The following is a 54,736-nucleotide window of genomic DNA, read 5'->3' as shown; positions in this document are numbered from 1 at the left end:
TGCGCGCTGGAAGCGCGTTTCTCAGGATTTTCCAACCGAACTGGCCCATGAGCCGGAAAACATATAACCAGAGGAAAAGTATGGCAATCACCTTATCACGCGGACGTTCCTTTGCCGTCGCGCTGGCTCTGCTGGCAGTCGGCGGTCTGGCACAGGCGGCCGACTCGGTGCGCGTCGGCTCCAAGATCGATACCGAAGGTTCGCTGCTCGGCAACATCATCGTGCAGGTGCTGGAAGCCAACGGCATCAAAACCACCAACAAGCTGCAGCTCGGCACCACCAAGGTGCTGCGCGGCGCCATCACTTCCGGCGAGATCGACATCTACCCGGAATACACCGGCAACGGCGCGTTTTTCTTCTCCGATGAGAAAGATCCGGCGTGGAAGAACGCCCAGGCCGGCTTCGAGAAGGTGAAGCAGCTCGACTACGACAAAAACAAAATCGTCTGGCTCGATGCGGCGCCGGCCAACAACACCTGGACCATCGCCATTCGTCAGGACGTGGCGGACGCCAACCATCTCAAAACGTTGGCGGATCTCGGCAAGTGGATCAACGGCGGCGGCAAGTTCAAGCTGGCGGCCTCGGCGGAATTTATCGAGCGGCCGGATGCGCTGCCGGCGTTCCAGAATGCCTACGGCTTCAAACTGAATCAGGATCAGCTGCTGTCCCTGGCCGGCGGCGATACGGCGGTGACCATCAAGGCGGCGGCGGAGCAGACCTCCGGCGTCAACGCGGCGATGGCCTACGGCACCGATGGCCCGGTGGCGGCGCTGGGGCTGCAGACGCTGGCGGATCCGAAAGGCGTACAGCCGATCTACGCGCCGGCGCCGATCGTGCGTGAAGCGGCGCTGAAGGCGCACGCCAATCTGCCTGAGCTGCTGAAGCCGGTGTTCGCCTCGCTGGACGGGCCGACGCTGCAAAAACTCAACGCGCAGATCGCTGTGGAAGGCCAGGACGCCAAACAGGTGGCGGCCGCTTACCTGAAAGAGAAAGGGTTTGTTAAGGGATAATGCCGAGGTGCCCCCTTTGCCGTCGGGAGAGGGGGTAAACCGAGGGAGCCGGAGCGTTTCTTTGACTATCGCCGTAAAACATCGCGTCTTGTTGACGCTGTTCATGCTGTTGCTGCTGGCCGCGTTCGGCTTGCCGTTCCTCAGTTATGCCCCCAATCGCCTGTTGTCGGGCAAAAGCCTCTCCTTGTTCTCCCTGCTGCACGGCCCGGCGCTGTGGCTGCTGTTGCCGCTGGCGGCATTGGCGATCCTCAGCCTGTTGCCGCCGACGCGGGGGCGGGCGCTGCTGGCGGCGCTGGCCGCCTGCGGGGTGCTGACGCTGGCGTTCTGGATCAGCGGGCAGGCCGCCGGGCGTCTGGCGCAGGAGGGATCGCGCCTAGCGCGCACCTCCTGGGGCAGCGGCTGCTGGTTGACCATGGCGCTGAGCCTGCTGATCGCCGCCGACGCCATGGCGCGTCTCACCGCGTCGCACCTGCGGCGGATGCTCGGCAACGCGCTGGTGCTGGTGCCGCCGGCGCTGCTGCTGTTCGGCCATCAGCTCGATCAGCTGTCGCTGCTGAAGGAGTACCATAATCGGCAGGAGGTGTTTGACGCCGCGTTGCTGCAGCACCTGACCATTCTGCTGGCGACGATGGCGCCGGCGCTGGCGATCGGTGTGCCGCTCGGGGTGCTGTGTTTTCGTTCCGAGCGCTGGCAGCGGCCGATCTTCTCCGTGTTGAACATTATCCAGACCGTGCCGTCGATCGCGCTGTTCGGCCTGCTGATCGCGCCGCTGGCGGGGTTGGCGGTGGCGGTGCCCTGGCTGGCGGAACACGGCGTCAGCGGTATCGGCATGGCGCCGGCGATCGTGGCGCTGGTGCTGTACGCGCTGTTGCCGCTGGTGCGCAGCGTGGTGGCGGGGCTGCAAAGCGTGCCGGCCGGCGTGATTGAGTCCGCCACCGGCATGGGGTTGACGCGCGGGCAGATCTTCCTGCGCGTGCAGCTGCCGTTGGCGCTGCCGCTGTTCCTGACCGGCGTGCGCATTCTGGCGGTGCAGACCGTCGGCATGGCGGTGGTGGCGGCGCTGATCGGCGCCGGCGGTTTTGGCGCCATCGTATTTCAGGGGCTGCTCAGCAGCGCGCTGGATCTGGTTTTGCTGGGGGTGATCCCGGTGGTCATGATGGCGGTCATCGTCGATTCGCTGTTTAAATTTTGGGTTTCAATCCTGGACGTATCGCGCCGATGATTCACTTTGAGCAAGTCAGCAAAATTTTTCAGGGCAAGCCGGCGGTCGACGATCTCACGCTGCACATCGCCGAGGGCGAATTCACCGTGTTGATCGGCACCTCGGGTTCCGGTAAGTCCACGACGTTAAAAATGATCAATCGCCTGATCGAACACGATCGGGGCAAGATTCTCTTTGCCGGCGAAGAGATCCAGTCGTTCAAACCGCAGGATCTGCGGCGGCGCATGGGCTATGCGATCCAATCGATCGGCCTGTTTCCGCACTGGACGGTTGAAGAGAACATCGCCACCGTGCCGCAGCTGCTGAAATGGCCGCGCGCGCGCATTCGCGATCGGGTGACCGAACTGTTGGAGCTGCTGCATTTGGAGCCGGATCTGTTTCGCCGCCGCTATCCGCACCAGCTGTCCGGCGGGCAGCAGCAGCGGGTGGGGGTGGCGCGCGCATTGGCTGCCGATCCCGAGGTGTTGCTGATGGACGAACCGTTCGGCGCGCTGGATCCGGTCACCCGTGCGGCGCTGCAGGCGGAGATCGCGCGCATCCATCAGCTCTCCGGCCGCACTATCGTGCTGGTGACGCACGACATCGACGAAGCGCTGGGCCTGGCGGATCGTCTGGTGCTGCTCGATCAGGGGCGGGTGGTGCAACAGGGCACGCCGCTGACGCTGTTGACCGCCCCGGCCAACGATTTCGTGCGTGATTTCTTCGGGCGCAGCGATCGCGGCATCAAGCTGCTGTCGCTGGGGACGGTGGCGGAGCGGGTGCGACCCGGTGTCGCCGGGGGCGAGCCGATCGCCGCCGCCATGAGCCTGCGCGAGGCGCTGTCGGTGTTTGTGGCGCGCGGCAGCGACTGTCTGCCGGTGGTGGATGAACGGGGCGAAGCGTTGGGGGTGTTGCACTTCAACGATCTGATCGCCGGGCAGGCGCTGTCATGAGCGGGCGCATCGGGCGCCTGCTGCGCGATCCTTTGCCCTGGACGCTGGCGCTGCTGTTGGCGCTGGTGTTCGGCATGGATCATCTGCGCGGCCTGTTCGCCGCCTGGTTCCCCGATCTGGAGCGGCCCATTTACCAGCAGGACAGCTTTATCGCGCTGGTGGGGGCGCACCTGTCGCTGGTGGCGATCTCCAGCCTGATCGCGGTGGCTCTCGGCGTGGCGGCAGGCGTGGCCGTGACCCGACGCAGCGGCCGGGAGTTTCGTTCGCTGGTGGAAACGGTGGTGGCGGTGGGGCAGACCTTCCCGCCGGTGGCGGTGCTGGCGGTAGCGGTGCCGGTGATGGGCTTCAGCGAACAGCCGGCGATCATTGCGCTGGTATTGTACGGCCTGCTGCCGATCCTGCAGGGCACGCTGGCGGGCATTGAATCGGTGCCGCCCGCCACGCGCGAGATCGCCCGCGGCGTGGGGATGAGCGCCTGGCAAATTCTGTGGCGGGTTGAACTGCCGCTGGCGGCGCCGGTGATCGTCGCCGGGATCCGCACCTCGGTGATCATCAACATCGGCACGGCGGCCATCGCTTCCACCGTCGGCACCAAGACGCTCGGCTCGCCGATCATTATCGGCCTGAGCGGGTTTAACACCGCCTATGTGATCCAGGGCGCGGCGGTTGTGGCGTTGTTGGCTATTATCACCGATATGCTGTTCGAACGTTGGGTGCGTTATCTCACCGCCTGGCGTCAGCAGACGCTGGCGCCCACTTCGGCGGGGTAAGGGGGAAATGATGCAGGTGTCTCTACCGATGTACGGCGTTGGCCGGGAGCAGGCCGAATCCTTCTGGCAGGTATTGCGCGACAAGCTGCTGCGGCTGGGGTTGCCGGCGGTGCCGGAACGGCTTAGCTGGCCGGACGATCTGGCGCAGCACTGGCGACGCGAGGATCTCTTGCTCAGCCAAACCTGCGGTTATCCGTTGGTCAGCAGCCTGCCGCAGGTACAGTTGATCGGCACCTATCATTATCGGGTGGAAGGGTGCGACGGGCCGAATTACCGCAGCTGGCTGGTGGTGCGCGCGGACGACCCTGGCGAGCGGCTGGCGGATTTTCGCGGCCGAACGGCGGCGTATAACAGCACCGATTCCCAGTCCGGCTACAACGGCCTGCGCGCGCTGATCGCGCCGCTGGCGCAGGACGGGAAATTCTTCGGTGCGGCTATCGCCTCCGGCGCGCATTATCAGTCGTTGCAGCTGATCCGCAGCGGGCAGGCGGATATCGCCGCCATCGATTCGATCAGCATGGAACTGCTGCGCCGCGCGCAACCGCAGGCACTGGAGGGGCTGAAAATCATCGGCCGCACGGCGGCGGTGCCGGGTTTGCCGCTGATCACCGCCGCGGGCACGCCGCCGGAGCAGCTGGAAATTCTGCGCGCCGGCGCCCGAGCGATGCTGGATGAGGCGGTCAGCGACCGCCTGCTGATCGGCGATTTCAGCCTGGTGCCGCGTTCGGCCTACCAGATTATCACCGTGCTGGAACAGCAGGCTGCCGCGCAGGGCGTGACGGCGCTCTAGCCGCCGTTACAGCAGGCCGCCGCCGTCGATGTCGATCACGCTGCCGGTGACGAAGCCATTCTCCATCGCCAGCAGATAACCCGCCGCGACGTCGGCCGCCTGCCCGACCCTGCCGACCGGCAGGCTGACGCCAACCCGTTCGAACAGCGCCTGACGCTGTGCGGCGCTCATGCCGTCGTAGGCTTCGGTGGCGGTGATGCCGGGGCTGACCACGTTTACCCGCCGCGGCGCCAGTTCCTTCGCCAGCTGTTTGCCGACCGCTTCCAGCGCGGCGTTGATGCCGGTTTTGATCAACTGACCGCCGAGGTATTTGCGCGACAGCTGGCCGGAGGTCAGGGTGATCGAGCCCTGCGGCGCCAGCGTCGGCAGCGCCGCCTGCACCGCGCGCAAACTTCCCCAGAATTTGACGTTGAAGTCGGCCTGCGCCTGTTCAAGGGCGGTCTCCGCCAGCGGCTTCGCCTGCACCAACGGCCCGGCGGTGATAACCAAATGGTCGAAAGCGCCGACGGCGGCGAACAGCGCGCGTAGCGACGCGTCATCGGTCAGATCGGCCTGCATCAGGCGCAGCGCGTCGTTCTTCTCCCCGGCGTGAGGGAGACGACGCGAAGCCAGCACCACTTCAGCGCCACGCGCCGCCGCCGCGTAGGCCACCGCGGCGCCAATGCCGCTGGTGCCGCCCAGGATCACCAGCTTTTGTCGTTTCAGGGGGGAGTCGGGAATCGTCATGTTAAGGCCTCTTTTTAGGTAAGTTTCAACGGGATCTATCTTTCCTGATTGAAAATGAGGAAAAAAGCCCGCCTAATAGCAAACACTTGTAAATTAATATTAATAATTGATTGGGCTAAAAAGAGAGGGAGCAGATGACCTCATTTGTCGATCTCGAGGTGTTTGTCCGCACGGTGGACGGCGGCAGTTTTTCCGCCGCGGCGCGCGCGCTGGATATCACTCCGGCGGCGGCCAGCATTGCGGTGAAAAGGCTGGAGCAGCAGTTGGGCGCGCGGCTGCTGGTGCGCTCCACCCGCAGCCTGAGGTTAACGGAGGAGGGGGCGCGCTATCTCGACAGCGCGCGCCTGGCGCTGGGGGCGTTGGCCGAAGGAGAGCAGGCGATCCGCGAGAAGCATCAGGGGCTGTCCGGAGTGCTGCAGATTTCCGCGCCGTCGGATTTTGGCCGCAATCTGCTGCTCGGCTGGCTGGACGAGTTTCGGCAACAGCATCCCCACATTCAGCTGCAGCTTCTGATCAACGATCGGCAGGCGGATCTGTTCCGCGAACCGGTGGATGTGGCGTTGCGTTTCGGGCCGCTGGCCGACTCTTCGCTGGTGGCGCTGCCGATCCTGCCGCAGCATCGGCGGCTGATCTGCGCCAGCCCGGATTATCTGCGGCGGCATGGCGCGCCGCAAACGCCGGCCGATCTGGTTCGGCACAGCATTCTGGTGTATCAGCCCAGCGGCAAACGGCAGGTGGAATGGCGGCTGTGGCGCGGTGAGGAGCTGGTCGAGCTGCCGCTGAACGGCAGCTATTTTACCGATGACGGTGAGGTGGCGCGGCGCTGGGCGCTGGCCGGGCACGGCGTGGTGCGCAAGTCGGCGATCGACGTGGCGGCGGATATTCGCGCCGGGCGGTTGGTGCAGCTGTTGCCGGAATGGCGCAGCGACGCGGTGCCGATCAATCTGGTCTGCCCGCATCGTTCGCAGGTGTCGGAGCGCGTCAGGCAACTGCAGCGCTTTTTACAGCAGCGCTGCCAGCGCTGGATGGACGATCACTTGGCCTGAAGGGTTTCGGTTTGCGCCGGCGTAGCGGCGGTATCCCCGGCAGGCGCGCTTTCTTCGTGCGGGGTGGTGGAACGGGTGTAGATGTTCAGCCCGGCGAGGAATACGCCGCCCAGAGAACCGAAGGCGCACAGGGCGATGACGATGACGAACGCTTTTTTCAGCATAGGAATAATTTCGCAGGTTGCTTGGAACAGCGGGAATTATAGCCCCTTCGCCGGGTGAAACAAGAATCGTTTTTAACGGCGGCCCGCAGACCGCCCTTTGTGATCACCGCCGTTCGCAGTCGATGGCCTGCACGTTGGCCGGGCGGGCGAACAGGTATTTTCCCAGCGTCACCAGCACCACCGCCGCCACGATGATCACCAGCGCCAGCCACTCGCGCGGCGCCAGCGATTCGCCGGCAAAACCGATGCCGAGCAGCACCGCCACCACCGGATTGACGTAGGCGTAACTGGTGGCGACCGCCGGGCGCACGTTCTTCAACAAGAACATATAGGCGCTGATCGCCAGCATCGAACCGAAGACGATCAGATAGCCCAGCGCCAGAAAGCCGCCGGTGCTCGGCATCTGAGTGAGGCGCTCGCCGCTCAGCTGGCTGGCTGCCAATAACACCACGCCGGCGACCAGCATCTCCGCCGCGCCGGCCATCGGCCCGGCCGGCAGCGAGATGCGCGATCCCAACACCGATCCGAAGGCCCAGCTGGCCGAAGCCAGCAAAATCAGCAGCGCGCCGGTCGGGTTGCCCACCAGGTTGTTGCCGGTGTTGAGCAGCACGATGCCCACCAACCCGAGCGCGATGCCGGCCCATTCCAGTTTGGTGTTGCGCATGCCCCACAGCAGGCTGAAGCAGAGGGTGAACAGCGGCACCGTCGCCACCATCACCGCGGCAATGCCGGAGGGCACATGTTGGTGTTCCGCCACCGTCACCAGGCCGTTGCCCACCGCCAGCAGCAGAATGCCGATGGCGCCGGCGGCCAGCCACTGCTTCAGCGTCGGCAGGGCGTGGCCGCGCCAGGCCAGGAAACTGAACAGCACGATACCGGCTGTCAGAAAGCGAATGCCGGCCATCATTAGCGGCGGCCACTGCGCGACGCCGAGGCGAATGACGAAATAGGTGGAACCCCAAACGATATATAACGTGAACAACGCCCCGATCAACGGCAGGACGCTACGGCTTTGTTGGCTAAGCATAGGATTGTATTTTGCGGGAATGATTATTATTAGAACGCTCAGTAAACCCGATCGGGCAACCGATAAGCAATGGCCTTCGGCATTATTTTTCCGGCGGCTGAAAGCCGTTCAATGGCCTTGCTGTTTCCACTGCAGCCAGCTGACGGCCGGCAGGTAAATCGACCAGCCGACGGCCAGCAGCAGCAGCATGAACTCGGGCGGCACGCCGGGCAACAAGGCGTCCAGCTTCCAGGACACGGCGTAGGCGAAGGGGCCGACGGCGGCGCCCAACACCGCCAGCGGCCAGGGGGCCGCTCTGACCACGTCCAGCAACCAATACCACCAGCAGCCGAAGCCGATCCACAGCGCGATGGTCCAGAGCGGCAGGCCGTGTTGCCCGCTGTAGTGCAGCACGCCGCTGTAGCTCCACAGCCCATCCATGCCGATACCGCCCAGGGCGGCCAGGGCCGCGCCTTTGCGGCGGGCGGCAGGGGTAAAGATCAGCGCCAGCGCCGCGCCGGCCAGCAGTATGCCGTTGAGCCGATCGCGAGTCAGCAGCGCCAGCAGCCAGCAAACGCCCAGTCCCAGCGTCGCCAGCCAGAATCCGGCATGCGGCTTCTTCATCGTTCAACTCCCGTGGGGTTACTCTGCCGCTGCGCTAAGCGCCGACGGATTTGCCAGAGCGGGCGCGAGGCCCGCTGTTTGCCTGAATGTTCGTTAGTTCAACCTTAGAAGGGAAGGTGCGGGGTGCACAAGCAGAATAATCTGTACCGGTTGAAAACGTGGGCAAAAACCGGTGTTACAGGCGGGAAATCCGGTAGGCGCAGCGGCGCGAGCCGGCCAGAATGTGTTCGGCGCGCTCCACCTGCGCCTGCAGCACTTCGGTGAAGATGCTTAATTCCGCCCGGCAGAAGCCCTGGCAGACGGTGGCGGCGGCGCAGATCGGGCAGTGGTTTTCCACCAGCAGATAGGAACCGTCCTCCTCCTGGCGCCATTCGGCCATATACCCTTCGCGGCAGCGGATCTCGGTCAGGCGCGCCACGCGTTCGCGCAGCTCGGTGGCGCCGATCATCGCCTGCTTGTAGTTGATGCGGTTTTCCTGCTCGCGGGTCTCGATCAGCACGTCGATCGCCTGTTCGCCCAACTTGTCGCGCACGGTGCGCAGCAGCTGCACCGTCAGATCCGCATGGGTATCGGGAAAGCGCGCGTTCCCGGCAGAGGTCAAATGCCACAGCTGCACCGGGCGGCCCACGCCGCGCGTTTCCGCCACCGCTTCGACCAACCCCTCTTTCGCCAGCTTGACGAACTGCTGGCGTGCCGCCTCACCGGTGGTGCCGAGCACTTTTCCTGCGTCAGAAGCTAGCTGCGGGCCGCGGGTTTTCAATAACGTCAGCAAGCGGTCACTGACCGATTGTGCGGTGCTGCCGCTATTTTCCAAGTTTATTCTTGACATATTTCTCCGCCTCGCCCTAACTTATTCCAAGATAACTCTTGTTAAATTTAACGCAATCTTATGACCAACTCAATGCCATTCCTCTGAAAACAGGACGACAACCGTGATAACCCATGACGACAGCCGCTGGAGCGACCTTTTCTCCGGCAAAAATGCGGCCAGTGCGATCGCGCTTTCGCTCGGCGTGGCGCTGCATGCCATCAATATTCTGGTCGCCACCACCATTCTGCCCTCGGTGGTGCAGGATATCGGCGGGCTGGATCTCTATGCCTGGAACACTACGCTGTTCGTGGTGGCGTCGATCCTCGGCTCCGCGCTGTCGGCCCGCTTGCTCAGCGGTTACGGCGCGCGTAGCGCCTATCTGGTGGCTTCGCTGTTCTTTATCGTCGGGGCGGCGCTGTGCGCGCTGGCGCCGAGCATGCCGGTGATGTTGATCGGCCGCACGGTGCAGGGCTTCGGCGGCGGGCTGATCTTTGCGCTCTCCTACGCGATGATCAACCTGGTGTTCGAGCAGCGATTGTGGCCGCGCGCCATGGCGCTTATCTCGGCGATGTGGGGCATCGCCACCCTGGTGGGGCCGGCAGTGGGCGGCATTTTTGCCGAGCTGCACGCCTGGCGTTGGGCCTTCGGCATTCTGCTGCCGATCATGGCGCTGTACGCTGCGTTTACCTTCCTGATCCTGCCCAAAGGCAAGGCGCAGCAGGCGGCCGCGCCGTTGCCGACTGCGCAACTGCTGTTGCTGACCGTGGCGGTGCTGGTGGTGTCCGCCGGCAGCCTGGCGCACAGCGTCTGGATCAATCTGGCGGGCATCGCGCTTTCGCTGGTGCTGATGGCCTGGCTGATGAAGCGCGAGGCGCACGCACGCGCGCGCCTGTTGCCGCATGGCTCGCTGCGGCGCGGCTCATCGCTGGCGGCGCTCTATATTACGGTCTCGTTGCTGGTGATCGGCATGACCAGCGAAATCTTCGTGCCCTATTTCCTGCAGCTGTTGCACGGCCAGTCGCCACTGATCTCCGGCTATATCGCCGCCACCATGGCCGCCGGTTGGACGTTGTCCGAAATCCTCAGCTCCGGCTGGCGCGGGGCGGGCATTCGCCGGGCGATCGTCAGCGGGCCGCTGTTCGTGCTGGTGGGCCTGCTGGCGCTGGCGATCCTGATGCCGACGCCCTCCGGCGGTGACTGGCAGGCGCTGACGCCGATCGTTATCGCATTGTCGCTGGTAGGGTTCGGCATCGGCTTCGGTTGGCCGCATCTGCTGACGCGCATTTTGCAGGTGGCGCCTGAAGCGGACAAAGATATCGCCGGCGCTTCAATTACCACGGTGCAGCTGTTCGCCACCGCATTCGGCGCGGCGCTGGCCGGGATGATCGCCAATCTGGCGGGGCTGAACGATCCGGGCGGCGCGGCGGGCGCGGCATCGGCGGCGCGTTGGCTGTTCCTGGCGTTCGCGCTGGCGCCGCTGCTGGCGGTATTCAGCGCCTGGCGCTGCGCGGTGATCGCGCCGCCGGGCGCCGAGACGGGCAATTTTGTACAAACTCCGCCCTCGCGCGAGTGCTAGAACGCTTCTCCTCATTCGGCGATGTTTGCGGTGATCCTGGCGTTCTTCCTGCGCGATATTTTTTAAAATCCGCTTGCTATATCTCTAATTTGAGATTATTTCTCTTATATGGGATTTTCAAGCGGAGTGTGAGCGGTGGATAACGGTTTGGAGACTGCCGACCTGAGGTTGGCGCAGCGGCTGGCGGATTTGCGCCAGCAGCGGGCGTGGTCGCTGGAGGAATTGGCGCAGCGCACCGGTCTTAGCCGGGCGACGCTCTCGCGGGTGGAGCGTGCCGAGACCAGCCCGACGGCGTCGTTGCTGAACCGGCTGTGCGCCGCCTACGGGTTGACCATGTCGCGCCTGTTGAGCGAAATCGAAGACGAGCCGCCGGAGCTGCTGCGGCCGCAGCAGCAACCGGTTTGGGTCGATCGCGCCAGCGGTTTTCACCGTCGCTCCGTTTCCCCACCCGCCGCGCTGTATAAGGCCGAGTTTATCGAAGCCCGGCTTGATGCCGGCGCGCAGATCGATTACGACCTGCCGTCGATTCCGGCGCTGGAACATCACCTCTGGTTGCTGTCCGGGCAGTTGGAATTGACCCTGGAAGGGCGCGTTTTCCGGCTGTCGGCCGGCGACTGCCTGCGCTACCGCCTGTTCGGCGCCTCCCGTTTCCATGTCCCCGGCGATGAGCCGGCTCATTACACGCTCGTTATCTGTAGGCCATAGCCATGATTGAATTGCAACAGTGGGATGCCGCTGCGGCGCAAAGCGCCATTGCCGACTTGGCCGAGATGCTGCACGCCAGCGTGGCGCACGGCGCCAGCATCGGTTTTGTCATGCCCTTTACGCAGGAACAGGCGCAGGCATTTTGGCAGGGGGTGCTGCCGGCTCTGGCGCGGGGAGAGCGTGCGATGCTGGTGGCGCTCGCGAACGGCCGACCGGTCGGCACCGTGCAACTGCTGCTGGCGATGCCGGACAACGGCCGCCACCGCGCGGAAGTGGTCAAGCTGATGGTGCACCCGCAGGCGCGGCGGCAGGGCGTTGCCCGGCTGTTGATGCAGGAAGTGCAGGCGCTGGCGGCGCGTCATCGCCGCAGCCTGTTGGTGCTGGACACCCTGAGCGGCAGCGCGGCGCAGGGGCTGTACCGCCAATTGGGGTTCGAGGCGGCGGGCGACATCCCGCAATACGCCCGCGCCAGCGACGGCGGGGCGTTGGAGGCCACCTGCTATATGTACAAACTGCTGTGAGGCTTAGCGCCCGCGCCAGGCCTTGAGCGCCTGTTGGCGCACCTGCAGCTTCTGTTGCGGCGTCAGCTTGTTGTAGTCGCGAGCCAGGCCGCTCTCCCAATCGCCGTACAGCGGGTTGGGCAGCACGATGAATTCGGTGCCGAATTTGTTCTGGTTCTCGCTGACAAACGCTCGGCGCTGCGCATTATCCTGGTGGTAGGTCGCGGCGCCGAAGTCGTTCAGGTTGTCGCCCGCGTACACCACGATGTCATAGCCGGCTTGTTTGATGGCGTCGAAGCGCGCCTGCTTATTGGACGTGTCGGTACTGAGCAAGACGGTTTTTTCCGACATGCCGGTGAAACCGAGCTTCTGCATGTTGGCCACCGTGGCGGCATATTCGCTCTGTTTGCGGTTCGAGACGTAGAACATCGTCCCCTGGTGGGCGTTAACGTAACGGGCGAACGACACTGCCCCCGGCACCGCGCCGGCCTGTTCGGCCTGCGTCCATTGGGCCCAGGTGGCGCCGTCATACGGCTGGCCCTGCTGCGCCTGCCAGGCGGAGTAGGGGCTGTTGTCCAGCATGGTTTCATCCAGATCGACCACCACCGCCTTTTTGCGGCCCGGCGCGGCCCTGGCCCGATCGAAGGCGCGTTGCGCGCTGTTGAACGCTTGGTGGGCCAGCGCCTGGTATTCACCGGACTGTTGGAACCAGTTCACCGCCAGCACCGACTGATCCGCCAGCCGCTGCTGGGCCTGGGCGTCGGTGTGCGGCGGCTGCGCGCAACCGGCCAACGCCAGCAGCGCGACGCCAACCGCCGCGCCGAGGGTGAGTTTCCTTGCCTGTTTTCCTGCCATCGTTATCTCTCCCGGTTTTATTTTTGTGGGCTGTCCAGCAGCATATCCATCTCGAACTGGCGCAGAGGATCCTGCCGCCAGCCAAGATGCGTAAAGAAGGGGGCGGCCACCTCGGGCACAAAAACGTTGGCGGTCAGCGGCAAAGGGGCGAACTGCGCTTGCAGGGCGGCCAGCAAGGCGCGGGCATGCCCCTGGCCGCGGTGCTGCGGCGGCACGTAGATCAGGCGCAGCCAGCAGTGCTCGGCGCCGGGCATCACCACGGCGTAGGCCTGACGATTGAGCGTATAGGCTTGCGGTGTGCCTGGCAGCTTGAACAGCGATTCGGGAGCGATCAACCAGGGCAGATCGGTGGCGCCTTCCGCCGTCAGGCGATGGCTGACGGTCAGCGGATCGACCGCCTGCAGCGCCGCCGTGCCTGGCGGCACTTCCGCCGGCGCCTGATGGCCGGTCAGGGTGCGCACGATGCGCAGCCCGGCGCGGTGGTACAGCGCCAGCGCGGCGTCGTTGCCTTCGATCACCTCCAACGACAGCCGCCGATCGCCGCGCTGGCGGGCATCCGCCACCAGCCGCTGCATCAGCGCCTTGCCCAGCCCCTGGCCGCGCATCTCCGGGCGCACGGAAAAGGCCGCCACCCGGCTTTGACGCCCGCGGCGGGCGATCAGCGCCACCGCCACCGGTTCATGGCGGTGAGTGACGATCAGGCTGTCGTTCAGGCTGAGGTCTTCGGCGCTGAAGCGGGCGGCGAAGGTCGGCCCGTCGAGCACGAAACGCACGATGTAGTTTTCAAAACAGTGGTTGAGGATGTTGGCCAGTTCGTCGCTACTGTAGCGCAAGGCGTTGTGGTAGTCGAAGCGTCCGTCGTTATGCATGGCTGATTCCGCTCGGGGGAAAGCTATACATGTAGACCCGTTTGTTTTGCAAGGCAAGCGGAGGGATTCGCCGGCGGGGAAAATAAAAACAAAAAAGCCGGACGCAGCCGCCCGGCGAAATAAAACTCTGGGTATCAAGTGACGCTAAAGTTTGCAGTGGTGGTTATTCATTCATCACATCAGAACTGGTAGGTCAGGGCGACAACAACGACGTCGTCGTTTTTCAGACCCAGCTTGTTGTCGTCATCAAGCTGGTTGATTTTATATTCGACATAAGTGGACATGTTTTTGTTGAAGTAATAGGTCGCCGCCACGTCGAAATATTTCACCAGATCGACGTCGCCGATGCCTTCAATATCTTTGCCTTTCTGCTGAACGTAACCCAGCGATGGGCGCAGGCCGAAGTCGAATTGATATTGCGCGACCAATTCAATCCCTTCCGCTTTATTGGCGAAGCCGCTAACGGAGGTCGAGTTATTATTGATGGTAGCGGTGCCGGAAATAGGCGCGATATTGCGGCTCTGCGAATAAGTCGCGGCCAGGTAGACATTGTTGTTGTCGTATTTCAGACCGCCAGTCCAGATATCGGCCTTGTCGCCTTTACCGAAGGTGCCCGCCTTTTGCGTGGCGGTGCGGTTGGAAGAGGCATAGGCGGCGCCCACGCTCAGGCCGTCGATGATTTCATAGCTGGAGGAGAGACCCCAGCCGTCGCCGTTTGCCTTGCTGGCGGAGCGGCCGTCGTTTTCGTTCTTGCCCTGGTACTGCACGGCAAATTTCAGGCCGTCAACCAGACCGAAGAAGTTGTTATTACGGTAGGTGGCGACGCCATTGGTACGGCCGTTCATAAAGTTGTCGGTCTTGATATAAGCATCGTCGCCGAATTCAGGGATCATATCCGTCCAGGCGCCTACGTCGTAAATGATACCGTAGTTGCGACCGTAGTCGAAGGAGCCGAGGTCCTTATATTTCAGACCGGCGAAGCCCAGACGCGTTTTGGTGTCTTTGGTGCCGTCGGATTCAGAATGGTTGGCGGCGATCTGATATTCCCACTGGCCATAGCCGGTCAGCATATCGTTAATCTGAGTCGCGCCTTTAAAGCCGATACGGACGTAAGTTTTATCACCATCATTGCCTGCATCATCAGAGAAATAATGCAGGGCTTTCACACGGCCGTAAAAATCGAGTTTGTTGCCGTCTTTATTGTAGATTTCTGCTGCCTGTGCCGCTTGCGCAAGTAAAAGTGCCGGAATAATAACGGCCAGAAGATTACGTTTCATGGGTTACCCTGCTTTATTCGATTGAAAGACGCTTATCATCAGTTGCATTGCTGTTTTACTGTGCCGCCTGATTGTTGGCGGCGGAGAATTTTTACCGTAGTAATGTGATCTATTTATGACAAAAAATTCATTTTCATGTCGAACGATAAAAAAAGTCGCGCAAAGGGTGAATTTTTTCTTCAGCCGATGGTCTGCGGCTGGTCTACAGTTACCGATACCTTGTTCCGCTGCGGGAGGAATCATGCACGATACTTATACTTTGTTCGGTACGCAGGGCTGCGGTTCGACCATCGTGGCCGCCGCGTTGGCGTTGACTGCTTTCCCCTGGGGCTATGAGGAGGTGGATTACACGCAGGACGGCCCGGAACGCGATCGCCTGTTGGCGCTGAACCCGCTGGGTCAGGTGCCCACCTTAGTGCTGCCCAATGACGAAGTGATGACGGAGAGTGCGGCGATTATCCTGCTGCTGCACGATCGCGCGCCGCATGCCGAGCTGGCGCCGCCCGGCGGTTCGCCGCTGTTGCCGCGTTTTCTGCGCTGGCTGCTGTTCATCAACGCGGAGATTTACCCCACCTTCACCTATGCCGACCATCCGCAGCGCTGGCAGCCGCAGGCGGCAGGGGCGGAACAGCTGAAAAACGCGGTAATGGATTATCGTGAGCGTTTATTGCGGCAGTTGAACGCCGCCGCAGGGGCGTCTGGCCCGTGGTTTCTCGGCAAGAGCTTCAGCGCGTTGGATCTGTACGTGGCGGTAATGTGCAACTGGCGGCCGGGCCGCGCGTGGTTCCGGCAACACTGCCCGCGGCTTTACGCCATTGCCGAACGGGTGGAGCGGCGGCCGGAGCTGAATGCGCTGCTGAGCGCCCATTTCGACGGCGTTGCCTCGCTGGAACCGTGAAATCGCCCCGCCGCCCGGCGGGGAACCATCCCGTTTTTCTGAACTGAGAGTGCCGAAAATCCCGATTTTCACTCGCCTCGGCGGCGGGTAGCGTAAGGCTATCCGCAACTGACAGGAGAGTGTGATGCCATCAAAATTCCAGGCCGGGCAACAGGCGTTCGGCGATATCGCCCCCAAGCTGGCGCAGCTCAGCGACAGCGTCTTGTTTGACGATGTTTGGCAGCGGCCAGAGCTGAGCCCGCGCGAGCGCAGCCTGATCACCGTCGCCGCGCTGGTGGCGCTCAACCGCGTGGAACAGCTGCCGTTTCACCTGCAGCTGGCGCAGCGCAACGGCGTCGATCGCCCGCAATTGGCGGAGCTCATCACCCACCTGGCGTTTTACGCCGGCTGGCCCGCGGCGGCGTCGGCCGTGGCGCGCCTGCGCGAGCTGGAACCGGAGGCGCCCCATGCCGTTTAGCCGCATCGCCCTGCATCAGGGCAAGTCCGCCGACTATCTGCAAACCTTGTCCGACAGCCTGCATCAGGCGCTGGTGGAGGCCTTCGAGGTGCCGCCGGCGGACAGGTTTCAGGCGATCGATCAATACCGCCCCGGTGAGCTTATCTACGATCGCGACTATCTCGGCGGGCCGCGCAGCGCGGATTTCGTGCTGTTTTACATCACCGCCGGGCGGCCGCGCGACAGCGACACCAAGCGGCGCTTCTACGGGCGGCTGGCGGCGCTGCTGGCGGAAAACCTGCGGCTGAACCCCGAGGATGTGATGGTGGTGATCGCCACCACCCAGCGGGACGAGTGGTCATTCGGCGGCGGGCGCGCCTCAATGATCGATCCGCAGACGTAACTCGGGCTGACGTCGCCGGCGGTCTGTGGGACAATAGCGCCATCATTTCGTTTAGATAAGAGTTGAATGGCGCTCTCCTCCGCAGTTAAAGATCAGATTGGCCAGTGGTACAAAGCCCTGCAGCAGCAAATACCGGATTTTATTTCCCGCGCGCCCCAGCGCCAGATGATCGCCGAGGTGGCCAAGACGCTGGCCGGCGACTACCCGCGCCATCTGGCGATCGAGGCGCCGACCGGCGTCGGCAAAACGCTGTCTTACCTGATCCCGGGCATCGCCGTCGGGCGGGCGGAGAGCAAGCCGCTGGTGGTGAGCACCGCCAACGTGGCGCTGCAGGATCAGATTTACAGCAAGGATTTGCCGCTGCTGAAGAAGATTATCCCCGATCTGAAATTTACCGGCGCCTTTGGCCGCGGGCGTTACGTCTGCCCGCGCAACCTGGCGGCGATGAGCACCGACGTCAGTCAACAGGGCGATCTGACGCTGTTCCTCGACGACGAGCTGGCGCCGTCCAGCGGCGAAGAGCAGGCGCTGTGCCAGAAACTGACCAAGGCGCTGGCCCGCTTTGAGTGGGATGGGCTGCGCGATCACTATCAGCAGAGCATCGACGATCCGCTGTGGGCCAAGCTGAGCACCGACAAGGCCAACTGCCTGGGGCGCAACTGTCACTACATTCGCGAATGCCCGTTCTATATCGCCCGCAAAGAGATCGAGAGCGCCGACGTGGTGGTGGCCAACCACGCGCTGGTGATGGCGGCGCTGGAGACGGAATCGGTGCTGCCGAACCCGAAAGAGTTGCTGCTGGTGCTGGACGAAGGCCACCATTTGCCGGAGGTGGCGCGCGACGCGCTGGAGATCGACGGCGAAATCACTGCGCTGTCGACCAACCTGCAGCTGGACATGATCGTGCGCCAGGTCGAACAGTGCATGACGCAGTACCGGCCGAAGAATCCGCCGGGGCTGGCCAACAGCGAACGGCTGAAAAACCATTGCGAGGAGCTGCGCGAACTGGTGCAGATCTTCGAGCATCAGGTCAGCGCCTACCTGCCCGGCGACAGCGTGGCCGCCGAGCACCGTTTTGAAATGGGAGAGCTGCCGGCGGAGATGGTGGAGAGCTGCGCGCGGCTGTTTAAACTGACCGATGCATTGCGCGGGCTGGCGGAGTTCGTGCTTAACGATCTTACTGAGCAGACCGGCAAGCACGACATCATGCGCCTGCACCGCGCCATCCTGCAGATGAGCCGCACGCTGGGCTATCTGGAAGCGATGAGCAAGCTGTGGCGGCTGGCGGCGCTCGACAAGTCGTCCAACGCGCCGATCTCCAAATGGGTCACGCGCGAACTGCGCGATAACGTCACCCATCTGTATTTGCACTGCGTCGGCATCCGCGTCAGCGATCAGCTGGAGAAGCTGCTGTGGCGCAAGGTGCCGCACGTGGTGGTCACCTCGGCCACGCTGCGTTCACTGAACAGCTTCGCGCGTTTGCAGGAGATGAGCGGGCTGAGCGAGAAGGCCGGCGATCGCTTCGAAACGCTCTCTTCGCCGTTCAATCACGTCGAACAGGGCAAGATTGTTATTCCGCAGATGCGCTATGAACCGGCGCTCGCCAATGAGGCGGAGCACCTCGAGGAGATGGCGCGGTTTTTCCGCGCCGAGCAGGCGAGCGGCAAGCACAAAGGCATGCTGATCCTGTTCAGCAGCCATCGGGCGATGCAGACTTTCCTCAGCTACGTGACCGATCTGCGGCTGATGCTGCTGGTGCAGGGTGACCAGCCGCGCTACCGGCTGGTGGAAGAGCACCGCAAGCGGGTGGAGAAGGGCGTCGCCAGCGTGCTGGTGGGGCTGCAATCGTTCGCCGAAGGGCTGGATTTGAAAGGCGAACTGTTGACCCAGGTGCATATTCACAAAATCGCGTTCCCGCCGATCGACAGCCCGGTGATCATCACCGAAGGCGAGTGGCTGAAATCGCTGAAGCGCTATCCGTTCGAAGTGCAGAGCCTGCCGAGCGCCTCGTTCAATCTGATCCAGCAGGTCGGCCGTCTGATCCGCAGCAACCAATGCTACGGCGAGATCGTGATCTACGATCGCCGGTTGCTGACCAAAAATTACGGTTCGCGGCTGTTGGCGTCGCTGCCGGTGTTCCCGATCGAGCAGCGCGCGGTGCCGGAGGCCGACAAGGCGCATCTGGCGGCGCTGAAATCCGCCGCCGACGCGGCCAAAAAAGAGAAGAAGCGCGGCAACCCGTTCGCCCGCAAGCGGCGGCGTTAATCAGAGCAGCGGCGGCAGGCGGCGCTTGACCGGCGTGGTTTTCACGATCGAGGTGTTGCTCTGCGCATGCTCGGCCAGCCGATCGAGGGTGTGGTCGAGCTGTTCCATCGAGTGCGCCACCAGCCGCACGATAAAGCAGTCTTCGCCGGTCACCTTATCGCATTCGACCACTTCCGGGATCGCCTGAATCAGCTGCTCGACCTTCTTCAGCATGCCCGGCAGCGGCTTGATGCGCACCAGCGACTCGAAGGCGTAGCCCACCGCCTGCAGATTGACGTTCAGGGTATAGCCCTGGATCACGCCGCTTTCCTCCAGCCGCCGCAGTCTTTCCGACGTGCTCGGCGACGACAGGCCCACCTGCGCGCTCAGCGTCTTCAACGATGCGCGCGCATCGTCCGCCAGAATGGTCAGGATTTGGCGATCGATATCATCCATAACGCCTCCGTTAGGTATTTTATTTATTATAGCTGCGAGAAAAAGGCAGTTAAGCATATCTGCCTTTTTTATGCTATGGAAAGCCGCCCAGCGAAGCCGCAAGCTATGTCTCTGGGCAAGCTTCGAGGAACGCAGAATGAATGCAGAGATAAAACGCGGATCGCTGGAGATGGCGGCGGCGATGTTGATTTCCGGCTCCATCGGCTGGTTTGTGTTGATGTCCGGCCAGCCGGTTATCAACGTGGTGTTTTGGCGCTGCGCGGTAGGCGCGCTGGTGCTGCTGGCGGTGTGCGGCGTATTGGGGCAGCTGCGGCGCGATGCGCTGACGCGCGCCACGCTGCTGCTGGCGATCGCCGGCGGCGTCGCGCTGGTGATCAACTGGCTGCTGCTGTTCGCCGCCTATTCCTATGCGTCTATCTCCATCGCCACCGCGGTGTACAACACCCAGCCGTTTATGCTGGTGGGACTGGGGGCGCTGTTTCTGGGGGAACGGCTGACCGCTCGCAAGCTGCTGTGGCTGGGGCTGGCGTTCGGCGGCATGATGCTGGTGGTGCTGGCGCAGCCGCGGCAGGCGGGGGAGCAGAGTCATTATCTGGCGGGCATCGCGCTGGCACTCGGCGCGGCGTTTTTCTACGCCCTGATGGCGCTGGCGGCCAAGCGGCTGAAGGGCACGCCGCCGCATCTTATTGCGCTGATCCAGGTGACGGTGGGGGCGGTGATGCTGTTGCCGCTGGTGGATTTCCACGTTTCGGCCAGCGTGGGGCAGTGGGGGATGCTGGCGACGCTCGGCGTGCTGCACACCGGCCTGATGTACGTGTTGATGTACGGCGCCCTGCAGAAGCTGCCCACCAATCTGATCGGCTCGCTGTCGTTCATCTACCCGATCGCCGCTATGCTGGTGGATCGCCTGGCGTTTGGCCACCGGCTGTCTGTGTGGCAGCTGCTGGGCGCGGCGATCATCCTGCTGGCGGCGGCGGGCATGAACCTGCTGGGCGAGCGGCGAGCGCGGCTGCTGCCGGCCTCGGACGGCCGGCGCGCCGGCTGATGCTCAGCGCGGTTTTTTCAGCCGGCGCCATAAAGTGGTGCGGCTGATCCCGAGCAACCGGGCGGCAGCGGCGTGGTCGCCTCCACACCGCGCCAGGGCTTCGTGGGCGGAGACGGGCGCCGCCTGCGTCTCGGGCGGCGAGACCGTCGCCAGCTCCGGCAGCAGCCACTGCAGGGTCTCGCCGCTCGGCGCAGCGCCGGTGCTCAGCATCAGCGCCACCCGCTCCATCATGTTGCGCAGCTCGCGCAGGTTGCCGGGCCAGGCGTAATGACTCAGCGCGGCGTAGCAGCCGGCCAGGGTGGCGCGCAGCGGCTCCGTCAGCGGCACGTCGAGCGCCGCCAGCGACTGTTTCAGAAAGTGTTCCGCCAGCATCGCAATATCGTCGCCGCGCGCCCGCAATGGCGGCAGCTGCAGCCGCAGGGCGCTCAGGCGGTAAAACAGATCGGCGCGAAAATCGCCCTGTTGAATCGCCTGCTCCAGGCGATTGTGGGTGGCGCTGATAACGCGAAAATCGACCTTTACCGGCTGTTGCCCGCCGACTCGGGTGATGGTTTTCTCTTCCAGCGCCCGCAGCAGCCGGGTTTGCAGGTGCAGCGGCATTTCGCCGATCTCATCCAGAAACAGGGTGCCGCCGTTGGCGGTTTCCAGCAGCCCGCGTCGGCCGCCGCGCCGTGAGCCGGTGAAGGCGCCTTCCTCATAGCCGAACAGTTCCGCCTCCAGCAGCGATTCGGCGATGGCGCCGCAGTTGATGGCGACGAACGGCGGCGTCGCGCCGCGCCGGGAAAAGTATTCGCGGTGGATCGCCTGCGCCGCCAGCTCTTTGCCGGTGCCGGTTTCGCCTTCGATCAACACCGCCGCCGGCGATCGGGCGTACAGCATGATGGTGCGCCGCGTCTGCTCCATCTGCGGGGAATCGCCCTGTAAATCGCTCAGTCCATAGCGCGGCTGCAGGGTATTGCGCGCGGCGTAGTCGCCGCCGCGTTTGGCGCCGCCCAGCATCAGGCGCGTCACGTCCAGCGCGTCGCTGAAGGCGGCGCGCAGGGTGGCGGCGGAATAGAGAAAAATGGCGGTGAGCCCGGCCTCTTCCGCCAGATCGCTGATGAGGCCGGCGCCGACCACGGCCTGAATGCCGGCGGCTTTCAGCTCGGCGATCTGGCCGCGCGCGTCCTCTTCGGTGACGTAGCTGCGCTGCTCCAGCGGCAGATCGAAGGTTTGCTGGAACTCCAGCAGCGCGGGCAGGGGCGTTTTGTAGGTGATGACGCCGATTCGATCGGCGGTTCTGCGCGCCTTGCTTAGCGCCTGCAGCAGGTCGAAGCCGCCGGGCTTGACCAAAATGACCGGCACCGACAGGCGGCTTTTCAGGTAGGCGCCGTTGGAGCCGGCGGCGATGATGGCGTCGCAAGGCTCGGTCGCCAGGCGATCGCGAATATGCTGCACCGCCTCCTCGAAGCCGAGACGGATCGGGGTGATGGTCGCCAGATGGTCGAACTCGAGACTGATATCCCGGAACAGATCGAACAGGCGGGTGATGGAGACGGTCCAGATCACCGGTTTGTCAGGCGTGCGGGACGGCGTGATGTGATCGCTCATGGTAGGTTACCGAATGAAAGTGGCTGCAGTAGGTGTAGTCTTGTTTCAGTCATGTTTCAAACATGCCGCGTGAAACAGCGATTGAAACGTTAACTGAAACGTTTTTTATCGCTTGGTCTGCCCAATGGCGACGCGAATTTTATAACTCACTTATTTTTATCGCTTTTAATTTTTTCCCCGCCAAAGTGCAACCTGGCCCGCCCCTTGCTCTGTCTGTTCCATCTAGCTAATCGGAGAGAACGTCATGACGCTGCGCTCACCCGGGCTCGCCTTTCGTCAGGCCCTGAGTAAAGAGAAACCCCTGCAAATCGCCGGCGCGATCAACGCCAACCATGCCCTGCTGGCCCAGCGGGCGGGGTTCCAGGCCATCTATCTTTCCGGCGGCGGCGTGGCGGCCGGTTCGCTGGGGCTGCCGGATCTGGGCATTTCGACGCTGGACGATGTGTTGACCGATATTCGCCGCATCACCGACGTCTGCCCGCTGCCGCTGCTGGTGGATGTCGACAGCGGTTTCGGCGCATCGGCGTTCAACGTCGCCCGTACGGTGCGCGCGGTGAGCAAGGCCGGGGCGGCGGCGCTGCATATCGAAGATCAGGTTGGCGCCAAGCGCTGCGGCCATCGGCCCAATAAGGCCATCGTCTCCACCGAAGAGATGGTGGATCGCATCAAGGCGGCGGTGGATGCGCGCAGCGATCCGGACTTCGTGATCATGGCGCGCACCGATGCGCTGGCGGTGGAGGGGCTGGAGGCGGCCATCGAGCGCGCTCAGGCTTACGTGGCGGCCGGGGCCGACATGCTGTTTCCGGAGGCGATCACCGAGCTGGGCATGTACCGCCGCTTCGCCGAAGCGACGCAGGTGCCGATCCTCGCCAACATCACCGAATTCGGCGCGACGCCGCTGTTCACCACCGACGAGCTGCGCAGCGCCCGGGTGGATATGGCGCTGTATCCGCTGTCGGCCTTTCGGGCGATGAACCGGGCGGCGGAGCGGGTGTACCGCGCCCTGCGCGAGGAGGGCACGCAGAAAAGCGTCATCGACACCATGCAGACCCGCAACGAGCTGTACGAAAGCATCAACTACTATTTGTTCGAAGAGAAACTCGACGCTCTGTTCGCTCGCCAGCGCGACGAATAAGCGCCATTCACGCAGAAGCCAAATGAGGACAGTATGAGCCAAGCGATCCCCCCGCAAAGCCCGACTGGCGTTAAGCCGAAAAAATCCGTGGCGTTATCCGGCGTGCCCGCCGGGAATACCGCGCTGTGTTCCGTAGGACGCAGCGGCAACGATCTGCACTATCGCGGTTACGACATTCTCGATCTCGCGCGCCACTGCGAGTTTGAAGAGGTCGCCCATCTGCTGATCCACGGCAAGTTGCCCAACCGCGACGAACTTCATGCCTACAAGCAGCGGCTCAAAGCGCTGCGCGGCCTGCCCGCCAGCGTGCGCACGGTGCTGGAGGCGCTGCCGGCGGCGTCTCACCCGATGGACGTGATGCGCACCGGCGTTTCGGCCCTCGGCTGCACCCTGCCGGAAAAAGAACAGCACGGCGCAGCCGGCGCGCGCGACATCGCCGATCGGCTGCTGGCGTCGTTGGGATCGATGTTGCTCTATTGGTATCACTACAGCCACAACGGCGAGCGCATTCAGCCGGAGACCGACGACGATTCCATCGGCGGCCACTTCCTGCATCTGCTGCACGGCGCAGCGCCTTCCGCCAGCTGGGAGCAGGCCATGCATGCGTCACTGATCCTGTACGCCGAGCATGAGTTCAACGCCTCGACCTTCGCCGGCCGGGTGATCGCCGGCACCGGATCCGACGTCTATTCGGCGATCGTCGGCGCCATTGGCGCGCTGCGCGGGCCGAAGCACGGCGGCGCCAACGAGGTGTCGCTGGAGATCCAGCAACGCTATGAAACGCCGGACGAAGCGGAAGCCGACATTCGCCGCCGCATCGACAACAAAGAGGTGGTGATCGGCTTCGGGCACCCGGTGTACACCGTCTCCGATCCGCGCCATCAGGTGATCAAAGAGATCGCGCTGCGCCTGTCGCAGGAAGCGGGCGCGATGAAGCTGTATGACATCGCCGACCGGCTGGAAAGCGTGATGCGCGACACCAAAAACATGTTCCCCAACCTCGACTGGTTCTCGGCGGTGTCTTACCACCAGCTGGGGGTGCCTACCGAAATGTTCACGCCGCTGTTTGTCATGGCGCGGGTGAGCGGCTGGTCGGCGCACATCATCGAGCAACGGCAGGACAACAAAATCATTCGCCCGTCCGCCAACTATACCGGGCCGGAAGCGCGGGCGTTCGTACCGCTGGATCAGCGCTGAGCGCCGATCGTTATCGTGTCGTTTTCACTATGGAGCCTTTGGGGATCATGATGCTTGAGTCTGCCAACACCGGCCGTCCGCCGTTCGATCGCGAGATGGTCGATATCGTCGATTATGTGATGAAAGAGGCCGTCGATACCCCGGCGGCGTACCGCACCGCCCACTATTGCCTGCTCGATACCCTCGGCTGCGGGCTGGAGGCGCTGAGCTACCCGGCCTGCAAGAAACTGATGGGGCCGGTGGTGCCGGGCGCCGAGGTGCTGAACGGCAGTCGGGTGCCGGGCACCCGTTTCCAGCTGGATCCGGTTCAGGCGGCGTTCAATATCGGCGCCATGATCCGCTGGCTCGATTTCAACGACACCTGGCTGGCGGCGGAGTGGGGCCACCCGTCGGACAACCTGGGCGGGATCCTGGCGGTGGCCGACTGGCTCTCGCGTCAGGCGGTGGCGGCGGGCAAAGCGCCGCTGACCATGCGGCAGGTGCTGATCGCCATGATTAAGGCGCACGAGATCCAGGGCTGCCTGGCGCTGGAAAACGCCTTCAACCGGGTGGGGTTGGATCACGTGCTGCTGGTTAAGGTGGCGTCCACCGCGGTGGTGGCGCAGCTGCTCGGCCTGAGCCGCGAGGCGATCCTGAACGCGGTGTCGCTGGCGTGGGTGGACGGGCAGTCGCTGCGCACTTATCGCCATGCGCCGAACGCCGGCACCCGCAAATCCTGGGCGGCGGGGGATGCGACCGCGCGCGCAGTGCGGCTGGCGCTGATGGCCGCCACCGGCGAGATGGGCTATCCCTCGGCGCTCACGGCGCCGACCTGGGGGTTCTACGACGTCTCGTTCAACGGCGAACCTTTCCGCTTCCAGCGGCCGTACGGCGCGTATGTGATGGAGAATGTGCTGTTTAAAATTTCGTTCCCGGCGGAGTTCCATGCCCAGACCGCCGTGGAGGCGGCCATGACGCTGCACCGCCAGATGCAGGCCGCCGGCAAAACCGCCGCCGATATCGCCAGGGTGAGCATCCGCACCCACGAGGCCTGCCTGCGCATTATCGACAAGCAAGGGCCGCTGGATAACCCGGCGGATCGCGATCACTGCATTCAGTATATGGTGGCGATCCCGCTGCTGTTCGGCCGGCTGACGGCGGCCGATTACGAGGATCGGGTGGCCGAGGATCCGCGCATCGACGCATTGCGCGGCAAGATCCACTGCCATGAAGATCCCGCCTTCACGCGCGATTATCACGATCCGGAAAAACGCTCGATCGCCAATGCGCTGACGGTGGAGTTCACCGACGGCAGCCGCCTGGATGAGGTGGCGGTGGAGTACCCTATCGGCCATGCGCGGCGGCGCGAAGCGGGCATCCCGCTGCTGATCGAGAAGTTCAAAACCAATCTGGCGCGCCAGTTCCCGGCCCTGCAGCAGCAGCGCATTCTCGAGGTGTCGCTGGATCGGCAGCGGCTGGCGCAGATGCCGGTCAACGAGTACCTCGATTTGTGGGTGATCTGACGCGAGCGGCGCTGACAAGCCACGTCGGCGTCGCTATGATGGAGGCTCCATCCCCGTCCGTCTTCTTATCAGGTGATTCATGATTGATGCCGCAACGCTGTTGTTGTTTTCCGGCGCCTGCGTGGCGCTGGCGCTGACCCCCGGCCCGGATATGCTGCTGATCGCTTCGCGCAGCGTCAGCCAGGGGCGGCGCGCCGGTTTCGCTTCGCTGGCGGGCATTCAGCTCGGCACTTACTGCCACGCGCTGGCGGCGGCGCTGGGGTTGTCGCAACTGTTCGTCGCGGTGCCGCTGGCTTACGATGCGGTGAGAATGTTGGGCGCGGCCTATCTGCTCTATCTGGCGTGGAAAACGCTGCGATCCGGCAGCAGTCTGCAGGCTTCCGCCGGGTTGCAGGCGGTGCCGACCGCGCGCATTTTCCGTCAGGGATTGTTCACCAACATCCTCAACCCGAAGATGGCGCTGTTCGTGCTGGCGCTGTTTCCGCAGTTTATCGATCCGCGCGCCGGCTCGGTGGTAGTGCAGATGCTGGCGCTGGCGACGGTGCTGAATCTGGTCGGCTTGCTGATTAACGGCGGGGTGATCCTGGCGGTCAGCGGCATGAAAAGCCGTTTCGCCGGCCGTCGCTTCAGCGCCCGCTGGCCGAACTACCTGCTGAGCGGCGTGTTCGCCGGGCTGGCCTGTAAACTCATTTTCGACAGCCGTCGTTAATCCTCGCGCAGCAGCGCTTCAAACGCCGCGCTGGCCGGTTCGTCCGGCAGCGCGCTGTACATCACCAGCCGCAGATGGTTCTCTTCGTCGACGATGAAAGAGGCGTGGTCAAAGGTGACCGGGCCGATCTCCGGGAGGGTGAAGCTGCGCCGCCCCTGGCAACGTCCGTGAATATCATGCTGCCGCCAGAGCTGGCGGAACTGCGGCGATACCTGCTCCAGCGCCTGTACCCGTTGGCGCATCACCTCATCCTCCGGCGCACGGGCGTAGTCGCGGCGGAAGCTGGCCAGGATTTGCGGCGCCTGCGCCCGCCACTCCAGCAGGCGCGCATTGAGCTGCGGATCGGCAAACAGCATCCACAACATGTTGCGCTCTTGCGCCGGGCGCTCGCCGATGGCGAACAGACGCTGCGCCGCCGGATTCCAGGCGATGATGTCCCAACTGAGGTTCATGACGTAGGCCGGCCGCAGCGTCAGGTCGTCCAGCAGGCGCCGCACCAACGGCGAAACCTGGCACCACTGATGGCCGACCGGCACCGGCGGGCGCTGATGCGCCAATAAAAACAGGTGGTAGCGGCCGGCGGCATCGAGCTGCAGCACCCGCGCCAGATTTTCCAAAAACGTCACCGACGCATTGATTTCCCTGCCTTGCTCCAGCCAGGTGTACCAGGTGAGGCCGACGCCGGCCAGCGCCGCCACCTCCTCGCGCCGCAAGCCCGGCGTGCGGCGGCGGCTGCCGCTGCCGCTCGGCAAGCCGACTGCCTCCGGCGACAGTTGTTCTCGCTTTTGCCGCAGAAAATCCCCCAGTTCGTGGCGGGTGCGTTCGAGGGTGCGTGGGGGCATGTCGGCCGTCCTGTTGCTGTCAGTAATAGTATAAATGGCTATATAGTAACAGTTTAAACGCTATTCCATACTGCGACCATCATAATCTCTGGAGGTGGTATGGAACATTCATTATCTGTTGAACGGCGGGGATTGCCCGGCCTGCCGGTGCTGCTGTTGGGCGGCTTCGTCACGGTGTTCGATCTGTTTGTGGTCAACGTGGCGGCGCCGGTGATCCAGCAACAGTTCGCCGCCGATTTCGCCGGTATCGGTTTGATCGTCGCCGGTTATGAACTGGCGTTTGGGGTGCTGTTGATCGCCGGTGGGCGTCTGGGCGATCGCTTCGGGCGTCGGCGTCTGTTCAGCCTCGGCATGCTGGGATTCACGCTGAGTTCCCTGTTGTGCGGACTGGCGGGATCGCTCAGCCTGCTGATCGCCGCGCGTATCCTGCAGGGGGCGGCGGCGGCGCTGTTGTTCCCGCAAATTTACGCCTTGATGCGGGTGCTGTACGCGCCGCAACAGCGGCGGCGTGCTTTCGCCTGGCTGGGCATGACACTGGGGTTGGCGGCAATCTTCGGCCAGATCCTCGGCGGATTTATCATCGAGGCCAACCTGTTCGGCAGCGGCTGGCGCATGATCTTTTTGATCAATTTGCCTATCGGCGCGCTGGCGCTGTGGGCGGCGCGGCGCATTCCCGAATCGCGAGTGGCGCAGGCGCAGCGGCTGGACGGCGTCGGCCTGTGGCTGGCGGCGGCCGGCCTGTCGCTGTTGCTGCTGCCGTTGCTGGAAGGCCCGGCGCGCGGTTGGCCGTGGTGGATCGCGCCGATGTTGGCATTGGCGTTGCTGACGCTGTGGGGCTTCCTGCGTTGGGAGCGCCGCCTGGCGCAGCGCGGTGATGATGCGGTGCTCGATCCGGCGCTGTTCCGCCAGGCGGGCTTCGCGCCGGGCATGGCGGTGGTGCTGGCGATTTATGCCACCGCCTCCTCGTTTTTCTTGTGCTTCGCGCTGCTGCTGCAGGCGGGGGCGGGGCTGACGCCTTTTCAGGCGGGCAGCCTGTTCGCCCCGGCCAGCGCGGCCTTTATGCTGGCCTCGATGCTGGCGCCCCGGCTGACGTTGCGTTGGGGCAACGGCGTGCTGAGCGCGGGCGTGGCGATTTACGCCGCCGGGTTGGCGCTATTGATGGCGCAGGCGCTGTGGGGCGGGGCGCTGGCGCATCCGCTGCGGCTGCTGCCGGGGTTGGTGGTGTTGGGATTCGGCCAGGCGTTGAGCATGACGCCGCTGCTGAATCTGGTGCTCGGTTTGGCGCCGGAGCGGCAGGCGGGCATGGCGGCGGGTCTGGTGGCCACCGTGCAGCAGGTGGGGGGCGCGCTGGGTATCGTGGTCAGCGGCGTCGGTTTTGTGCCGCTGTTGGCGAGCGGCGGCGCGGCGGAACGCTATGCCCAGGCCTTTGCCGGCGCGATGCTCTGTAATTTGGTGGCGATGGGCGTCGCCCTGATCTTGTTAAACCGGATCACTCGAAATACTCAGAAAGCGGATCTTAAGTAGGCCGCCGGCGGGTGCTTTACTGTCGACATCATGAGAGAGCGATAAGGAGCCACACTGATGTTTCAACCCGCCGCATTTCGCGAAGACGATCTGGATGCCCAACTGGCGTTGGTGCGCGCCCACCCGCTGGGGCTGTTGGTCAGCCACGGCGAGCAGGGATTGACGGCCGATCCGCTGCCGTTTCTGGCCGATGTCGAACAGGGGCAGATCCGGCTGCGGGCGCACCTGTCGCGCGCCAACGAGCACTGGCGACGGTTGCAACAGGCGGCGGAATGTCTGGTGATTTTTCAGGGCCAGGGGGGCTATGTGTCGCCCGGCTGGTACCCGAGCAAGCGCCAGACCGGCAAGGTGGTGCCGACCTGGAATTACAGCGTGGTGCAACTGCATGGCGTGCCGACGGTGACGGATGACCCGGCCTGGCTGCGCCGCCAACTGATCGATCTCACTGCGCAGCAGGAAGGGCGGCGTCCTGAACCCTGGCGGATCGAGGATGCGCCGGCCAACTACATCGCCGCACAGCTTAAAGGCATCGTCGGTATCGAGATCGCCGTCACCCGGCGCGAAGGCAAATGGAAGATGAGCCAAAACCGCAGCGCCGAGGATGCCGATGGGGTGATCGCCGGGCTGCGCGAGGGCGATGAAGCGCAGCAGCGACTGGCGGCGGAGGTTGAGCGGCGGCGCGGATAGGGTATGCTAACCGAAGAGTGGGCTGAGGGAACCTTCGGATGGATTACACCAAAATTATCAAAGAAATAGGCCGCGGCAAAAACCATGCGCGCGATCTGGATCGACAGACCGCCTTTGAGCTGTATCAGGCGATGCTGGCCGGGGAGGTCCCCGAGCTGGAGTTGGGCGGCATTCTGATCGCGCTGCGTATCAAGGGCGAAGCCGAAGAAGAGATGCTGGGTTTTTACCAGGCGATGCAACAGCAGGTCTTGCCGTTGCAGGCGCCGCAGGGGAGGCCATTACCGGTGGTGCTGCCGAGCTACAACGGCGCGCGCAAGCAGGCCAACCTGACGCCGCTGCTGGCGCTGCTGCTGGCGAAAGTGGGCCTGCCGGTGGTGGTGCACGGCGTGCTGGACGACAGCACCCGCGTGACCAGCGCCGAGATTTTCCGCGCGCTTGGGCTGCCGTGGTCGGAACAGGCCGCTCACGCCCAACAGCGTCTCGATAACGGCGAGGCGGTATTCATGCCGGTTTCCACGCTGTCGGCGCCGCTGGCGCGGCAGCTCGGGTTGCGTTGGCGCATGGGAGTGCGCAACAGCGCCCATACGCTGGCCAAGCTGGCGACGCCGTTTGGCGAACAGGATGCGCTGCGCCTCGCCAGCGTCTCACATCCGGAGTATGTTGGCCGAGTGGCGTCGTTTTTCCGCCAGATCGGTGCCCGCGGGCTGTTGATGCACGGCACCGAAGGCGAAGCCTACGCCAACCCGCTGCGCTGCCCGCAGATTCACCATATCGTCGGCGGCGAACAGCGCGTATTGCTGGAGCGCACCTTGCAGGATGAAACGCCGGCATTGCCGGCGGCGAAAGACGCGGCAACCACCGCGCGCTGGACCGAGCGCTGCCTGGCGGGCGAGGTGGCGATCCCGCAGGCCATCCAGCGGCAGGTCGCCTGTTGCCTGGTGGCCGCCGGCGAGAGCGAGACGCTGGAGCAGGGGCTGAAGCGCCTGCATCAGGCCTGAGCGCGACTATACTGGGATATTTCCTCATCGGCTGAGAAGGACGGTTATGCAACAGGCTCTCGATTACTTCAATCAATTGAACCAGGATTACCTCGACGTACACCGCGCCAAAGAAGAGCTGTTCTGGCAAAACTACATGGGCACCGGCGGTGAAGACGTCTCGGCGCGCTTTTCCGCCGCCGAAAGCGCCTATAAGCGCTTCGTCGCCGAACCGCGCCGGCTCGGGGAGATCCGCACTCTGCTGGCCGGGCTGGAGGCGTTGCCGCAGGAGGCGCAGCGCGATGCGCTGATCCACGGCCTGCAGGGTTGGCTGCGCTTTTTCGACTGCAACGCCATCGAAGATCCTCAGGTGCAGGCGCTGTTGGATCAGATCATCCACGCCGAATCCGATCTCTACTCGCGCCGCAAGGGCTATCAGGTCACCCATCTGAACGCCGACGGCCAGCGCGTGGCGGCTTCGCTCGGCGAGCTGTTGACCAATCAGGCGACCAACCCGAACGAAGACTATCGCCGCAGCTCGCAGCAGGCGCTGCGCGATCTGGAGCAATGGCTGCTGCATAACGGCCTGCCGGAGCTGATTGGCCTGCGCAACCGCTTTGCGCGCCAGATGGGCTATCGCAACTATTTCGACTACAAGGTGAACAAAACCGAGTGCATGACGCCGGAGCAGCTGTTCGCCATTCTGGATCGTTTCGAGCGGGAAACCCGCGAGGCCAACGCGCGCAGCCTGCAGCAGCTGGCGGCCGAGAAGGGCAGCCAGGCGCTGGAGCCATGGAACGTCCGCTTCGCCAGCGCCGGCGACGTCACCCGCCAACTGGATCCTTACTTCCCGTTTTCCCGTTCGTTGGAACGCTGGGTCGACAGCTTCAAACGCCTGCACATCGGTTTTGGCGGCGCGGAGATGAATCTCGATCTGCTGGTGCGCAAAGGCAAGTATGAGAACGGCTTCATGCACGGCCCGGTGCCGCCGTTTGTACGCCAGGGGGAATGGGTGCCCGCGCGCATCAACTTCACCAGCCTGGCGCAGCCGGGGCAGGTGGGCAGCGGCGCTTACGGGCTCAACACCCTGTTCCACGAGGGCGGCCATGCGGCGCACTTTGCCAACATTCGCCAGAATGCGCCGTGCTTCTCGCAGGAGTTCCCGCCGACTTCGATGGCCTATGCCGAAACCCAGTCGATGTTCTGCGACAGCCTGCTGGACGACGCCGATTGGCTGAAACGCTATGCGAAAAACGCCGCCGGCGAAGCGGTGCCCGATGCGCTGATCGAAGCCGGCATCGCGGCGCGCCAGCCGATGCGCGCGTTCAACGAACGCCATATCCTGCTGGTGCCGTACTTCGAGTGGGCGCTGTATCAGTGGGATGACGAGCAGCGCACGCCGGAAGCCATCACCGCGCTGGCGCGTGAGGTTGAGCAGAAGATCCTCGGCATCAGCGGCAGCCCGCGCCCGACGTTGGCGATCCCGCACCTGCTGTCGCTGGAATCCGCCTGTTCCTACCAGGGCTATCTGCTGGCGATGATGGCGGTGGAGCAAACCCGTCACTTCTTCCTGCAGCGCGACGGTTATCTGACGGACAACCCGGCCATTGGCCCGGATCTGGCGCAACACTACTGGTTGCCGGGCAACAGCGTCAGCCACGACGACACGCTGCGCAGCCTGACCGGCGAAGGGTTTAATCCGGACTATCTGGCGCAGGCCTGCAACCAGACGGTGGCGCAGGCGTGGCATGAGGCGCAGCAGACGATGGCCGCCGCCGCTGCACGCCCGCAGCCGCCGGCGGATTTCGATTTGCAGGCGCATATTCGGGTGGTGGATGGCGAAACGGTATTGGCAGACAACGCCGACGGTGACGAACGGATGCGCCGCGACTTCGCTGCGGCGATAGAGGCGCGTTTGGTTTAAGGCTGACAGTAAAATCCACGCGGAAGCGTGGATTTTATTTAATGGTTAAAACCAGGCGTGATTTTATTCGAAATAGACGTCGGGATTATCGGCCAAAGACACGAAGCTCTTGGTGTTTCTATCCAGCGTGCGAATTTCGCCGCTTTCGATATCGTACACCCAGCCGTGCAGGCGCAGCCCGCTGTTGCGCAGACCCACCGCCACAGAAGGATGGGTTTTGATATTATTTAGCTGAGCAATAACGTTCTCTTCCACCATAGCGTTAACTTTGTCTGTTTCGCTATTCCAGGTTTTCTTCTCGACCACTGCTTTGGCCGCATCCGCATAGTGCAGCCAGTGAGCTACCGCAGGCATGGGGTCGAGGCACTGGCAGGACGCGATAGCCTTCATGGCGCCACAGTTTGAGTGGCCACAAATCACGATATCAGTAACACCCAATGCCACCACCGCGTACTCGATGGTGGCAGAAACCCCGCCCGGCTCCGGGCCAAAGGAAGGAACGATGTTGCCGGCGTTGCGGATAACGAACAGTTGCCCAGGTTCTTGCTGCGTCACCAGCTCGGGCACCAGACGGCTGTCAGAACAGGAGATGAAAAGCGCTTTAGGATTTTGGCTGGAGGCAAGGCTGCGAAACAGTTCCTTACGCTGTGGGAAAATCTCTTTCTGGAAACTGAGGAAACCTTCAATGATATGTTGCATACAACGCTCTCTGCATCTGTAGTCTGCGTAACATGATAATCATCCTCTCCTGTTAGTCCAGCCATGGGCAGGTAAAAAAATGTGTGTGCAAGCCCCCCGTAATCCCCATTGAATACAGGGTTTCTGCCTGTTTGCGACAGAATTTTCCGGTTCGTTTACTCGTGGGGGGATGATAATGCGGGGCGGCAAGAAATTCGCTGTTGTGCCCATTCAGCGCTGACGTACGCGAACATAAAAAAGCCCGCCGGGGTGATATCCGGCGGGCTTTTTGACGTCTGGGGCGGCGATTATTTGTAGATAACCGCGGTGGCGTGCATCAGGTTATTGCCGCTGGTGGAGGTGATGGTGAAAGCCCTGGCGCCTGCGGCATCGGCTTTGGCGGCCAACTGAGACTTCAGGCTGCTCAGGTCGGTTGCGCCGCTGGCGACGATCACGCCGGCTTTTTCGAATTGGGCGGCATCCTGGGCGCTGACGTGTTCAGCGGCGAAAGTGGTGAAAGAAGCGGTGGCCAGGGCGATAGCGGCAGCAAAAGTTTTGATGGTTTTCATGTGGGTCATTCCTGTCAAAGTGAATTAGGGAGAAAGGGGTTTGCCTTTCGATGGGAGGATTATTGCGCAGTGACAGGCAGGATGAAATCGGAGAGTGTTGACGGTTTTATTCAGATTTTTTGATGGTTAATCCCCCGTTCATCTTCTGCATAAACAGGGGGAGACGATCAGCGCGTCGGGCGCGCCAGATCGAAACGGTGCTGTTCGGAAATGCCATAGTAGGCGGTTGGGCCGCCGGCGCGCAGGATAGGTTCGGCAGCGGCGGTCTGGTAGACGCCGTGTTCGTCCAGCAGCGCCGGATCGAGGTGCACCGCCACCACTTCGCCCAATATCAGCCAGGTCTCCACCTGTTCGCCGGCGGCGGTTTGCAGCTGAATGCACTGGGTCAGGCGGCATTCGAAGTTCACCGGGCTTTCGGCCACGCGCTCGGCTTTGACCCGGCGTCCGGGCAGCGGCGTGACGCCGGCGAAGGCGAATTCATCTTCGCCGCGCGGCAGGTTGATGGCACTGTGGTTCATCGCTTCCGCCAGCGGGCGTGTCGCCAGGTTCCAAACGAACTCGCCGGTTTCCACGATATTCGCCACGCTGTCTTTCCAGCCGGTGCTGGCGAAACCGATGATCGGCGGGCGATAGTTGAAGCAGTTGAAAAAGCTGTAGGGCGCCAGATTACGCAAGCCGGCGGCGCTGCGGGAAGAGATCCAGCCGATGGGGCGCGGGCCGACGATGGCGTTCAGCGGATCGTGCGGCAGGCCGTGGCCGGCGGCGGGTTCATAATAATAACGAGATTCACGGTTCATGGGAGATCCTGCGGCAATCGATGAAGCTTTCATTGTGCCGGGTTTCCCGCCGCTGCGCCATTGCGGGCCGGATGTGTTATCTTACGCGCCGGAAATCCCTTCAAGAGAGCCCGTCACGGTGGAAAAAAAGAAAACCTTCCCGCAGCAGAAAAGCGGCCTGCATCCGCGCAACCGTCATCGTTCGCGCTACGACTTCCCGGCGCTGATCGCCAGCTGCCCGGCGCTGGCGCCGTTCGTAAAACCGAACGCCTGGGGCGATGTCTCGGTGGACTTCGCCGATCCGGCGGCGGTGAAAATGCTCAACCGTGCGTTGCTGCAACACTTTTACGGCATCGAACACTGGGATATTCCGGCTGATTATCTGTGCCCGCCGATCCCCGGCCGCGCCGACTATCTGCATCACCTGGCGGATCTGCTGGCGACCAGCAACGGCGGCGAGATCCCGCGCGGCAAGGGCGTGGCGATCCTCGACGTCGGCGTCGGCGCCAACTGCATTTACCCGATCGTCGGCCTGCGCGAATACGGTTGGCGTTTCACCGGCTCCGAAATCGATCCGGTGTCGCTCAACTCGGCCAAGATGATCGTCGAGATGAACCCGACGCTGCGCAACAGCGTGCGCCTGCGGCTGCAAAAACAGCCTGAGCTGATTTTTAGCGGCATTATCGGCGCGGCCGAGAAATTCGACGCCACCCTGTGCAACCCGCCGTTCCACGCGTCCGAGCAGGAAGCGCGCGCCAGCACCCGCCGCAAGCTGCATAAACTGGGCAAAGGGGAAGTGGCCGACAAGCCGGTGCAAAACTTCGGCGGCAAGAACAACGAGCTGTGGTGCGAAGGCGGTGAAGAAGCCTTTGTGCGCAAGATGGTGGCAGAGAGCGTCGGCAAGGCCAACAACTGCCTGTGGTTCACCTCGCTCATCTCGAAAAACACCACGTTGCCGGCCATCTACCATGCGCTGAAAGTGGCGGGGGCGGCCGAGGTGCGCACCATCGAGATGGCGCAAGGGCAGAAGATCAGCCGCTTCGTCGCCTGGACCTTCCACGACGCCGAGCAACAGGCCGCCTGGGCAGCCGAACGCTGGCGCTAGGTCTTCAGGTGCTTCGGTATGGGAGCAAAGTCCCATACCGAGGATCGGTTTTCCCCGTTTTATTGACTTATCGCATCAGCATTTCTTAACTGTAGTCATACCTATAAAAACCCCTCCAGGCAGTGTGCAATGTCTCTCTTCGCGATGTAGGAGACAGGCCGCGGCGCAGCCATGCCGCGAACTTAGTCCATTACACTGACGGGATTTATTATGATTCCTTTAGCTACGCAACAAGAGGTCGGCGCCTTAATCATCGGCATTTTCGGGCGTTTGCCGACGGCGGCGGAAATCGATTACTACGACAGCGCATTTGATATCGGCAGCCAGCCGCCCGCCTATATGGCCAGCATTTTAATGAGCCAACCCGATGCCGGTTGGATGAGCGGCCAAAGCGAATACGACATTCTCAGCCAGGTTTATTTCTCCGTTTACAATACCGCTCCCGATCCGGATTACATCAATGCCTTACTGCAACAGGGGCATTTCAACAGCGCTGTCGCCAGCGTCGTCATCGACCTCTTCAACTATCTGGGGGACGATCCGGTGATGCTGGCGCAGCGTGATGCGCTCGATCAGCGCATTGCTGAAGGTTTGTACCCCGGCACGGCCGCCGATGCCGCCGGCGGAAGCGGCGACGCGCAGGCGATGTTTTATCTGCTGCGAGCGCCCTGGCAGAACGATGAAATTGCGCATGACGGCAAGCTGCTCAATCAGGGGGGCGATCTGGCTGCGTTGGCGCAGAGCAAGATTGCCACCCTGCCGCTTAACGATCTTTCCGATCATGACTTCATTTTGCATCTGTTCGCACAGGGATTCGAACGGCCGCCGACGGCGCCTGAACTGGCCGCTTACCAGCAACGGCTGGCGGAAGGCGCGACGCGCGGCGATCTGCTGGTGGATATGATCGTGCAGTTGCGCGGGGTGGTGGCGCCGGAAGATGCGGCGGCTCAACAGCATTTCAATGCGGCGGGCCAGGAATATTCACCGGGCGAACTGCCGGCGACCGAGTATCTGGAGCAGATAGCGGCGCTGTTCCGTGCATTGCCCGAGCGGGCGGTGGACAGCGTCTCGCTGGACAATTGGAGCAAAACGCTGGCCTCCGGCACCTTGAGCTATACCGAATTGGTCTCGGCCCTTCTGGCGACGCCGGAATTTCAGGCGCAGATCGGTGGTTTGCAGGGGGACGACTTTATTCAGCACGTCTATCAGGCGGTGCATGGCCGGGCGGCGGATGAACAGCAGTTGGAACACTATCGGGCGTTGGGCGGCGACAAGGCACTGGTCACGCAGGCGGTGATCGCCGATCTGATCAATGCGCCGCCGGCAGGTGATGTTCAGTATGAACAGTGGATGTTCGCGCGCGATGTCGGCGCCAGCCTGGCGTATAAAACGACCGCGTCTCTCACCACCAGCGAGGGTGGCGGCAACGCGTCGGGTACGGTGAATACGCATGCTCATCATACGCTGAGCAATGCAGAAACCGCCGTGCTGTTCAGGGTGTTCCTGGATGCTGACGCGGACGTCACGGTTGACCTGAGCTATGCCTCGCAGCTTTCTTACCTGATCGTCAATGGCGACGCTGCGGCGGATATCCGGCTGCATAATAACCCTGCGGCTCGGTATGGGGTGGAGATGACGGTAAACAATGCCAATGTGACATTGCATGGCACCCATGGCGACGATCGGGTGCAGCTCACTTCGCAGGCCGATCTCGCCGCCGCCCAAGGGCACTTTTCTCTGAACAACGGCAATGACAGCCTGCTGTGGGGAGGCAATGCCGATGGCGGCGCCAATCATGTGGGGTGGATATTCAGCGCCGATGGCGGTGACGGGCACGATATTTTGTCCGCCAACCTGATCGTCAAAATGACCTCGACGCTCGATCTTTTTGGCGTGCGCATCAGTACGGTGAGCAGCAATGCCGCCAATTTCAGTCATTTCGAACAGATAGATATGGCGGGTTACATCGGCCAGGCGGAAGCTACGCTGACGCAAATCGGTTGGAACGGTTACAGCACGAAAGCGCTGGCGACGAGCGCTCATGTGTTTGACTACGGGGTGCTGAGCGGCAACGCCACCGTAGAGGGAACGGACGGAGGGACGGTCGTGCAGAGCCGGGCGGCGCAGGCGCTTGGCCGTGAGGGATTGTTGCTGTCCGGGCGGGCGGATAACGTCAAGGTGATCAACGCCAATGCCGATGCGGCGCGCCTTGAAATCAGCGGCATCGGTGATCATGCGGACAGCCGGCTGGAGATAGCCTTCCTTGAGAATGCCACCGATCGTTTCGACCTGTTGTTCTCCGGGCGCGGTAATGCCGGCTCATTGGCGCTTGACTCGCATGGCGATGAAAATCCATTGACATTGGTTGCCATTAACACCGGCGGCTGGGGAAATGGCGCCTTGACGCTTACGGGGCAAAATGATCAGGTGCAAGACATTACGTTGTCCGGCGGCGCGAATTTCAACCTGACGCTAACGGAGGGGTACACTCAGGTCCGCCAGGTTGACGCTTCGGCCTTTGCCGGTAATGGGTTCACCCTGACGTCCTCTCATGGCGGCAGCGGTGACGGCACGATCATTCAAATGTTGGGCTTGCTGCCGTTAAGTGGTGGCGCGCAGGCCAAATTGGCGCCGCTGCTGGAAGATCTTGGGCTACAGGGCGAACAGCTGTTGGTCAAAGGCGGAGGAGGCAGCGATCAATTTAACGTGCAGGGAGACACGACGATCGTCGCCGGCGCAGGGAAAAGCCACGTTACGCTGCAGAGCAGCACGGCGGCGTCAGGCGTGACGTTAAAAGACTTTTCGCTGACGCAGGGCAGCATCGACGATGTGCTTTCAGGTCTGCGGATCGCTCAGGGGGCCGGCGGCGGGAAGCTGGCGGATTATGGCGTCAGCGATGCGCAAGGCGTGGAGGCGAGAATCGGCGCCCTGACGGCCGAACAGGGCAGCAGCGCCAGCCAGCTGTTGGCCGCGTTGCTCGATCTCGGTCAGCCTGGAGCATTGAGCGCCAAGGTCGGGGTCAGCAGCGTTCTCGGCGAGCAAAACAGCAGCTACCTCATTGTCGATAACAATGATGACCACCGTCTGGATGCCGCGGACAGCGTCATCCTGCTCTTGGGGCAGGACCATCAAAGTTTGCTCAATGAACTGCGCTATGTGCCGGAAATCATGCTCAACGGCACGGTGGTTGAGCCGGAGCCGCTGGTCGCGTAAGAGGCGATGTGTTAGCTCAACGGCGCCGGTTATCCTTCCGGCGCCGACAAAAATCCGCATTTTACCTTTCAATTTTCATCACTTACGTTATTCTCATTACGCATTTAATAATAAAAATCTTAGGTTATTGGTTTATTTAAATTCGAATAATTACTTTACTGAATAAATAAATTTAATCCGGTTAAGAGCAATAACCAGAAGGTTCGGCGCTGCCCGTACCTTCCGCGATGGCACGTCTGCGTGTGGGCGCGGCATGTGGCCAGACAAAATAAGAAAAGCGCCATCATCTGCCACAAGGACTACACCTTATGCTGTTACGATTCAGTCAGTTAACTACCCACAAAGGCGCCGAGCTGGGCGCGATAGAACACGCCGTTCCCATGATCGTATTCTCGCCCGACGGCACGGTCTTGCGCGCCAACGATCTCTTCCTCAACACGCTGGGATTTCAACGCGATGACGTGATTGGCCGGCATCACCGTATTTTCTGCGATCCGAACTATGTCGCCAGCCCGTTGTACCGCAAGCATTGGGAGACGCTGAATAAGGGGCAACCCATCACGGACACCCTAAAACGCATCGCGAAAAACGGCGAGACGGTATGGCTGCAGGGCACCTACGCGCCGGTGCTGAATAAACAGGGTAAGGTGGTGGAAATCGTCAAGATCGCCAGCGAAGTGACCGCGCGAGTGACCCAGGCGCAGGAACACCGCAGCCTGCTGGCGGCGCTGAATCGATCGATGGCGATGATTGCTTTCACGCCGCAGGGCACCATTGTCAGCGCCAACGACAATATGCTGGCGCTGATGGGCTATCGGCTGGATGAGGCGTGCGGGCAGTCGCATGCGGTGCTGTGCCCGCCGGCGTTCGCCGCTTCCGACGACTATCGGCGGCACTGGCAGCGCCTGGCGCGCGGCGAGTTCATCACCGGGCGTTTTGAACGCATCAACCGGCGCGGCGAACGGGTATGGCTGGAGGCCAGTTACAACCCGATCCTCGACAATGATGGCCAGGTGGTGAAAGTGGTGAAAATTGCCCAGGACATCACCCGGTTGATGCAACAGCAGCAGCACGAAGAAGAGATGGTGCGCAACGCGCATCATCTGTCGCTGGATACCGACCGGCAGGCGGCGCAGGGCGCGGTCATCGTGCAGCAGGCGGTGAAAGGCATGCAGCAGGTCGAAGCGGCGGCGCGCGAAACCTCGGACGTGGTCACCGAGCTCGGCAAGTGTTCGCAGCAGATCGGCACCATCGTCGAAGCCATTCGTAAAATCGCCTCCCAAACCAACCTGCTGGCGATTAACGCCTCCATCGAAGCTGCCCATGCCGGTGAGCACGGGCGCGGTTTTGCGGTGGTGGCCAACGAGGTGCGCACGCTGGCGGAACAGTCGCGCAAGGCGGCGACCGAGATCGAACGCATGACCAAGTCTATCCAGCAAGGCGTGGCGGCGGCGATCGCCGGCATGGCGACCTGCGTGGAACAGGCCGGCGGCGGTGTGGCATTGACCCATGACGCCGGAGAAGTGATTAACCAGGTCAATATCGGCATGCATGACGTCGTGAAGCTGATGCAGGCCTTTACCTCGGTGAAGCAGGACGATGCGCTGCACTGAGTCTGCCGGACGCCGCCTCTGAAAACGAGGCGGCGTTTGCCTCCCCCCACCGATTCCTGCGCCGTTGAGCTGCGGTTCAATTTTACCGGTCTATGCTAGACTTGATGTGAACGAACGTTCGTTCATTAATTAATATCAATTTATGGCGCCAGGCGCCCCCTTCACCGTTTCGGGAACTGACGATGGGAAACCGAGAAAAGATTGTCGAGGCCGCGCTGCATAGCTTTACCCATCAGGGATTTCACCAGACCAGCATGCGGGATATCGCACAGGCGGCGGGCGTCAGCGTGGGCAACCTCTATAACCATTTTTCCGGCAAGGAGGCGCTGATCGGCGAGATAGCGCTGCTGGAAAACGGCGTATTCGCCGAGTTCGCCGCCGGATTATTGGCCGACAGAAAGCGGCCGAAACAGGCGCTGTCGATTTTTTTCACCGCCTATCATGTCTTTGTCGCCGAACCGGCCAATGTTCAGCTGTCGGCGGAGATCGTGGCGGAGGTGGCGCGCAACCCGGCGTTGGCCGAGCCGTTCAGCGCCAACCAGCGGCAGTTGATTGAGGCGCTGGCGACGGTGATCGCCGAGGCTCAGCAAACCGGTGAAATCGCGGCGGCGATAGCGCCGTTACCGCTCGCGCAGCTGGTGCTGGACGTGATCGAAAGCCAGGCCTGGCGGCAGGCGATCTTTGCGTCGCCTGCGCCGGAGGAGACCACGCCGGTGCGGCTGTTGGAACAACTGCTCTACCGGCATCCCTAATCGAGGTGGATATGCTGCACATTGAGCCGTATCGCGACGCTGACCGCCTGCAAACGGCGGCGCTGATCTACGCCGCGTTCTGCGACAAGTTCCAGCGCGCGCGCCGTTTGAGCGCCCGCCGGCAGTGGCGTCTGTTTTATCGGCTGTGGTGTTGGCAGCAAAGCGGCAGCCGGGAGCGCAGCTTCGTGGTGAAACAGGATGAACAGGTGGTGGCGGCTTTTGCCCTCAATGTGGCCGAGGCAGAGGGCGACGGCGGGCTGCGCCCGCGCGCCTTGCCGATTTGGCGGCTGTGTCGCCGCTATGGCTGGCTGAACGTTTGGCGCATGTATCTGCAAATGGCGGTATTGCAGCATACTCCGGCGGCCGATGAGCTGTATCTCTCTTACCTGGCGGTGGCGGAGAGTCAGCGCGGTAAAGGGGTAGGCAGGCGGCTGCTGCAGTGGATGAACGACTATGCCGCCGAACAGGGCGCAGGCCGGCGTCTGAGTCTGCACGTCAGCCGGCGCAATGTCGATGCGCAGCGCCTGTACCGGCGCTGCGGTTTTCTGGTACGGCGCGAAGAGCACTACGCCTTGCTGGGGGGGCTGTTCGGCCAGGCCGATTGGGTATTGATGGAGAAACGCAACGGGGAGGCGATGTGCGCAAAATAGGGCTGTGCCTCGTGGCGCTGGTTTTGGCGGCGCTTGGCTGGGTGATTTACGTCAACGACTTTCGCTTTGTCACCGAACCGGTCACGGTGACCGCCGGCGGCAACCGGCTGAGCGGCACGCTGGTGCTGCCGGAGCATGCGCCGGTTAAGCCTGGCGTGGTGGTGTTCATACACGGCGATGGGCCGGCCAACGCCAGCCGCGACGAAGGCTATTACGGCATTTGGGAGGCGATAGCGCAGCAGGGCTATGCGGTTTTATCCTTCGACAAGCCGGGCGTAGGCGGCTCCAGCGGCAACTGGCTGCATCAGACCATGGCGGATCGCGCGCGGGAAACCGCTGATATCATCGACTGGGCCAGACGGGACGGGCGCTTCGATGCGCGCTGCGTGGGGCTGTGGGGCGCCAGCCAGGCGGGATGGGTGATGCCGGAGGTGGCGCGTTTACGGCCTGACATTGCTTTCACTCTTGCACTCTCGCCGGCGATCAATTGGCTGCGGCAAGGGCGCTATAACACCCGGGCGGCGATGGCGGCGGCAGGGGACGATGAAGCGCAGATCCTGGCGCGCGAGGCGCATTGGCGCCATATCCAGACCCTGCTCGAGCAACCGGACGGCTACGCGCAGTACCGTCGCGAGTCTGGCGCCGCCGCATTGAGCGCCGACCGCTGGCGTTTTATCCGCGCCAACATGGCCAGCGACGCGACGGCGGGATTGCGGCATTTCGCCACGCCGGTGCACCTGATCCTGGGCGGGCGCGACGTCAACGTGGACGCGGACGAAACCGAGCGCGTGTATCGGCAAACGATCCCGGCCTCGCTGCTGACGGTGACGCGCATCGACGAAGCAGACCACGTGATGATCAAACCGCTGTTCGCCCGCCATCCGTGGCTGATCAACGTGGTGGGCCTGTTTGCCCCGCGCTCGGTGCAATACGACGCCTACCGGCGGGACGTGGCGGCCTTCCTGGCCGCCCATCCTTGCGGCCAGGGGCGTTAGCCTCAGCTCGCGGCAGGCGGCGGCTCTTCATGCGGCTGCGGCGCGCGGGAGATCTGCATCGCCTGCTGCGGCATGCCGATGCCGGCCCGATCGAAATGGATTTTCACCAGCCGATCGAGGGCGTATTGCACCACCCACTGTTTCAGCGCCTGTGTGCGCACCGTCACGCGGGTGGTGAACGAGCGGTCTCCCAGCGCCACCACGCCGTTGAAGACCGGCTCGCCAATCAGGAAATGCTTCACCTGTTCATCTTGCTTCAGCGCCGTGACGGCCTGATGCAGCACCTCATTGACCCGATCGATGTCCTCGTCGCGGCTGACGGTGTAGTTGGCGCGGTATACCCCGAACTCACGCGCATAGTTGGCCAGCGTGGTGATCGAGGAGTACGGTACGATGTGGTAGACGCCGTAGTCGTCGCGCAGGCCGATCGAGCGGATGGTCATGCGCTCCACGGTGCCGGTGATACCGCTGACGGTCACGTACTCGCCGGTGTTCATGCCGTTTTCGAACTGGATGAACACGCCGGTAATCACGTCTTTCACCAGCGTCTGGGCGCCGAAGCTGATGGCCAGCCCCAGCGCGCCGGCGCCCGCCAGCAGCGGCGCGATGTTCAATCCCACCTGTGACAGCACGATCATCACGGTAATGGTGCTGATAACGATAGCCAGCACGTTGCGAAACAGCGTCAGCAGCGTGCGTTCGCGCGCGCTCGGCCGCACGCCGTTGCTCAGCTCCAGCGCCAGACGGTGCTCGATGATGCTGGCCATCAGCGTCCAGCTGAACACGGCAATCAACAGGATCAGCAGGATATGCACCAGCCCGCCGAGCGTCCGCTGGCCATTTTCGCTGCCCGCCCACTGGTACAGGTTGATCAGGTGCCAGGCATCGAGCAGGAACAGCGTCACCGCCAGCACCACCATCACCCGCAGTATCTTCAGCCCGTTGGGGATGTAGGAGTTGATGCGCCGCTCGAGCATCGGGTAGCGCAGATTGACGTCGGTCGGCAGTGAAATGCGGCGGAAAATCCAGCGGGTCAGCATGCCGGACAGCAGCGCGCCGACGCCGACCACCAACAGGCTTTTCACCGTGGCGCTCATCATAAAGCGCAGGCTGTTGCCGATGTCGAACTGGGACAGCACGAACAACACCAGAAAATAGGCGATCGCCAACAGATGCCAGATATGCCCCAGCCCGCGCAGGATCACGCTGAAAAACGCCATCGACCGCTCGGCCAGCAGGTTGATCTGTTGCTGTATCGGCTTGCGGTTGTGCAGGATCAGCCAAATGGCGTACAGCGTCAGCGCCAGCATCACCACCAGGTTGACGGTGGCGGCGGCCGGGTAGCTTATCTGTACCGCCACCACCGGCACCACCACCATCAGGCCGTAGCCGATCAGGCCGCTGAGCCAGGCGAGGCGGGTGTTCCAGTAGTGCGCGCTCCGGTCGCTGAAGGGGAAGGGGCGCAGATAGTCGAAGCGGGGGGCGAAAATCAGCCGCAGCACCGCCTTGAAAAATTCAATCACCGCGAAGGCGCTGAGAAACAGGGTCTGCAGCCGCAGAATGGTGACGCTGTCGGCGTGGACGTGGCGGGCGAACAGATTGCCCGCCGCCAGCGCCAGCAGCAGCACCAGCAGATCGATGGCGAAAGCGCCGAGAATGGCGGCGGGGCGTTTATACCACGGGCCGCGCTGTAGCCGCGCATTGTGTCCCCAACTGCCCATGCGTTTGTACAGCGGCGCGATCAACCGCCGGATCAGGTGGAACAGCGCAAAGGTGACCGCCACCGTCAGCAGAAAGTAGCCCAGCGCGCGGAAAAAGCCGGCGGGATTGAAAACGCGCTTCGGGCCGGAATCGATCAGCTTTTGCAGCGCGCCGAGCTTCTGGTTAAAGGTGCCGATGCCTTCCTGCGCCAGCGAGTTCAGGCTGTCGCTCAGCGTAGCGGGCGTCGATTCCTCCGGCGTTGCCGGCGCGGCGGCGGGGGCGTCGCCGGCGGTCTGTTTCAGGTGGTTGATGAGTTCCGCGCGCGCTTTGTCGTCTTGCAGCAGATTGGCCAGCGCGGCGTAGGCGGCTTTCTGCTGCTCGCTCTTGTCGGCGGGCGCGGGCGGCGCATTTTGCGCCAGCGCCGGTGGTGCGAAGACGTTCAGGGTCAGCAACAGCAGCAGGAAAAGCAGGTGTTCTCGCAGATGAGAACCTCGTCGGGAGTCTGCGTTTGGCGGCATGGTTCCTCTCTTTGGCGTTCTGTGATCGGCGGATGTAAAAGCAATACGATGAAAAACAATGAATATAGTAGGAAAGGTGGCGCGACGGGGCGTGGGAGAGCGTGCGGAATGAAAGCGGCGGGCGCGTGGTGCGCCCGCCGTTAAACCGCCAGGATCAGGACACGTGCTGCAGGAACTCCTGCAGACGCGGGCTTGGCGGATGATTGATCAGATCGTGCGGATTGCCGTCTTCGGCAATCCGGCCCTTGTCGATAAAGATCAGGCGCGACGCCACTTTTTCGGCAAAGCCGACTTCATGGGTAACGATGACCATCGTCATGCCTTCCTCGGCCAGATCCTGCATCACCTTCAGCACTTCATGGCGCAGCTCCGGATCGAGCGCGGAGGTCGGCTCGTCGAACAGCATCATTTTCGGCTTCACCGCCAGCGCGCGCGCGATCGCCACGCGCTGCTGCTGGCCGCCCGACAGTTCGGACGGGTAATGGTGGGCGCGCTCCGCCAGGCCGACCTTGGCCAGCAGTTCGCGCGCCAGCTTTTCCGCATCGGACTTCTTCGCGCCGCGTACGCGGATCGGGCCGAAGGCGACGTTTTCCAGCGCCGTCAGGTGCGGGAACAGATAGAACTGCTGGAACACCATGCCGGCTTCCTGGCGGATCAGCCGATCGTCCACTTTCGGATCGTTGGCTTTCAGGCCGTCGACGATCAGATCGCCGCTGGTGACTTCTTCCAGCTTGTTGATGCAGCGCAGCAGGGTGGATTTGCCGGAGCCGGACGGCCCGATGATCACCACCACTTCGCCTTTGTCGATCTTCAAATCGATGTTGTGCAGCACCTGGGTTTGGCCAAAATGCTTGGAGACGTTTTTAAATTCAATCACAGGATTTTCATCCTTCTTTCCAGACGACGCAGCACGAAGCTCAGCACCAGGGTAATAATCAGATAGATAACCGCCACGGCGCTCCAGATTTCCAGCGCGCGGAAGTTACCGGCAATAATTTCCTGACCCTGACGGGTCAGCTCCGCCACGCCGATTACGATGAACAGCGAGGTGTCTTTGATGCTGATGATCCACTGGTTGCCCAGCGGCGGCAGCATGCGGCGCAGCGCCAGCGGCATAATGACGTAGCGGATGGTTTCGCGGCGCGACAGGCCGAGCGCCAGGCCGGCCTCGCGGAAACCGTTATGGATAGACAGCACCGCGCCGCGGGTGATTTCCGCGATGTAGGCGCCGGAGTTGATCATGATGGTCACCACCGCCGCGGTGAAAGGATCGATGCGCAAATCGGTGAACGCCATCGGCAAGGCGAAGTAGATGAACATCACCTGCACCACGATCGGCGTGCCGCGGATCACTTCGATAAACACCAACGCGATGTGGTTGGCGATCCAACCGCCGTAGGTGCGGGCAAAGCCGGCGACGAGGCCGATGATCAGGCCGCCAATCAGACCGAGGACCGAAATCCACAGGGTCATTTTGGCGCCCTCTAACAAGATAGGAATGGCGGGCCAGATGGCGCTCCAGTCGAACTGCATGATATTTCTCCCGGTGATCCCAAACGTGGGTATCAGATACAACAAAGCGCAGGGGGTTAAGCGCCCCCTGTGCTTAAGTTAATCGCTTGCCAAATTCACAGCTTACTTAGGTTCGGTGCCGAACCACTTCTTGTAAATCTCGTTATAGGTGCCGTTCTCGCGCAGCGTTTTCAGCGCGCCGTTCACCTTCTCGCGCAGCTCGTCGCTGCCTTTAGGGAAGGCGATGCCATACTGTTGCGCTTCCAGCGAATCGCCGACGGTTTTGAACTTGCCGGCGCCGGCCGTCTTAATGAAGTATAGGATGTTTGGCGTGTCGTGCAGCACCGCGTCGGCGCGCTTGGTGCCCAGTTCCATGTAGGCGTTGTCGATGTTAGGGAACTGACGCAGATCCTTGGTTTTGATGTGCTGCTTGGCATAATCCACCGAGCCGGTGCCGCTCTTCACCGCCACCACTTTGCCGTTCAGATCGTCGATGCTTTTCACGCTGTTGTTGTCGGCGTTGACCATCACCAGCAGGCCGCTCTTGTAGTAGCCGTCGGAGAAATCGATGGCTTTCTTGCGCTCATCGGTGATGGTGATGCCGGCCAGCGCCAGATCGACGTTTTTGGTCTGCAGCGCCGGAATGATGCCGCCGAAGTCCATCGGTTTCAGGGTGTAGTCCAACTTCAGCTCTTTGGCGACCGCGGCCCACAGGTCGATGTCGAAGCCGACGTATTTGTCGCCTTGCTTGAACTCAAAAGGAACGAAAGCGGTGTCGGTGGCGACCACCAGTTTGTCTGCTGCGTGGGAACTTACGGCAAAGGCCAGAGAGAGTGCGGCCAGGGAGACTTTAAAAATCGACTTCATGAGAGGAATTCCTGTACAGGTTGCGGATTACCCATTTTTTATATTGCAGTTGGTGCCATGAAAAAATCGTGCCATGTTTTCAACTAATATAAAAACAAAGAGTTACTGCGTGATGTTGTGCCATGACGGCGAATTGTTATGGTTATGCACCACAATGAGGCACCGAAATGGTGCGTAAGAATTATCTTGGTGCACGGGGCTATCATTAACCAAATTTTGGCTGTGAAACAACCGTTCTTTAACGTTTTTGCTTCAATATTGATAACTAACTCTAACTTTCATGATCCATTGACGGTGCAAGGGTGACTGCGAGAGGGGCAAAAGGGGAGCAGATAATGCTAACGCAACTGGCTGTCTTTGCTGCCGCGTCGGTTGTACAGGCTGGTGGCCGCGTGTTTTTTGTCTTGTTCGGCCTGGCAGGCGACGCAAAAACGCACGCCCTTCAGCGCCTTGCGGCGCGCCTCGGGGATCGGTTCTCCGCATTCCTGGCAATAGCGTTCGCTCTCGCCGTGCCCGAGCGCTTCACGCGCGCGCTGCACCGCATCGTCGATGGTGGAATCAATCTGATCTTGTACGGCGCCGTCCGCCGCCCAGCCGCTGGCCATCATCACCTCCTGACAAGGAAACCCTACCGTTTAATATGGGCCGTTTTTTGTACAATGCAACGGTCGCGCAAAAGAAAACAGGCCGGGCAAAGCCCAGCCTGCGCTGCCCGGAACGACGGGCGATCTGCAACGCTTTCGCGTTATTCGATATTGGATTCGATGAACCACAGGAATTTGTCCAGATCGCGCGAGGCGGCGGTGAACATATCGGCGGTGTCTTCGTCTTCCACTTCGGTAATGGCTTTGCGGATGTCATTCGCGACCGCGCCGTAGCGATCGGCCAGCGCTTTCAGGTGCTCTTGCACGCTGTGGATATTGGTCGGGTAGCTTTTCAGCGGCGTGCGATCGTTGACCACCTGTACGGTGCCCAGCGCCACGCCACCCAGTTGCACCACGCGCTCGGCGAAGGTGTCCTGATGCTCGATGATGGCGGTGCGGAAGCCGTCCAGCATTTCATGGACCGCGATGAAGTTCGCGCCGCGCATGTTCCAGTGCGCCTGTTTGGTGATCAACGAAAGATCGATGAATTGCACGACCTGATGGTTCAGCGCCTTGATGGCGGCCAGTTTAACTTTTTCGTCCAGATCGTTACGGGTATACAGCAGATCAGAAGATTTCGTTTTCACCAGTTTAGCGGTACTCATATCAGATATCCTCTTGATTAGTCGTTGTCCTATTTCGTTACGGGATTAATTATAGCAGGGATGTTTATTTTTGCCGCACGAAAATGGCTATTGCACAAATAGGAGGGGCCTAATGGCAATATTTTTATTTGGTTTTTGTCTATTGTGTAATTTTATGAATTTTATTGTTATTTTGTTTTTTATTATTATTTTTGTCAGTGACAATTTATCCCCGTTATCTTATTTTATGCGGACGCGCAGGTTTGGTTAAATATCCACTTTGTTATCGTGGTGTTAATGCCAAGCCTATTCAGATTGATAGGCGTAATTGATACGGCTAAAGTATGGAAATTATCCCAGTCTTTATTGGCGAGTGATGAAAATTAACGTCGTCGGCACCAGCGGCAGCGGTAAAAGCACCCTGGCGCGTCAACTGGCGGAACGTCTTGACGTTCCCTATATCGAGATGGACAGACTCTATTGGCGGCCCGAGTGGCAGGGGACGCCCGATGGCGCGTTTCTGGCGCGGCTTGAGCAGACGCTGGCCGAAGCGGAAGGAGGTTGGGTGCTGGACGGCAACTACAGCCGCACGCAACCGATCAAGTGGCGCGAGGTCGATTATATCCTGTGGCTGGACTACGGTTTCTGCCGCACGCTGTGGCAGGCCGTGCGCCGCGCGTGCCGACGCGCGGCCAGCAAAAGCGAGCTGTGGCCGGGCACCGGCAATCGGGAAAGTTTCCGCCGTTCCTTCTTTAGCCGCGAGTCGATCGTGCTGTGGACGATCCGCACTTACTCGAAGAACCGGCGAAAATACCTGGCGGAGATGGCCCGTACCGATATAGGGGGCCGTTTCAAGCGCTTGCGCTCTCCCCGCCAGGCCGCCGATTTTCTACGGACGCTGCCGCAGGCTCACAGCAGCAGGCGGTGATGGATCCTCACCACCGCTTTCTTGATGTGCTGCGGCCGCTGCCACAGGCAGCCGGTCTTATGCGGTTCCATCTGGAAAAAGATCGCGAACATGCCGTGCGTCATGTGCAGCGTTTGCGGGTGGCGTTTGATGTCCAGCAGCAGCAGATCGCTATTTTCTGCATGCGGATGTTCGCGATGCCAGTCGCCCGCCAGGCCGTATTCGATGCGTTCTTCGCCGCTGATCAGCAGATGCAGCGCGATGTACTCCTGATGCATTTCGGCGCGCTTTTCCGCCGTAGGCACGGTGGTCAGCGTCATCACGTCCATAAAGATGTTGTCGCCGTCGATCGGGTGATGGCCCAGCGCCAGTTCGGGCAGGTCGCATCGGCGCAACTCGGTCAGGGTTGAAACCAGCGCCGGCGCGAGTCCGCGGCCGAAGCGTGGGTTGAAAAGGCTGTTGTGAATCACTGTTATTCTCCATGTGAGCGAAAGTCCAAAGAACCTGCGATACAGGCTAAGGGGAAGTATGCCGATTTGTCACGAGGAAAACAGTTAACCCGCCTGCATTCCGGCGTTGCGGACGGCAGGCGAGTCAGGCGATCAGGAAAGGCTTTCGAGGCGCGGTTTGGGGCGAATGGTCAGGGCGGAACCCATGGAGGCGGCGATAATCGCCGCCAGCGCCAACCATTGCACGCCGCTCAGGTGTTCGCCGAGGAACAGCATGCCGGACAGCGCCGCCATCGCCGGCTCCAGGCTCATTAAGGTGCCGAAAGTGCGCGCCGGAATTTTGGGCAGCGCGATGATCTCCAGCGAATAAGGCAGCGCGGTGGAGAGGATCGCCACCGCCAGCGCGACCGGCAGAATATCGAGGTTGAACAGCACGCTGCCGGTTTGCCAGGCGCCGATCGGGCAGAACACCAGCGCAGCGATCAACGAACCGAGCGCCACCGTGCCGGGGCCGTGATCGCCGCCGGCCTTTTGGCCGAAAATGATATAGACCGCCCAGCAGGCGCCAGCGCCGAGCGCACAGGCGGCGCCGAACGGATCGATCCCGCCTACGCCGTGGCCGAGCGGCAACAGGAACCACAACCCGGCGATCGCCAGCGCCACCCAGAGAAAGTCGATCGGCCGCCGCGACGAGAACATGGCCACCGCCAACGGGCCGGTAAACTCCAGCGCCACGGCGATGCCGAGCGGCACGGTGCGCAGCGAAAGGTAGAACAGGTAGTTCATCGCGCCGAGCGACAGGCCGTAAATCAGCAGCGGCAAGCGGCTGCCGGCGACGATGCGCATACGCCACGGGCGGAAGATAATGAACAGAATCAGGGTGCCGATGAAAAGACGCAGCGTCGTAATGCCTTCCGCGCCCACGATCGGGAACAGGCTTTTGGCCAACGAGGCACCGCTTTGGATAGACACCATGGCGATGATTAACAGACAGATGGGCAGCAGCGCGGAGGGCGCTCTGCCGGAAGTAGATAACGACATCCTTAACGGGCCTTTTTTGCGCCGTTCCTCAGCCTTGAGAAAACGGTCGAAACGGGGATGCGAGCAGTGTAAATGAAATGGCGAAAATCTGTCTGAGAAAAGCGCGCATCGCGGTGAAATCCGCCGATCCTCGGATGAGATGTGGCGGATTTGGTCAAAAAGTGCGCTTTTTCTTAAGAATTATCTGGATATTAAATTGGTGATTTTTGTCACAGAAAGCCGTAGAATACGGCCGAAAATAGAGCGAAAAGAAGCAGATACACTGTTCTTGAAATCTTCTGTTACACGATATAAAGCATTAGACACTCATTTCAAGGCAGAGTTTCACGCTAATTTTTGTTATATTTTCAAAGCATGAACAAATGGATGTACTTAATAATAAAACGCGTTTGAGGTGGTTATGAAAAAAATTGCATGTCTTTCCGCAGTAGCAGCTTGCGTATTAGCAGTTAGCGCAGGTACCGCATTCGCTGGTCAGAGCACCGTATCCGCTGGCTATGCGCAGGGTGATCTCCAAGGCGTTGCTAACAAGGCCAACGGTTTCAACCTGAAATACCGTTACGAGTTCGACAACAACCCACTGGGTGTGATCGGCTCCTTCACCCACCTGGAAAAAAATCGTTCTGAAAGCGGTTTCTACAAGAAATCTCAGTACGATTCCATCACCGCAGGTCCAGCTTACCGCTTCAACGACTGGGCGAGCATCTACGGTGTGATCGGTGTTGGCTACGGCAAAAACATCGACAACGCCCAGGCTGGCGGTAACAAAGGTGGCAACAGCGACTACGGCTTCACCTACGGTGCAGGTCTGCAGTTCAACCCAATCGAAAACGTTGCCCTGGACGTTGGCTACGAGCAGAGCCGCATCCGCAGCGTGGACGTTGGCAGCTGGAACGTTGGCGTAGGCTACCGCTTCTAAGATTTCTTCATGCCTGCGGGCGTGAATGCGCGGCACAGGTTGCCGCGCGGATAAAAAATCCGCCTTCGGGCGGATTTTTTTTATCTGTCGTTAGCCGCTGCGCCCCGTCGGCTGCGTCGAAAAGCGCGCGCTGCGGGCATCGCGCTCATAGCCTTGCGGTTCGGTCAGTAAACCGTACAGCTCGGGGCGGCGTCCGTAAATCCAGCGGCGTCCGGTACTGAGCGGGATCAGCGTCAGATCGAGATCGGCACTGACCAGCCGGTCTTCCGCCGCCCAGGTCTCCGCTACGATGCGGCCGTAGGGATCGAGGATCATCGCATTGCCGGTGCGTACCTCATCGTCATCGCGGCCCACGCCGTTGCTGAATAACAAAAACAGCCCGTTGTCATGAGCGCGCGAGGGCAGCCAGCGCATCAGCCAGCCGCGGCCGTGTTCGCCGCGAAAGGCGGCTTCTATCGCCTGCGGATCTTCCGCTCGCCGCTGCCACAGCGCCTGTGGGATCGGCTTCATGCCGTGCGGGCTGCGCGAATGGGTGCCGCCGGTCTGGTGTGGGGCCATCAACACCTCCGCGCCCAGCAGTGCCGTCGCGCGCACATTCTCCACCAGATTGTTGTCCCAACAGATCAATACGCCCACGCGCACGCCCCAGGGAGTGTCGAACACCGTATAGCGATCGCCGCTGGCGATAGCCGGGTGTTCGAAGGCGTGCAGTTTACGGTGCACATGCAGCGCGCCGTCCGGCAGGCATACGGCGTAGGCGTTGTAGCAACGGCCGTCGTCGCCCAGCTCGATCAGCCCGACGCCGATCGCCATATTGTAACGCTCAGCCAGCGGGCGAATGCGCGCCAGCGAAGGGCTGGACGCGATCGGTTCCGCCAGCGCCCGCACTTCGGCGTCGGACAGATGGCGCACGTGCCAATAGCCGGTGATACACATTTCCGGGAAGGCCAGCAGCTGTACCTGCTGCTCGGCCGCCTGAGCGATAAAGCGCTCGATGGTAGACAGGTTGTAATTCTTATCGTTGGCGCGATGCTGGAATTGCACCGTGGCGGCGCGTAATGAGATGGTCATGGTGTCTCTCCGATGAGGGTCTGCGTTGATTAAAGCAGGTGGTTTGATTACTGTATAATCAATTAAATTCCCTATTCGATAACCTAATGGAATGGATATAAAACAACTGCGTGCCCTGGTGGCGCTGGCTGAACAGGGCAACTATCGGCAGGCGGCGAGCCGGCTATGCATCAGCCAACCGGCGCTGAGCAAGCAAATTCAGGCGCTGGAAACCCAGCTCGACGTTCGATTGTTTGAGCGTGGCCGACAGGGGGCGGTGCTCACCGCCGGCGGGCAGCGGCTCTACCCGGAAGCGCAGGCGCTGGTGGAGCAGTACCAGCAGTTTCAGCGGCGCGCGCGTCGGGTGGCGCTCGGGGAAGCGGGGCGGCTGGCGCTGGGATTTGGCCTTTCCAGCTTTCATCTGGCGCCGCAGCTGGTGGCGGCCTTTCGCCAACGTTTTCCCGAAGTGGCGATCGGCCTGGAGGACTTGCCGTCGGAACGCCAGTATCAGCTGTTGCTGCAGGGAGAGTTGCAGGCGGGGTTCGTGCGCTTGCCGGTCAATACGCCGCTGTGCGGCGTGGCATTGCTGAGCGATCGGTTGGTGCTGGCCGCGCCGGGCGCGCTGGCGCTGCGCGCCGACGATCTGATGGCGCGTTTCAATCAGCTGCCGCTGTTGCAGCTGACTCCCAAACGCGGGCGCGGGCTGAGCGATCAGTCGCTGCGGTTTATCGCCGCCCACCGGTTGACGCCGAACGTGGTGCAGCAGGCCGGCGATATCCAGACGTTGCTGGCGCTGGTTGCCGCCGGCGTCGGTGTCGCGCTGCTGCCGCACAGCATCACGCATATCGCGCCGGCCGGCATCGACATTTTACCGCTGAGCGGCGAGGAAACGGAGTGGCAGGTCGGTATCGCCTGGGATCCGCAGCGCGCCGATGCGCTGCGGGACAACTTCATTCAGACGGCGTTGGCGGCGCAACGCGCTTAGGCATTCAAAGCGGGCAATGCATCACGACGATCGGGCTCTGGTGATACTCGCTGCGGTGGCTTTCGCTAAAGCCGACTTTTTTCGCCAGCGCCAGCGAAGCCTGGTTTTCCGGTGAGATGATGCAGACGGTTTGCTTGCCGGGCAGGTGCGTTTTACCCCAGGCCAGCGCCGCCCGCAGCGCCTCGGTGGCGTAGCCTTTGCCGTGCGCCGAGCTCACCAGCGTCCAGCCCATTTCCGGCGCGTCGAGCGCCGGGGTGATGTCGCGCAGGAAGTTGGAGAAGCCGATGCTGCCGAGATACTCGCCGCTCTGTTTGTCACGCACCGCCCAATACCCGTATCCCAACAGCGCCCAGTGGCCGACGTAGCGCATCAGGCGCCCCCAGGAGTCTTCCCGGTCGCGCGGCGTGCCGCCGATATAGCGCACCACCAGCGGATCGGCCCACAGCGCGGCCAGCGAGTCGAAGTCGTCCAGCGTGTGCGCGTCCAGCCGCAGGCGTTCGGTGATAAGCGTTGGCGCGGTGTTGATTACGGTCATGTTGCTGCTCCTGCACAGGGTGAAAGGCGATGAAAAACAACGGCGTTCAGTATGCCAGAGAAATCACACCGCCAGCCACAACAGCCAGGTGAACAGAAAGCCGCTCAGGCCGAGCAGGGTGGTCAGCACCGTCCAGGTCTTCAGGCCATCGGCCACCGACAGCCCCAGATAGCGCGTGACGATCCAAAAACCGGAGTCGTTGACGTGGGAAAGCCCCAGCC

57 protein-coding genes (2 of these 57 running past the window's edge) are annotated in these 54,736 nt (G+C 62.1%); 32 read left to right on the top strand and 25 right to left on the bottom strand.

The window, feature by feature from the left end:
• The 6 genes from ACJ8OK_RS07115 to ACJ8OK_RS07090 form a co-directional block, all read left to right on the top strand.
• Positions 1 to 67, top strand: partial view of a fatty acid desaturase gene (locus tag ACJ8OK_RS07115; RefSeq protein ID WP_103085791.1) — the final stretch only. Its footprint begins 992 nt before the window's first position; the window shows 67 of its 1,059 coding nt (coding positions 993–1,059); the start codon falls outside the window, past its left edge; the stop codon is at positions 65 to 67.
• Positions 68 to 80: 13 nt separating this feature from the next.
• Positions 81 to 1,010, top strand: a complete 930-nt coding sequence (gene osmF, locus ACJ8OK_RS07110; protein WP_004939374.1) for a glycine betaine ABC transporter substrate-binding protein OsmF — start codon at positions 81 to 83, stop codon at positions 1,008 to 1,010.
• Between the two features lie 61 nt (positions 1,011 to 1,071).
• On the top strand, positions 1,072 to 2,232 hold the full coding sequence (locus ACJ8OK_RS07105) for an ABC transporter permease (protein WP_015377121.1): 1,161 nt from the start codon (positions 1,072 to 1,074) through the stop codon (positions 2,230 to 2,232).
• Positions 2,229 to 3,164 (top strand): ABC transporter ATP-binding protein, encoded by a 936-nt coding sequence (locus ACJ8OK_RS07100; RefSeq protein ID WP_016928556.1) that lies wholly within the window; start codon positions 2,229 to 2,231, stop codon positions 3,162 to 3,164. The genes ACJ8OK_RS07105 and ACJ8OK_RS07100 overlap by 4 nt, the downstream gene beginning before the upstream one ends.
• Complete coding sequence (locus tag ACJ8OK_RS07095) at positions 3,161 to 3,934, top strand: ABC transporter permease (RefSeq protein WP_044031664.1); 774 nt, start codon at positions 3,161 to 3,163, stop codon at positions 3,932 to 3,934. The genes ACJ8OK_RS07100 and ACJ8OK_RS07095 overlap by 4 nt, the downstream gene beginning before the upstream one ends.
• Positions 3,935 to 3,962: 28 nt before the next feature.
• The gene (locus ACJ8OK_RS07090) at positions 3,963 to 4,724 is read left to right on the top strand and encodes a phosphate/phosphite/phosphonate ABC transporter substrate-binding protein (protein ID WP_442530555.1); all 762 of its coding nucleotides are present in this window, start codon (positions 3,963 to 3,965) and stop codon (positions 4,722 to 4,724) included.
• Positions 4,725 to 4,730: 6 nt separating this feature from the next.
• On the opposite strand, the gene ACJ8OK_RS07085 is transcribed toward ACJ8OK_RS07090, so the two are convergent.
• Entirely contained in the window at positions 4,731 to 5,450 is a 720-nt protein-coding gene (locus tag ACJ8OK_RS07085; protein WP_118892304.1) for an SDR family oxidoreductase, read from the bottom strand.
• A 134-nt stretch (positions 5,451 to 5,584) separates the two neighbouring features.
• Here ACJ8OK_RS07085 and ACJ8OK_RS07080 point away from each other — a divergent pair, with 134 nt between their 5' ends.
• A complete protein-coding gene (locus ACJ8OK_RS07080; protein WP_015377126.1) occupies positions 5,585 to 6,496 on the top strand; it encodes a LysR family transcriptional regulator in 912 nt (303 codons plus the stop codon).
• On the opposite strand, the gene ACJ8OK_RS07075 is transcribed toward ACJ8OK_RS07080, so the two are convergent.
• The 4 genes from ACJ8OK_RS07075 to ACJ8OK_RS07060 form a co-directional block, all read right to left on the bottom strand.
• On the bottom strand, positions 6,484 to 6,660 hold the full coding sequence (locus tag ACJ8OK_RS07075) for a hypothetical protein (RefSeq protein ID WP_004939348.1): 177 nt from the start codon (positions 6,658 to 6,660) through the stop codon (positions 6,484 to 6,486). The genes ACJ8OK_RS07080 and ACJ8OK_RS07075 overlap by 13 nt on opposite strands.
• 103 nt (positions 6,661 to 6,763) lie before the next feature.
• On the bottom strand, positions 6,764 to 7,687 hold the full coding sequence (gene yedA, locus ACJ8OK_RS07070) for a drug/metabolite exporter YedA (protein ID WP_015377127.1): 924 nt from the start codon (positions 7,685 to 7,687) through the stop codon (positions 6,764 to 6,766).
• A gap of 108 nt (positions 7,688 to 7,795) precedes the next feature.
• Complete coding sequence (locus ACJ8OK_RS07065) at positions 7,796 to 8,290, bottom strand: DUF2878 domain-containing protein (protein ID WP_015377128.1); 495 nt, start codon at positions 8,288 to 8,290, stop codon at positions 7,796 to 7,798.
• A gap of 175 nt (positions 8,291 to 8,465) precedes the next feature.
• Positions 8,466 to 9,119, bottom strand: coding sequence for a helix-turn-helix transcriptional regulator (locus tag ACJ8OK_RS07060; protein WP_015377129.1), 654 nt, complete (start codon positions 9,117 to 9,119; stop codon positions 8,466 to 8,468).
• Between the two features lie 103 nt (positions 9,120 to 9,222).
• Here ACJ8OK_RS07060 and ACJ8OK_RS07055 point away from each other — a divergent pair, with 103 nt between their 5' ends.
• The 3 genes from ACJ8OK_RS07055 (at position 9,223) to ACJ8OK_RS07045 (ending at position 11,903) form a co-directional block, all read left to right on the top strand.
• Complete coding sequence (locus tag ACJ8OK_RS07055; protein WP_048322505.1) at positions 9,223 to 10,677, top strand: MFS transporter; 1,455 nt, start codon at positions 9,223 to 9,225, stop codon at positions 10,675 to 10,677.
• 135 nt (positions 10,678 to 10,812) lie between these two features.
• Positions 10,813 to 11,382, top strand: a complete 570-nt coding sequence (locus tag ACJ8OK_RS07050; RefSeq protein WP_015377131.1) for a helix-turn-helix domain-containing protein — start codon at positions 10,813 to 10,815, stop codon at positions 11,380 to 11,382.
• Between the two features lie 2 nt (positions 11,383 to 11,384).
• A complete protein-coding gene (locus ACJ8OK_RS07045) occupies positions 11,385 to 11,903 on the top strand; it encodes a GNAT family N-acetyltransferase (protein ID WP_004939331.1) in 519 nt (172 codons plus the stop codon).
• Positions 11,904 to 11,906: 3 nt separating this feature from the next.
• On the opposite strand, the gene ACJ8OK_RS07040 is transcribed toward ACJ8OK_RS07045, so the two are convergent.
• From ACJ8OK_RS07040 to ompC, 3 genes are all read right to left on the bottom strand, one after another.
• A complete protein-coding gene (locus tag ACJ8OK_RS07040; protein ID WP_118892302.1) occupies positions 11,907 to 12,737 on the bottom strand; it encodes a 5'-nucleotidase, lipoprotein e(P4) family in 831 nt (276 codons plus the stop codon).
• Positions 12,738 to 12,754: 17 nt separating this feature from the next.
• Positions 12,755 to 13,606: a GNAT family N-acetyltransferase gene (locus ACJ8OK_RS07035; RefSeq protein ID WP_118892301.1), complete on the bottom strand. Its 852-nt coding sequence runs from the start codon at positions 13,604 to 13,606 to the stop codon at positions 12,755 to 12,757.
• Positions 13,607 to 13,785: 179 nt separating this feature from the next.
• Positions 13,786 to 14,883 (bottom strand): porin OmpC, encoded by a 1,098-nt coding sequence (ompC, locus tag ACJ8OK_RS07030; RefSeq protein ID WP_442530474.1) that lies wholly within the window; start codon positions 14,881 to 14,883, stop codon positions 13,786 to 13,788.
• Between the two features lie 241 nt (positions 14,884 to 15,124).
• On the opposite strand from ompC, the gene ACJ8OK_RS07025 reads away from it, so the two are divergent.
• The 4 genes from ACJ8OK_RS07025 (at position 15,125) to dinG (ending at position 18,885) form a co-directional block, all read left to right on the top strand.
• The gene (locus ACJ8OK_RS07025; protein WP_015377134.1) at positions 15,125 to 15,781 is read left to right on the top strand and encodes a glutathione S-transferase family protein; all 657 of its coding nucleotides are present in this window, start codon (positions 15,125 to 15,127) and stop codon (positions 15,779 to 15,781) included.
• A gap of 124 nt (positions 15,782 to 15,905) precedes the next feature.
• Positions 15,906 to 16,238: a carboxymuconolactone decarboxylase family protein gene (locus tag ACJ8OK_RS07020; RefSeq protein ID WP_442530473.1), complete on the top strand. Its 333-nt coding sequence runs from the start codon at positions 15,906 to 15,908 to the stop codon at positions 16,236 to 16,238.
• The gene (locus ACJ8OK_RS07015) at positions 16,228 to 16,620 is read left to right on the top strand and encodes a tautomerase family protein (RefSeq protein WP_021503923.1); all 393 of its coding nucleotides are present in this window, start codon (positions 16,228 to 16,230) and stop codon (positions 16,618 to 16,620) included. Before ACJ8OK_RS07020 ends, ACJ8OK_RS07015 begins: the two co-directional genes overlap by 11 nt.
• A 66-nt stretch (positions 16,621 to 16,686) precedes the next feature.
• Positions 16,687 to 18,885, top strand: a complete 2,199-nt coding sequence (dinG, locus tag ACJ8OK_RS07010) for an ATP-dependent DNA helicase DinG (protein WP_015377137.1) — start codon at positions 16,687 to 16,689, stop codon at positions 18,883 to 18,885.
• On the opposite strand, the gene ACJ8OK_RS07005 is transcribed toward dinG, so the two are convergent.
• Positions 18,886 to 19,320: an Lrp/AsnC family transcriptional regulator gene (locus tag ACJ8OK_RS07005; protein ID WP_004939311.1), complete on the bottom strand. Its 435-nt coding sequence runs from the start codon at positions 19,318 to 19,320 to the stop codon at positions 18,886 to 18,888.
• 136 nt (positions 19,321 to 19,456) lie between these two features.
• On the opposite strand from ACJ8OK_RS07005, the gene ACJ8OK_RS07000 reads away from it, so the two are divergent.
• Positions 19,457 to 20,365, top strand: coding sequence for a DMT family transporter (locus ACJ8OK_RS07000; protein ID WP_004939309.1), 909 nt, complete (start codon positions 19,457 to 19,459; stop codon positions 20,363 to 20,365).
• 3 nt (positions 20,366 to 20,368) lie between these two features.
• Here ACJ8OK_RS07000 and prpR read toward each other — a convergent pair whose 3' ends face one another.
• On the bottom strand, positions 20,369 to 21,955 hold the full coding sequence (gene prpR / locus ACJ8OK_RS06995) for a propionate catabolism operon regulatory protein PrpR (protein WP_442530472.1): 1,587 nt from the start codon (positions 21,953 to 21,955) through the stop codon (positions 20,369 to 20,371).
• 244 nt (positions 21,956 to 22,199) lie between these two features.
• Here prpR and prpB point away from each other — a divergent pair, with 244 nt between their 5' ends.
• The 4 genes from prpB (at position 22,200) to ACJ8OK_RS06975 (ending at position 26,498) form a co-directional block, all read left to right on the top strand.
• Positions 22,200 to 23,090: a methylisocitrate lyase gene (gene prpB, locus ACJ8OK_RS06990; RefSeq protein ID WP_015377140.1), complete on the top strand. Its 891-nt coding sequence runs from the start codon at positions 22,200 to 22,202 to the stop codon at positions 23,088 to 23,090.
• A gap of 33 nt (positions 23,091 to 23,123) precedes the next feature.
• Positions 23,124 to 24,287 (top strand): bifunctional 2-methylcitrate synthase/citrate synthase, encoded by a 1,164-nt coding sequence (gene prpC / locus ACJ8OK_RS06985; protein WP_015377141.1) that lies wholly within the window; start codon positions 23,124 to 23,126, stop codon positions 24,285 to 24,287.
• A 50-nt stretch (positions 24,288 to 24,337) separates the two neighbouring features.
• Complete coding sequence (locus ACJ8OK_RS06980) at positions 24,338 to 25,789, top strand: bifunctional 2-methylcitrate dehydratase/aconitate hydratase (protein ID WP_004939290.1); 1,452 nt, start codon at positions 24,338 to 24,340, stop codon at positions 25,787 to 25,789.
• Between the two features lie 79 nt (positions 25,790 to 25,868).
• Positions 25,869 to 26,498, top strand: a complete 630-nt coding sequence (locus tag ACJ8OK_RS06975) for a LysE family translocator (protein WP_025302070.1) — start codon at positions 25,869 to 25,871, stop codon at positions 26,496 to 26,498.
• Here ACJ8OK_RS06975 and ACJ8OK_RS06970 read toward each other — a convergent pair.
• Positions 26,495 to 27,340, bottom strand: a complete 846-nt coding sequence (locus ACJ8OK_RS06970) for a helix-turn-helix transcriptional regulator (RefSeq protein WP_033633769.1) — start codon at positions 27,338 to 27,340, stop codon at positions 26,495 to 26,497. The two genes, ACJ8OK_RS06975 and ACJ8OK_RS06970, sit on opposite strands and share 4 nt — an antisense overlap.
• Before the next feature lie 99 nt (positions 27,341 to 27,439).
• Here ACJ8OK_RS06970 and ACJ8OK_RS06965 point away from each other — a divergent pair, with 99 nt between their 5' ends.
• Genes ACJ8OK_RS06965 through ACJ8OK_RS06950 form a run of 4 tightly spaced genes read left to right on the top strand, consistent with a single transcriptional unit; the run spans position 27,440 to position 32,452 of the window.
• Positions 27,440 to 28,864: an MFS transporter gene (locus tag ACJ8OK_RS06965; protein ID WP_033640935.1), complete on the top strand. Its 1,425-nt coding sequence runs from the start codon at positions 27,440 to 27,442 to the stop codon at positions 28,862 to 28,864.
• Positions 28,865 to 28,921: 57 nt separating this feature from the next.
• Positions 28,922 to 29,551 carry an FMN-binding negative transcriptional regulator gene (locus tag ACJ8OK_RS06960; protein ID WP_166729723.1) on the top strand — a complete coding sequence of 210 codons (630 nt, stop codon included), beginning with the start codon at positions 28,922 to 28,924 and terminating at the stop codon, positions 29,549 to 29,551.
• A gap of 38 nt (positions 29,552 to 29,589) precedes the next feature.
• Positions 29,590 to 30,549: a DNA-binding protein YbiB gene (gene ybiB, locus ACJ8OK_RS06955; RefSeq protein ID WP_033633766.1), complete on the top strand. Its 960-nt coding sequence runs from the start codon at positions 29,590 to 29,592 to the stop codon at positions 30,547 to 30,549.
• 46 nt (positions 30,550 to 30,595) lie between these two features.
• Positions 30,596 to 32,452 (top strand): M3 family metallopeptidase, encoded by a 1,857-nt coding sequence (locus tag ACJ8OK_RS06950; RefSeq protein ID WP_442530471.1) that lies wholly within the window; start codon positions 30,596 to 30,598, stop codon positions 32,450 to 32,452.
• Positions 32,453 to 32,515: 63 nt separating this feature from the next.
• On the opposite strand, the gene ACJ8OK_RS06945 is transcribed toward ACJ8OK_RS06950, so the two are convergent.
• The 3 genes from ACJ8OK_RS06945 to ACJ8OK_RS06935 form a co-directional block, all read right to left on the bottom strand.
• Entirely contained in the window at positions 32,516 to 33,151 is a 636-nt protein-coding gene (locus ACJ8OK_RS06945; protein ID WP_004939270.1) for a carbonic anhydrase, read from the bottom strand.
• Between the two features lie 287 nt (positions 33,152 to 33,438).
• Complete coding sequence (bhsA, locus tag ACJ8OK_RS06940; protein WP_060558972.1) at positions 33,439 to 33,699, bottom strand: multiple stress resistance protein BhsA; 261 nt, start codon at positions 33,697 to 33,699, stop codon at positions 33,439 to 33,441.
• Positions 33,700 to 33,866: 167 nt separating this feature from the next.
• Positions 33,867 to 34,496: a flavin reductase family protein gene (locus tag ACJ8OK_RS06935; RefSeq protein ID WP_015377149.1), complete on the bottom strand. Its 630-nt coding sequence runs from the start codon at positions 34,494 to 34,496 to the stop codon at positions 33,867 to 33,869.
• A 118-nt stretch (positions 34,497 to 34,614) separates the two neighbouring features.
• On the opposite strand from ACJ8OK_RS06935, the gene rlmF reads away from it, so the two are divergent.
• From rlmF to ACJ8OK_RS06905, 6 genes are all read left to right on the top strand, one after another.
• Positions 34,615 to 35,580 (top strand): 23S rRNA (adenine(1618)-N(6))-methyltransferase RlmF, encoded by a 966-nt coding sequence (gene rlmF, locus ACJ8OK_RS06930; protein WP_166444974.1) that lies wholly within the window; start codon positions 34,615 to 34,617, stop codon positions 35,578 to 35,580.
• Positions 35,581 to 35,790: 210 nt separating this feature from the next.
• A complete protein-coding gene (locus tag ACJ8OK_RS06925; protein ID WP_442530470.1) occupies positions 35,791 to 38,793 on the top strand; it encodes a DUF4214 domain-containing protein in 3,003 nt (1,000 codons plus the stop codon).
• 308 nt (positions 38,794 to 39,101) lie between these two features.
• Positions 39,102 to 40,406 (top strand): methyl-accepting chemotaxis protein, encoded by a 1,305-nt coding sequence (locus tag ACJ8OK_RS06920; protein ID WP_280598100.1) that lies wholly within the window; start codon positions 39,102 to 39,104, stop codon positions 40,404 to 40,406.
• Positions 40,407 to 40,588: 182 nt separating this feature from the next.
• Entirely contained in the window at positions 40,589 to 41,158 is a 570-nt protein-coding gene (locus ACJ8OK_RS06915; RefSeq protein ID WP_082996945.1) for a TetR/AcrR family transcriptional regulator, read from the top strand.
• Positions 41,159 to 41,169: 11 nt separating this feature from the next.
• Positions 41,170 to 41,808: a GNAT family N-acetyltransferase gene (locus ACJ8OK_RS06910; protein WP_082996944.1), complete on the top strand. Its 639-nt coding sequence runs from the start codon at positions 41,170 to 41,172 to the stop codon at positions 41,806 to 41,808.
• On the top strand, positions 41,796 to 42,803 hold the full coding sequence (locus ACJ8OK_RS06905; protein ID WP_082996943.1) for an alpha/beta hydrolase family protein: 1,008 nt from the start codon (positions 41,796 to 41,798) through the stop codon (positions 42,801 to 42,803). Before ACJ8OK_RS06910 ends, ACJ8OK_RS06905 begins: the two co-directional genes overlap by 13 nt.
• A gap of 2 nt (positions 42,804 to 42,805) precedes the next feature.
• On the opposite strand, the gene ybiO is transcribed toward ACJ8OK_RS06905, so the two are convergent.
• The 6 genes from ybiO to dps all read right to left on the bottom strand — a co-directional run bounded on the left by ybiO (position 42,806) and on the right by dps (position 48,650).
• A complete protein-coding gene (gene ybiO, locus ACJ8OK_RS06900) occupies positions 42,806 to 45,022 on the bottom strand; it encodes a mechanosensitive channel protein (RefSeq protein ID WP_082996942.1) in 2,217 nt (738 codons plus the stop codon).
• Positions 45,023 to 45,176: 154 nt separating this feature from the next.
• Entirely contained in the window at positions 45,177 to 45,899 is a 723-nt protein-coding gene (glnQ, locus tag ACJ8OK_RS06895; protein WP_004939230.1) for a glutamine ABC transporter ATP-binding protein GlnQ, read from the bottom strand.
• Entirely contained in the window at positions 45,896 to 46,555 is a 660-nt protein-coding gene (glnP, locus tag ACJ8OK_RS06890) for a glutamine ABC transporter permease GlnP (protein ID WP_004939229.1), read from the bottom strand. Before glnP ends, glnQ begins: the two co-directional genes overlap by 4 nt.
• A gap of 102 nt (positions 46,556 to 46,657) precedes the next feature.
• Entirely contained in the window at positions 46,658 to 47,401 is a 744-nt protein-coding gene (gene glnH / locus ACJ8OK_RS06885; protein ID WP_004939223.1) for a glutamine ABC transporter substrate-binding protein GlnH, read from the bottom strand.
• A 338-nt stretch (positions 47,402 to 47,739) separates the two neighbouring features.
• On the bottom strand, positions 47,740 to 48,006 hold the full coding sequence (locus ACJ8OK_RS06880) for a DksA/TraR family C4-type zinc finger protein (RefSeq protein ID WP_048322540.1): 267 nt from the start codon (positions 48,004 to 48,006) through the stop codon (positions 47,740 to 47,742).
• Between the two features lie 140 nt (positions 48,007 to 48,146).
• Positions 48,147 to 48,650: a DNA starvation/stationary phase protection protein Dps gene (gene dps / locus ACJ8OK_RS06875; protein ID WP_004939215.1), complete on the bottom strand. Its 504-nt coding sequence runs from the start codon at positions 48,648 to 48,650 to the stop codon at positions 48,147 to 48,149.
• 355 nt (positions 48,651 to 49,005) lie between these two features.
• Here dps and ACJ8OK_RS06870 point away from each other — a divergent pair, with 355 nt between their 5' ends.
• Positions 49,006 to 49,557 carry an AAA family ATPase gene (locus ACJ8OK_RS06870; protein ID WP_048322544.1) on the top strand — a complete coding sequence of 184 codons (552 nt, stop codon included), beginning with the start codon at positions 49,006 to 49,008 and terminating at the stop codon, positions 49,555 to 49,557.
• On the opposite strand, the gene nanQ is transcribed toward ACJ8OK_RS06870, so the two are convergent.
• Together nanQ and rhtA are read right to left on the bottom strand one after the other, a co-directional pair.
• The gene (gene nanQ / locus ACJ8OK_RS06865; protein WP_060558984.1) at positions 49,539 to 50,006 is read right to left on the bottom strand and encodes an N-acetylneuraminate anomerase; all 468 of its coding nucleotides are present in this window, start codon (positions 50,004 to 50,006) and stop codon (positions 49,539 to 49,541) included. The genes ACJ8OK_RS06870 and nanQ overlap by 19 nt on opposite strands.
• 132 nt (positions 50,007 to 50,138) lie before the next feature.
• Positions 50,139 to 51,026, bottom strand: coding sequence for a threonine/homoserine exporter RhtA (gene rhtA, locus ACJ8OK_RS06860; RefSeq protein WP_004939202.1), 888 nt, complete (start codon positions 51,024 to 51,026; stop codon positions 50,139 to 50,141).
• Between the two features lie 400 nt (positions 51,027 to 51,426).
• Between rhtA and ompX the strand changes: the two genes are divergently transcribed.
• Complete coding sequence (gene ompX / locus ACJ8OK_RS06855) at positions 51,427 to 51,945, top strand: outer membrane protein OmpX (protein ID WP_004939201.1); 519 nt, start codon at positions 51,427 to 51,429, stop codon at positions 51,943 to 51,945.
• A 90-nt stretch (positions 51,946 to 52,035) separates the two neighbouring features.
• Here ompX and ACJ8OK_RS06850 read toward each other — a convergent pair whose 3' ends face one another.
• On the bottom strand, positions 52,036 to 53,016 hold the full coding sequence (locus tag ACJ8OK_RS06850) for a nitrilase family protein (RefSeq protein WP_004939199.1): 981 nt from the start codon (positions 53,014 to 53,016) through the stop codon (positions 52,036 to 52,038).
• A gap of 91 nt (positions 53,017 to 53,107) precedes the next feature.
• Here ACJ8OK_RS06850 and ACJ8OK_RS06845 point away from each other — a divergent pair, with 91 nt between their 5' ends.
• Positions 53,108 to 53,980 (top strand): LysR family transcriptional regulator, encoded by an 873-nt coding sequence (locus ACJ8OK_RS06845; protein WP_135637956.1) that lies wholly within the window; start codon positions 53,108 to 53,110, stop codon positions 53,978 to 53,980.
• Between the two features lie 4 nt (positions 53,981 to 53,984).
• Here ACJ8OK_RS06845 and ACJ8OK_RS06840 read toward each other — a convergent pair whose 3' ends face one another.
• Together ACJ8OK_RS06840 and ACJ8OK_RS06835 are read right to left on the bottom strand one after the other, a co-directional pair.
• Positions 53,985 to 54,515, bottom strand: coding sequence for a GNAT family N-acetyltransferase (locus ACJ8OK_RS06840; protein ID WP_004939196.1), 531 nt, complete (start codon positions 54,513 to 54,515; stop codon positions 53,985 to 53,987).
• Positions 54,516 to 54,578: 63 nt separating this feature from the next.
• On the bottom strand, positions 54,579 to 54,736 hold the end of the coding sequence (locus ACJ8OK_RS06835; protein WP_033633751.1) for a GntP family transporter. The gene runs 1,213 nt beyond the window's last position; only the last 158 of its 1,371 coding nucleotides appear in the window; its start codon lies beyond the right edge, outside the window — the gene reads right to left on this strand; its stop codon occupies positions 54,579 to 54,581.

Origin of the sequence: Serratia sp. CY71090 (assembly GCF_052166845.1) — a bacterium.
In the GTDB taxonomy this organism is placed as follows: Bacteria; Pseudomonadota; Gammaproteobacteria; order Enterobacterales; family Enterobacteriaceae; genus Serratia; species Serratia nematodiphila.
Note: the sequence above shows the minus strand (reverse complement) of the source record. Positions and strands in the feature narration are given on the sequence as shown.

Bases quoted from the DNA above. Each gene is read 5' to 3' on its own strand.
- osmF (WP_004939374.1), top strand. From the start codon at position 81: ATGGCAATCACCTTATCACGCGGACGTTCCTTTGCCGTCGCGCTGGCT.
- ACJ8OK_RS07100 (WP_016928556.1), top strand. From the start codon at position 2,229: ATGATTCACTTTGAGCAAGTCAGCAAAATTTTTCAGGGCAAGCCGGCG.
- ACJ8OK_RS07095 (WP_044031664.1), top strand. From the start codon at position 3,161: ATGAGCGGGCGCATCGGGCGCCTGCTGCGCGATCCTTTGCCCTGGACG.
- ACJ8OK_RS07090 (WP_442530555.1), top strand. From the start codon at position 3,963: ATGTACGGCGTTGGCCGGGAGCAGGCCGAATCCTTCTGGCAGGTATTG.
- ACJ8OK_RS07085 (WP_118892304.1), bottom strand. From the start codon at position 5,450: ATGACGATTCCCGACTCCCCCCTGAAACGACAAAAGCTGGTGATCCTG.
- ACJ8OK_RS07080 (WP_015377126.1), top strand. From the start codon at position 5,585: ATGACCTCATTTGTCGATCTCGAGGTGTTTGTCCGCACGGTGGACGGC.
- ACJ8OK_RS07075 (WP_004939348.1), bottom strand. From the start codon at position 6,660: ATGCTGAAAAAAGCGTTCGTCATCGTCATCGCCCTGTGCGCCTTCGGT.
- yedA (WP_015377127.1), bottom strand. From the start codon at position 7,687: ATGCTTAGCCAACAAAGCCGTAGCGTCCTGCCGTTGATCGGGGCGTTG.
- ACJ8OK_RS07065 (WP_015377128.1), bottom strand. From the start codon at position 8,290: ATGAAGAAGCCGCATGCCGGATTCTGGCTGGCGACGCTGGGACTGGGC.
- ACJ8OK_RS07060 (WP_015377129.1), bottom strand. From the start codon at position 9,119: ATGTCAAGAATAAACTTGGAAAATAGCGGCAGCACCGCACAATCGGTC.
- ACJ8OK_RS07045 (WP_004939331.1), top strand. From the start codon at position 11,385: ATGATTGAATTGCAACAGTGGGATGCCGCTGCGGCGCAAAGCGCCATT.
- ACJ8OK_RS07040 (WP_118892302.1), bottom strand. From the start codon at position 12,737: ATGGCAGGAAAACAGGCAAGGAAACTCACCCTCGGCGCGGCGGTTGGC.
- ACJ8OK_RS07035 (WP_118892301.1), bottom strand. From the start codon at position 13,606: ATGCATAACGACGGACGCTTCGACTACCACAACGCCTTGCGCTACAGT.
- ompC (WP_442530474.1), bottom strand. From the start codon at position 14,883: ATGAAACGTAATCTTCTGGCCGTTATTATTCCGGCACTTTTACTTGCG.
- ACJ8OK_RS07025 (WP_015377134.1), top strand. From the start codon at position 15,125: ATGCACGATACTTATACTTTGTTCGGTACGCAGGGCTGCGGTTCGACC.
- ACJ8OK_RS07020 (WP_442530473.1), top strand. From the start codon at position 15,906: ATGCCATCAAAATTCCAGGCCGGGCAACAGGCGTTCGGCGATATCGCC.
- ACJ8OK_RS07015 (WP_021503923.1), top strand. From the start codon at position 16,228: ATGCCGTTTAGCCGCATCGCCCTGCATCAGGGCAAGTCCGCCGACTAT.
- dinG (WP_015377137.1), top strand. From the start codon at position 16,687: ATGGCGCTCTCCTCCGCAGTTAAAGATCAGATTGGCCAGTGGTACAAA.
- ACJ8OK_RS07005 (WP_004939311.1), bottom strand. From the start codon at position 19,320: ATGGATGATATCGATCGCCAAATCCTGACCATTCTGGCGGACGATGCG.
- ACJ8OK_RS07000 (WP_004939309.1), top strand. From the start codon at position 19,457: ATGAATGCAGAGATAAAACGCGGATCGCTGGAGATGGCGGCGGCGATG.
- prpR (WP_442530472.1), bottom strand. From the start codon at position 21,955: ATGAGCGATCACATCACGCCGTCCCGCACGCCTGACAAACCGGTGATC.
- prpB (WP_015377140.1), top strand. From the start codon at position 22,200: ATGACGCTGCGCTCACCCGGGCTCGCCTTTCGTCAGGCCCTGAGTAAA.
- prpC (WP_015377141.1), top strand. From the start codon at position 23,124: ATGAGCCAAGCGATCCCCCCGCAAAGCCCGACTGGCGTTAAGCCGAAA.
- ACJ8OK_RS06980 (WP_004939290.1), top strand. From the start codon at position 24,338: ATGCTTGAGTCTGCCAACACCGGCCGTCCGCCGTTCGATCGCGAGATG.
- ACJ8OK_RS06975 (WP_025302070.1), top strand. From the start codon at position 25,869: ATGATTGATGCCGCAACGCTGTTGTTGTTTTCCGGCGCCTGCGTGGCG.
- ACJ8OK_RS06970 (WP_033633769.1), bottom strand. From the start codon at position 27,340: ATGCCCCCACGCACCCTCGAACGCACCCGCCACGAACTGGGGGATTTT.
- ACJ8OK_RS06965 (WP_033640935.1), top strand. From the start codon at position 27,440: ATGGAACATTCATTATCTGTTGAACGGCGGGGATTGCCCGGCCTGCCG.
- ACJ8OK_RS06960 (WP_166729723.1), top strand. From the start codon at position 28,922: ATGTTTCAACCCGCCGCATTTCGCGAAGACGATCTGGATGCCCAACTG.
- ybiB (WP_033633766.1), top strand. From the start codon at position 29,590: ATGGATTACACCAAAATTATCAAAGAAATAGGCCGCGGCAAAAACCAT.
- ACJ8OK_RS06950 (WP_442530471.1), top strand. From the start codon at position 30,596: ATGCAACAGGCTCTCGATTACTTCAATCAATTGAACCAGGATTACCTC.
- ACJ8OK_RS06945 (WP_004939270.1), bottom strand. From the start codon at position 33,151: ATGCAACATATCATTGAAGGTTTCCTCAGTTTCCAGAAAGAGATTTTC.
- bhsA (WP_060558972.1), bottom strand. From the start codon at position 33,699: ATGAAAACCATCAAAACTTTTGCTGCCGCTATCGCCCTGGCCACCGCT.
- ACJ8OK_RS06935 (WP_015377149.1), bottom strand. From the start codon at position 34,496: ATGAACCGTGAATCTCGTTATTATTATGAACCCGCCGCCGGCCACGGC.
- ACJ8OK_RS06925 (WP_442530470.1), top strand. From the start codon at position 35,791: ATGATTCCTTTAGCTACGCAACAAGAGGTCGGCGCCTTAATCATCGGC.
- ACJ8OK_RS06920 (WP_280598100.1), top strand. From the start codon at position 39,102: ATGCTGTTACGATTCAGTCAGTTAACTACCCACAAAGGCGCCGAGCTG.
- ACJ8OK_RS06915 (WP_082996945.1), top strand. From the start codon at position 40,589: ATGGGAAACCGAGAAAAGATTGTCGAGGCCGCGCTGCATAGCTTTACC.
- ACJ8OK_RS06910 (WP_082996944.1), top strand. From the start codon at position 41,170: ATGCTGCACATTGAGCCGTATCGCGACGCTGACCGCCTGCAAACGGCG.
- ybiO (WP_082996942.1), bottom strand. From the start codon at position 45,022: ATGCCGCCAAACGCAGACTCCCGACGAGGTTCTCATCTGCGAGAACAC.
- glnP (WP_004939229.1), bottom strand. From the start codon at position 46,555: ATGCAGTTCGACTGGAGCGCCATCTGGCCCGCCATTCCTATCTTGTTA.
- glnH (WP_004939223.1), bottom strand. From the start codon at position 47,401: ATGAAGTCGATTTTTAAAGTCTCCCTGGCCGCACTCTCTCTGGCCTTT.
- ACJ8OK_RS06880 (WP_048322540.1), bottom strand. From the start codon at position 48,006: ATGGCCAGCGGCTGGGCGGCGGACGGCGCCGTACAAGATCAGATTGAT.
- dps (WP_004939215.1), bottom strand. From the start codon at position 48,650: ATGAGTACCGCTAAACTGGTGAAAACGAAATCTTCTGATCTGCTGTAT.
- ACJ8OK_RS06870 (WP_048322544.1), top strand. From the start codon at position 49,006: ATGAAAATTAACGTCGTCGGCACCAGCGGCAGCGGTAAAAGCACCCTG.
- rhtA (WP_004939202.1), bottom strand. From the start codon at position 51,026: ATGTCGTTATCTACTTCCGGCAGAGCGCCCTCCGCGCTGCTGCCCATC.
- ompX (WP_004939201.1), top strand. From the start codon at position 51,427: ATGAAAAAAATTGCATGTCTTTCCGCAGTAGCAGCTTGCGTATTAGCA.
- ACJ8OK_RS06850 (WP_004939199.1), bottom strand. From the start codon at position 53,016: ATGACCATCTCATTACGCGCCGCCACGGTGCAATTCCAGCATCGCGCC.
- ACJ8OK_RS06845 (WP_135637956.1), top strand. From the start codon at position 53,108: ATGGATATAAAACAACTGCGTGCCCTGGTGGCGCTGGCTGAACAGGGC.
- ACJ8OK_RS06840 (WP_004939196.1), bottom strand. From the start codon at position 54,515: ATGACCGTAATCAACACCGCGCCAACGCTTATCACCGAACGCCTGCGG.